Below are 57,671 nucleotides of genomic sequence, written 5' to 3' on the forward strand. Positions count from 1 at the left end.
TTCGCAATGTCAAGATCACGACAGGGCTGGTCAGTACGAGCACCACACCGATGCTGATCAAAACGGTGCAGTCCGGAAAGATCAAACCACAACAGTTGGTTACCCACCGTTTTCCGCTGGAACAGATTATGCAGGCGTACGAGGTATTTCGCAATGCAGCCAAAGAAAAAGCGATGAAAGTTATTTTATACAATGATTGACTTTTTTGATAAAAAGACAGTCCGAATCATCTTTTGTCCGTTTTTGTCGCGCCCGCCTGTTTCATAAGATGACGTCCCTCTTGCAGAATGCAGTTTGTGGATAAAGTGATGCGGGTCCGATTTTTCCCTGCAGGTTCGCATTCGAGGACAAAATCGGGCCCGCACCTTATTTCACCCATGCAGAGTGCAACCGGTTTGGGAACCTGTTTTTATAACGAGCAAGCTGGAGTCTTGGATCGCTTCAATCTCATGTTCCTCATACGGTTTCATGTGAAGCATGGAACCCGCTTTTAAGTGGAAACGTTGGTCAGATACACCAAACCATACTTCTCCGCTGATCACAAAAACGAGCACATGGCAGTTCGCATGGTGTCGGGGAATCTTTTTTCCCGATTTTAATTGCAGGTTCACGACAACTCCTTGGTCAAACTCCAACACTTGGGTACGTGCAACCCCTCTTTCCCCGGCAATTCCTTGTCTTATCTCAACGACAGTCATTCAAATCATTCCTTTTTGGTTGTTGTATGAAGATGGACATCATGGGCGATCGCCGCTTTTTCCCCTTGAGTCAAAATCACGCTAAACAATGGGAACAGGTAATGATCCTCCTTCTCAATATGTTTTTTTAACAGATAGGCAAGCAGTCCCATTTTTTGTATGAGTTCATGTGAAGGGTTTTCGGGATCATGATTTTGAAACAGGGCCATTGCTTCTTGATAATGTTTCCGGATGATGTTGTGTTCGCTTTTTAATTTGGCGATGGGACCCACTTCCGTCTCTGTGATATGATTCGCCAAACGAGTAAGAATATAGTTTTCTTCGTACAAAAAATGATGTTCCAATTCATGGCCGATTGTATCCAATGCCTTTTGATAAAGCTCGGTGTGATAGCCTTCCCTCACCTGATCCATCAACTGGCTTAACGCAGCGTGTTCTTCGATAAAAGAATACAGTTCGGGCGCTACGATCGTCAGAATTTTTTCGAATTCCAGCGTATCTGTTTTTTTCCAATCCGTTAAATCCAGTCTGGGTTGATAGCTCGGTTTTACCATATCGATTCTCTCCTCACGAAAATGGATTCCAGTTGTATCACTTATACGCAATGCCAATCTCCCATCTCGCTGTCCTGTGTCTCACTACAAATGTACACGAGTTGGCTCAATCGCATTGTGATTTTTTGCATAAAAAAAGCCCCTGTTTTTTGTCATTCTTTAACAGGGGAGAGTGTGCGTTGCAGTGCATCCGGATTGTAAATCAAGATGCCTTTGCGATTGATATCAAGCAAATGATCTTTTTTTAGTTGGTTGAGCACACGGTTGACCGATTCCCGTGACATTCCCAACATATTGGCAAAATCTTGATGGGTTAACGGAATGGAAACGAAAACGCCATCCTCCCTCTGAATTCCGTATTCCTCCACCAGCCGTAACAAGGTGATGACAACTTTTTGATGGACATCTCCCGAAATCACATCTTGCAAGCGCCTTTGCATATAAAGGAGCCTTTGATCCATCATTTTCATGACCGACTTTGCAATGAGTGGATTGGAATCCATCAATCGATCAAAATCGTCCGTCGGTATGGCCAACAATATACTATCCGTGACGGTTACAGCCGTTCCGGGATACGGTGAATCGCAGAAAAATCCAACATGGGGAAACATATCCCCTTTTTGCAGAAGACAGATGACCTGTTCATTACCATTATTTTGCACCTTCGTGACCTTGACGATCCCCGATTGAATGAAGTAAACCGTGCTCAATGTCTGCCCTTCCACAAAGATCGTTGAATTCTTTCGATAGTGTCGCAAAACCGTAATACGTGTGATTTTCTCCAATTCATCATCTGTCAACCCACTGAACAGCGGAACCCGTTTGAGAATCTCGAATTTGCGGTCCATCACCAGCGCCTCCACTTTTTTATGGGGGTAGTGGCAACAAAGTTGCAACCGGGCATCGATCTCCCAATCAAATTTTGCCCAATAAAATTCAATACGATATCCCTTTGCATAGTCAATGACAAAACACCTACCTTTCTGTGAACAATCGTGAAACTTATCACATTTATATAGTTCAATAATGCTTACAATAATTGCACCCGTAATATAGATTTTCTGTGAACGACCTATTTTTTGTGAAATCCATCACATTTTCTTTCTCCAACTCGACTTACCCTGATATACACAGGCAACATTTCAGCATGATGATGGGAGTGTGAAACCTTTGAAGAAAACAGGGGGGTCAAATTGCCTGGATACAGTGACTGATTGAGCCCTGATTGACGAGGGTGAGGGGTGGTCGTAATTCATCGCGGATGGTGACCGCGGTCATCTTCGCTGATAATCCACTACACCGGCCATTCTCCATACAATGGGGGTGATATTGGCACAATCTTGGCGATCATGCTTTTTTGCTGGGAGGTGTGAATAGATGGCTAAAAAAATTCTGGCCGCGGTTGTACGGGACTTTGCGGAACCGGTTCACATTGAGGAGGTGAATATTCCGGAACCCGGAGTGGGACAAGTTCGTGTGAAAGTCGAAGCCTCAGGATTGTGCCACAAAGATATTCACGCGGCCAAAGGGGAGTGGCCGGTCAAACCGAAATTGCCCTTTATCCCGGGACATGAAGGGGTCGGGATCGTGGAGGCTGTCGGAAAAGGAGTGACGTGGATCAAGGAAGGGGATCGGGTGGCTCTCCCATGGCTGGGGTACGCATGCGGAATGTGCGAATATTGCAAATCCGGCTCGGAGACCCTGTGCGAGTCCCGGTTGAACACCGGTTACTCCATCGACGGCACCCATGCTGAATACACAATCGGCTACGCGAAACACCTCGTCAAAGTGCCTGACGGTGTGAATCCGCTGGATGCGGCGCCTTTGACCTGCGATGGGGTGAACACCTACAAAGCGGTGAAGATGTCCGGTGCCCGACCGTCGGACCTCGTGGCCATCTTCGGAATCGGCGGGCGCGGCCACTTGGCCCTGCAATACGCCAAAGTAGCCGGCACCTCGGTGGTGGCTGTCGACCTCTTCGATGAGACATTGCAACTGGCCAAGGAGCTGGGAGCGGACTATGTGGTCAACGCCCGGACTCAGGACCCTGTGGAAGAGATCAAGAAACTGGGTGGAGCCGATGCAGCCATCAGCGTGGATGTCTCGCCCCAGGCTTTTGTACATGCTTTCCATTCCCTGCGCCGCGGCGGCCGCCTCGTCCTTGTCGAACCGGCGGGCCACTATGTGCAGTTGCCCATTTTTGAAACCGTACTCAACGGTATTCAGGTAATTGGGTCCATTGCAGGAACCCGCATCGATCTTGAGGAAACTTTCCAATTGCATGCGGAGGGACGGACAAAAGTCATCTATGAGACCAGGCACCTTCATCAAGTGAAAGAGGCCTTTGAAGAAGTGGAAAAATCACAAACGAAGGGACGACTGGTCTTCAAACTGTAAACACAAAACCGGACCGGATACAAAGTTCCCAACACAGTTGGCGACAAAGTCACGCGGGTTCCGGTTTCCGTCTCCGCTCCGCATTCGGAAATCCGGATCGTTATCCTGAAAGAGGGTGGACGTTTTCCCGCGACCGTCCTTTGAGCGCAGCGATTCAGGAGCGAGAGGGAAAACGGCGCACCCGGAATCACGATTGGTGAAGCTTTGTCAGCAGTCTCAAACAAATTTGGAGCTATATTCACATCGGCAAACAGGAAGGTGTTGAGGTTCTCGACGAACACACTGTTTTACCCCATCGCCACCGTGCGACGTGAAGATACGAGAAGGAGGCTATCTTGATGAAATACCGCAACATGCCCGGCATTGATACGCCGGTCTCCGAAGTGGGTTTCGGCGTTTGGTCTGTTGCCACACCATGGTGGGGTGTCAAAGACGATACGATCGGCAAACGACTGTTGCGCATGGCATACGAAGATTACGGCATTACGTTTTTTGACACCGCGGATGTGTACGGCCAAGGCAAAGGAGAAACCCTCTTGGCGGAAGCGTTGGAAGGGCTTCGCGACAAAGTGGTGATTGCCACCAAATTCGGCTACGATATCTATGCCAAACGGGGCGACCGAAACGGCAGACATTCTGAATTGCCCCAGCGGTGGGACGCCGCCTCGATCCGTCAATCCTGCGAAGAGAGCCTGCGCCGATTGAAGACCGACGTGATCGACCTCTACCAATTGCATAACGCTCGGATGGAAGTGATCCAGAGTGATGAAGTGCTTGAGACCCTGGAACGGTTGAAAGAGGAAGGAAAAATCCGCACCTACGGTGTCGCTTTGGGGCCGGATATTGGCTGGCGGGACGAGGGATTGGCCACGCTCCGTGACGAGCGGTACGACATGGCGCAAATCATTCACAACTTGTTGGAGCAAGATCCTGCCCGAGAACTGATCCGGGAGGCCGAAAAGCTGGGCAAATCCCTGATTTCCCGTGTCCCGCACGCATCAGGTCTTCTCGACGGCACCTATGATCCGGACAAGCATTTCGACAAACGGGACCACCGATCCCACCGGCCGATCGAGTGGATGAAAGAAGGTGTGAAAGCGGTTCAGCGGTTGAGATTTCTGTACGAAGGAACGGACCGGACCATTGGTCAGGCAGCCATTCTCTTCTCTTTGGCGAGCCCCGCGATCAAATCGGTTTTGCCCAATATCACCAGTGAATCGAACTTGCGCGAATTTGCCGAGGCGCCGGAGAAAACGCCGCTGACAGAAGAGGAACTGAAGATGATCGAAACGTTGTGGGAAACTGGCATGAAAGAGCAATTGAAACAGCCGTTCTCCAACAGCAAAATCAAGCCGACACCCGTGGCGACCCGTTAATCACTGCACCAAGAATCCGGTAAACTCGGGCGGGGATCTGTCCCCGCCTGGATTCATCCCACTGTCGGCATATCAATTTTCGTTTTTTGCTGCGACGAGAGTCTGTTGAATGACATTCCTTTGAGCTGTTAAGTGACAAAACTGTAACCGCAATGTCGATATTCTGTGAACACCTCTTTTTTTGTGATATCCATCACAATTACTTCGCCCGATACCACTTACACTCATTTACACAGACAAAAAATCAGTTTGGTTATAGGAGATGGTTTTTGATTAGTTAAATGACAAAGCGATAACGAAACGCCGATATTCTGCGAATCACATTTTGTGAAATCCATCACATTCACTTCTTATGATACCGCTTACATCATTCCACAGATTCAATCTGACTACGGGAGTGTGAAACCTGTGAAGAAAACAGGGATATCAAGTCGGCTCAAACACGTTTTTTTCAGCTCCGTTCTGTTATTTCTGTTACCTGGATGCAGTGATCGATTTGTCCTGTTTGATCCTGCCGGTCCTGTAGCGCATACAGAATATCGGTTCATTGTGCTTTCAGCGATTTTGGTCTCGCTGGTAGTCATTCCCGTCCTTGGTCTCCTGATCTACATTGTGATCCGTTACCGGGATCGCCCTGGAAATCAGGCCCCTTACCAACCCAACTGGACGGACAGCAAAATTTTGGAAGTCATATGGTGGGGCATTCCCATACTGATCGTCGCTATTCTTGGCGTATTTACCGTTCGGGACACATACGCACTGACCCGGCCACCGACAAATCAGAAGCCCATCACCATACAAGTGGTTTCGTTGGATTGGAAGTGGATGTTTCTTTATCCTGATTCAAAGATCGCCACTGTCAACTACTGTGAAATTCCCACAGGAGTACCGGTGCAATTCGTGTTGACTGCAGACGCACCCATGAACTCATTCTGGGTTCCACAGTTGGGTGGACAGATGTACACCATGCCGGGAATGGAGATGTATCTTTGGTTGCAGGCAGACCGTCCGGGCGTATACGACGGTAAAGGAGCCAACTTTACCGGAAAAGGATTTGCACACATGAACTTTCAAGTGGTTGCCAAACCGAAGTCTGAATTTGAGTCGTGGGTAAAAAAGGTCAAAGCATCAGCACCTGCTTTAACGAATGAAAAATACAATCAGCTCGTCAAGCCAAGTATTGTCAACCGACAATCTTATTCCTCTTACCCAACCTCGCTATATCAAAATATCGTCGATAAAAACGGAGGAAAGTATTGGCACACAAATCATGAGCACCATTAAATCCTCTGGAAAGTGATGAGAAAGGTGGAAGTGGAGGATGTTCAATCAACTTGTTGGGTACTTGCGAGAAGCTGACCCCTTGATCCAGATGTCAGCAGTTGCGATTGTTTTCACTCTGATCGGCATCGTGGCCGCGCTGACGTACTACAGGAAATGGGGATGGCTGTGGCGCGAATGGATCACGACAGTTGATCATAAAAAGATCGGGATCATGTATCTGATTTGCGCCCTGTTGATGTTGTTTCGTGGCGGTGTGGACGCTCTGCTGATGCGGACCCAGCTCGCTTTTCCAGGCATGAATTTTTTGGACGCACAACACTACAATGAAATCTTTACCACACACGGAACCATCATGATATTGTTCGTGGCGATGCCCTTGCTTTTTGCCATGATGAATATCGTGGTACCGTTGCAAATCGGCGCGCGTGACGTAGCCTTTCCCTTCCTGAACGCCGTAAGTTTCTGGTTGTTTTTCTTTGGCGCATTGCTGTTTAACCTTTCCTTCGTACTGGGCGGCTCTCCTGATGCCGGGTGGGTCAGCTATCCGCCTTTGGCGGAGTTGTCGCACAGCCCGGGACCGGGAATCAATTATTATGTTCTTTCCCTTCAAATATCCGGGATTGGAAGCATCGCAACAGGAATCAACTTTATTGTCACGATCCTGAAAATGCGTGCCCCCGGTATGACACTCATGAGGATGCCGTTATTTACCTGGTCCGTTCTTGCATCTTGTATTGTGATTATCTTTGCCTTTCCCGCCTTTACAGTTGCACTCGCGCTGTTGGGACTGGATCGGATCGCCGGAACCCATTTCTTTACGATGCAACATGGCGGGAACCCAATGATGTACGTCAATCTCTTTTGGATTTGGGGACACCCGGAAGTTTATATTGCCATCCTTCCTGTGTACGGTATTTTCTCCGAAGTGGTCAGCACATTTAGCAGGAAAACCATTTTCGGTTACAAATCGATGGTCATTTCACTCATGCTGATCAGCGTCATCGGCTATTTTGTCTGGGTACACCATTTCTTTACGATGGGTGCCGGTCCGGGGGTAAACAGTTTCTTTTCGGTGGCTTCGATGGCGGTTGGCATCCCTACAGGGGTAAAGGTTTTCAACTGGCTGTTCACGATGTTCAGAGGCCGGATCCGACTCACATTACCGATGCTCTGGACGCTTGCCTTTATCCCCTGTTTTGCCATCGGTGGAGCGACCGGGGTCATGCTGGCGGCGGCTCCTGGAGATTATCAGTTTCACAATAGTTACGTTGTCATCGCTCACTTCCATCAGACATTGATTGGAGGGGCGGTATTTGGGTTACTTGCAGGGATGTATTACTGGTGGCCGAAAATGTTTGGATTCAAATTGAACGAAACCCTCGGCAAATGGGCGTTCTGGTTCTTCAACATTGGATTTTATGTTTGTTTCATGCCGCAATACGCGCTGGGACTCATGGGAATGACCCGACGTGTGTACACGTATCCCGCTGAAACAGGGTGGGGGACACTCAACTTTGTTTCAACCATTGGTGCGTATTTGATGGGTATCGGGTTTCTCTTTATTGTGGTTCAAGTCCTTTACAGTATTCGTTACGGGGAACGCGACACGACGGGGGACCCGTGGGATGGCCGCACATTGGAATGGTCCCTTCCATCGCCTGTCCCTCATTACAATTTTGCCCAAATCCCCACAGTCCATGGCCGGGATGCCTGGTGGGAGATGAAACAACAACGGAAAGAAGACAGCCTGTTTTCAACAAAAGAGTTGAAACCCATTCACATGCCGAACAATTCGGCTCTGCCTTTCTTCATGGGGTTGGCGTTCTTTGTCGCCGGATTCGGTTTGGTCTTTAACCAATTCATGATCGCTACAGTCGGGCTGATCGGTGTGGTGGTGTGCATGCTGTGGCGTTCGCTTGAAAAAGATACGGGCCACTGGATTTCCGTTGACGAAATCAAGCAAATGGAAGCGTCATAAGGGGGTTGTAATATGGCTGAAGTAACCGGAAGCCCGATCTCCAATCAGCAGTCATTCGAACATGGCATGGAAGAAGAAGAAAAACACATCCTCGGTTTCTGGATTTTCTTGGCGTCTGATCTTGTGCTGTTTGCTTGTCTGTTTGCCACCTATCTCGTACTGCGCACGCATACGGATGGGGGGCCAACGGAGGCGCAGCTGTTTGACATTCCGATGTTTACACTTGAAACCTTTATCTTGTTAACCAGCAGTTTTACCTGTGGACTGGCTGTGCGTGAAATGCGTAATGGCCATTTTGGACGGCTCATGGGGTGGCTGGCTGTGACCGTCTTGCTCGGTCTCGCGTTTGTCGGGATCGAGGTCAATGAATTTATCACTTATTCGTTGGAAGGGGCCACGATGCAGCGCAGTGCGTTCCTGTCCGGGTTCTTCACTCTGGTGGGCACACACGGTCTTCATGTTTCCCTGGGGATCGTCTGGATGATCTCTGTCGGGATCCAGCTGATTCGTGATCGGATCCAACCCACGACAGCCCGGAAATTATTCAACGCTGGATTGTATTGGCACTTCCTGGATGTGGTATGGGTAATGATCTTTACGGTCGTTTATCTCATGGGGGTGATGAAATGATGAACAAAGAACATTTATCAAAGAAGACTTTCCCTTGGGCGCATGTCATCGGTTATGTCGGATCCATTGTGCTGACGGTTTTGGCGCTGTGGTTCACTGTGAAAGCTCCCTTGTCCCAAGGGAGCATCATTACCATCTTATTGGCACTGGCCGTCCTTCAGATCCTGATACAATTGATCTTCTTTATGCATATCACAGAAAGCCGCGGTCCGGCTTATCATTCCATTGCGATCGCACTCGGGTTTTTGTTCACGTTTGCCGTTGTTGCCGGATCGTTATGGGTCATGTCTTTTAATTCCCAGGTTCAATGATCTCCAGTGAGGAGTGGGAAAGATGTCGGCTCCGTTGTTGGATTCTGTTCAATCACCGCCACGCACCTTTTTGATGGCGATGAAAAAATGCAAAGCATACCTTACGCTCACCAAACTGCGAATCGTGATCTTCATGATTTTTACGGCGATCTGCGCAGCAATCGTTGCCAAAGGAGAATTGCCCGATGTTTGGACAATGGCCGCAATGGCGATCGGTCTGGTTCTGTCCGCCGCAGGGGCGTCGGCGATTAACATGTGGTACGACCGTGACATCGACGAAATCATGAAGCGAACGATGGGGCGACCGCTTCCGACCGGGCAGCTACGGCCGCAATTTGCTCTGCTCTTCGGTATCGGATTGGAACTGTTGTCCGTGATTTGGCTATGGGTGTTTGTTAACGGTCTTACGTCGATATTGTCTCTTGTCGGTTTTTTGTATTACACCGTGATTTACACCATGTGGCTGAAAAGAAAAACACCGCAAAATATTGTGATAGGGGGTGGGGCTGGGGCCATTCCGCCCATGATAGGCTGGTCGGCAGTCACAGGGAATATTGGCTGGCCGGCCGTCATCATGTTCGCGATCATCTTCTTTTGGACCCCTCCCCATTTCTGGCCGCTGGCGATCGTGAAAAATGACGAATATGTACGTGCAGGCGTTCCGATGATGCCGGCCGTTCGGGGGCCCAGAAACACGAAAAGACAGTGCCTGTTTTACACTTTCGTTCTTTTGCTCACTACTTTCAGTCTGTATTTTACCGGTGCTGTAGGCGGTTTGTATTTGGCAGCAGCGATCATATCCGGCTTGGCATTTTTGTTCTTTCACATACGCATGTGGTATGAACCGGATGATCGCACCGTGTGGGCGAAACGAACATTTTTCGCTTCACTGTTTTACTTGATGGTTTTGTTTGCCTCTATGGCGATTGATTCACTGCTTTCGTTCTTCGTTTTCTCCTGAAAAGGGGGGCTGTTAAGGTATGATAAAATCTGGTGAGAAACCAACCAACCTCTTTCCATTGGCGCTCGTCACCCTTGTTGGGTTGTTTTTGGTCAATATCTTGGGCTTTATTGACACCCAAACCGGTTCAGAGCTAGGATGTGGGAGAGACTGGCCGTTTTGTAAAGGGGGGATCATTCCTGCCGAGTGGGATTTTCATACGGCTATTGAGTTTATTCATCGATTGATTGTGGTCATTGATCTCGTTCTCTTGGTCTTCCTGACTGTAGCCACATGGAAACGATACCGAACAAGAAAAGAGATCCGGGTTCTAATGGGGATCTGTTTTGCTGGCTTTGTTGGGGAAGCTGCTCTGGGAGCGATGACTGTTTTATTTGATAATCCCCCTTCAGTGCTAGCCCTTCATATGGGATTGTCACTCGTCTCATTTAGCGCTTTGTATTTGTGGACGGCCATCCTTCGACAGATCGAAACCGGAAAAGGCCAAATGCTTGTCACACGCGAGACCGACCGTGTGAAACAGCTGGGCAAATGGGCATGGGGAACGTTCATTTCCTGTTTTTTGGTCATCTATTTTGGTTCGTATGTTTCGTTCACCGGATCGGGAGTCTATTTCCAGGGATGGCCCTTTCCAACGGAGTCCTACAGTCAGGTGCATGAAGCCTTGTTCATTGATTGGACTCACCGACTCATGGCCTTTGCGTTGTTGTTGTTGATTCTGAGAATGAACCTCTTGGCTTATCGGATACGCTTGGAAAGAAAAGATTTATGGACAGGGAGCATTCACGCCCTTCTTCTGGCTGTTCTGCAAATACTCAGCGGTGCACTGCTGATTTTCACAAAGTTGCACCTAGTGGCGTTTCTACTCCATGTTTCGATCGTGACCCTGTTGGTTTGTTCTTTAAGTTTGCTGGGATTCAAAACATTGCTTTCCACAAGGGGACTGACCTTGACCCGTCAGAACGGGTAACCCTCAAGCGTTCATAACGGAAAAATCCATCTCGAAAAGGAAGTGAAAAAATGAGCCAAGCTGTAAGCACCTACGAAGGATGGTTTGTCTATCATGATTTTCGCAAGATCGATTGGAACAAATGGAAATCCATCCACCCCTCCAAAAGGGAACAAATGATGCAAGAGTTGCTTGACACCATCCGGGAATGGTCATCGGTTGAGAACAACCGTAAAGGCAGCTTTGGTCAATATGCCGTCCTTGGGCATAAAGCCGATCTGTTGTTTGTTCATCTTCGCCCCACAATCGACGAATTAAACGAAGTAAAGTTGCAGTTTGACAAACTGGATTTTGCCGATGTCACTTCAACTCCCTATTCCTTTACTTCCGTTGTTGAACTCAGTTCTTACACGATTCCTCCGGGTACCGATCCCTTTAGTGATCCTGCTTTCCGGGAACGTCTCGAACCGATCCTGCCAAAAACGCAATATGTATGTTTCTACCCCATGAATAAGCGGAGACTCGGGGACGATAACTGGTATATGCTCTCGGTTGAAGAACGCAGAAAAATGATGAAAAGCCACGGCATGATCGGCCGTTCGTATGCGGGTAGGGTTCGGCAGATCATTACAGGTGCGATCGGCTTCGATGATTGGGAATGGGGAGTTTCCTTGTTTTCAGACGACCCCTTGACTTTCAAAAAGCTGGTAACTGAAATGAGGTTTGATGAGGTAAGTGCGCGGTTTGGCGAATTTGGCCCCTTTTACGTCGGTTGCAGGCTGACGAGTGACGGGTTGAATGCTTTGCTCAGCGACAACATCAAATGATCCCATTGAAAAAGGAAGAATGAACCTCTCCTGAGTTGATGGACAAACCCTCGACTTTTTCGAAAGAAATGGCCGAGGGTTTGATATTTCAGCGATACGAGCGACAATCCCAAACGCGACCGAGTTTCGATTCCGAAAGCGCAGGAGCAGATCGTGGGCAAATTCCCTCATGAATCGTACTTTGCCCGTACCCGCTCCCGGTTCGCAGCGGCCAAGACCGGGTTCCTTGCAGTACAGGTGGTGTAAAGCCTCTTAACTCTCTTGTGTTATTTTGGTATATTGATATCGACCAAAGTTCATATCCATTCATGAAAAGGAACCTGATCGTTCATTTCGTTTTCGGAAGGAAAGGAAATTGATGATCATGGGACTCCTTCATCATGACGTGACGTTGTTGAACTTTGGCGACGCTTATCCTTGGCAACGTGAGCTGTCCGGCTTTGCCGACGAATGGATCGAGCTTACGGACATCACGGAGGCCCATCTGTTTTGCTCGCACGAAGCGTTGACAGAAATTGGTCATCGGCTGTCCGGCCGGACCAGTCGCGGGATCACGTATATCGGAAGCGGAAATTACCACTATGTCACGTATCTTTTGCTCAGCAAAATCAACCGGCCATTCAGCCTCGTCCTGTTTGACAACCACACCGATGCGAAGCTGACGGACGGCATGTCCGGGCTGTTGTCGTGCGGATCGTGGGTGGCCGAGGCGGCAGCGCGCTTTCCGCATCTGCGGCAAGTGCTGATCGTCGGGGTTTGTGCGGAGCAAAATCACTCTCCCTCTGAATCTCTCGGTAAAACCGTCCTTTGGCCGAGCGTAGGGGAACCGCAGAAACTGCTTTCCGTGATTCCGACTGAAGACGTTTATATCAGTATCGACAAGGATGTATTGGATCGTTCGTTTGCCGTAACCAACTGGGATCATGGAAACATGCATCTGCGGGAACTGCTCGCGGCACTGCAAACACTCGTCCGGCAGAAGAACGTCCTCGGTATCGACGTCTGCGGCGAACTGCCGGTACCCCCTGCTGAAGTCTGGCGTTACACCGATCAACTCCGTCTGAACGAGCAGGCCAATCTGGCCATCCTCCAATCCGTGCTGTGCGCGTAGTCCGCTGAGGCAGAAACATGCGGTGGGACAGCCGGATTTCCGCTCCGCACCCGGCCGTAAGCAGCCATCCCCAAAAAGTGAATGAACACCACGATTCGAACAGTGCCATATCAAAATTGGAGTCGCGGCGGCTACCCATTTTTCGAAAACTTTCATGGGAAGGTGACCGAAAATGAAGTACCGTCGTCTTGGAAACTCCGGATTGAAAGTAAGCGAAATCAGCCTGGGAAGCTGGCTGACATATGGCGGCTATGTCGGTAAAGAGCAGGCGATCTCCATCATCGACAAGGCCTACGAACTGGGTATCAACTTCTTCGACACGGCCAACATTTATATGAACGGCGAAGCGGAGAAGATCGTCGGTGAGGCCTTACGGAAGTATCCCCGCGAATCGTACGTGCTGGCGACAAAAGTTTGGGGACCGATGGGCGAACGTCCCAACGACCGGGGATTGTCCCGCAAGCACATCATGGAACAGTGCGAAGCCAGCTTGAAACGGCTGGGTCTAGATTACATCGACGTATACTACTGCCACGCCTTCGACTACGACACGCCCATGGAAGAAACCCTGCGGGCGATGGACGATCTCGTCCGGCAGGGCAAAGTGTTGTACATTGGTATCAGCAACTGGACAGCGGCGCAAATCGCCGAAGCAGTTTCCATCGTGGATCAATATCTGCTGCACCGGATTGTGGTGAATCAGCCGCTGTACAACATGTTTGCGAGGGAGATCGAGGAGGAAATCATTCCGCTGTGTGAGCGGAACGGCATCGGACAAGTCGTCTACTCGCCACTTGCCCAGGGCGTGCTTGCCGGCAAATACAAAGCGGTGACAGATGCGCCTGCGGGCAGTCGGGCAACCGACAAACACGGCACGGAGACGGTAAAATCGTGGCTGAAAGAGGAAAACTTGCGCAAGGTGGAACGTCTGCGTCCGATCGCCAAAGAACTCGGACTATCCTTGGCTCAGCTGGCGCTGGCCTGGACGCTGCGCCAACCGAACGTCTCCAGTGCGATCATCGGGGCGAGCAGGCCCGAACAGGTGGAAGACAATATCAAAGCCTCGGGAGTGGTGATTCCGGACGAGGCACTGGCGAAGATCGACGAGATTTTGCAGGCATCCTGATGTCAAAATGCAAAGCATCCGGCAGTTCAGACCGAGATTCATATACAAATGCAACAAGCCGGTTCCCCCTATGGAGAGGGAGCCGGTTTTTTCGTTGTTGGGTCTTGGATGTTATGGCTAAATGATTTCGGACTTTTTCGAATCAAGGATGGAGTCCGCATGTATCTTTCACGGAGTACCAGCTGTGCCGTGTGTTGACCTGCCCTGGCCGACTTGTTTTTTTCCACGAATTAGTATATAATAAGTTTGTCGTTGTTATCAGCCGCTTGGTATGAGTGCTAACAACCTACGCAGTCGGTGATTTCGGCAGAAGACTTTGGCAGCGCTGCAAACGGTCTTGCTGTCCGGGATGGCCACTCTCTTTCATTTACCTTTCTTCTCTCTTTGGTGATAGATTCCACATCTAGCCAAATGGGGGGATGTAAATGAAAGCACTGTTGTTAGCTGGCGGGTTGGGAACACGTTTGAGACCTCTGACTGAACACCTCCCCAAGCCCATGGCTCCGGTCGTCAATCGGCCATGGCTTGAACACCTCATCCTACACCTCAAATCTCAAGGCATTTCTGAGTTCGTCATTGCTGTCAAACACAACGCGGATGTCATTCGGAGATACTTCGAAGACGGGAGCAAATTCGGCGTTCGCATTGAGTACAGCCAGGAGCCTGAGCTGCTCGGTACAGCTGGGGCCATCAAGCATGCGGAACAGTTGTTGACGGATCGGTTCATCGTCGTGAACGCCGACATCATCAATCATGTCGAGCTTGTGCCGTTGCTGGAATTCCATCAGACGAACGGTGCGCTGGTCACGATTGGGTTGACGGAAGTGGATGACCCCTCTCACTACGGTGTAGTCCTGCAAACCATGTCGGGCCGGATTGTCCGCTTTGTGGAGAAACCGCCCCGTCACGCCGCGCCTTCCAATCGTATCAATGCGGGCATTTACGTGATGGAGAAAGAGGCGTTGAAATGGATTCCGGCCGGGCGCGAGGTGTCGATCGAGCGTGAGACATTCCCGACGCTGATTCGCAAAGGGTTCCCCGTTTACGGCTGGCTCGTGCGTGGCTACTGGCTGGATATGGGGACGCTCGACCGTTATCTTGCGTTGCACCGGGATGTTCTCGACGGCAAGTGCGCTCTTCAGCTTTCTTACCCTGAGCAAAAAGAAGGCATATGGACAGGTGCGGACGTCGACATATCCGACGATGTGACGCTGGTACCACCCGTGGTCATCGGAAACGGCGTGAAGATTGGTCACGGTTGCGTGGTCGGTCCCTATGCGGTGCTGGGTGACAAAGTGACAGTTGAATCCGGTAGCGCTTGCTCACACTCCGTCGCCTTGCCGGGTGCTCGCCTCGAGAGCAACCGTACAATCCGTAACGCCATCTTCGGCCAGGACTTTTTTGTTGAAGTACAACCTCCAGTTTATGCAGTCAACAAGAAGGTGGTTCAAAGATGAGTCATGTTGCGTATGTCAGCACGTATGTACCGAAGCGGTGCGGCCTCGCCACCTACACCGACCATCTCCGGCAGTACGTCCGGAACGCGGAGAAAGGGTGCGAGTCCGATACCGTGATCTCGATCGTCAACCAAAGCGACGACTTGCAGGCGTACGACCCGTCGCTGTGGTTTCTCCGTCGCGATGTCCGCGAGGATTACCGCAAGTTGGCCCAACGCGTAAACGACAGCCCGGTCACCGTGATTTCGCTGCAGCACGAGTTCGGGATATTCGGCGGCGACGCCGGCGAATACGTGTTGGATTTCGTGCGCGAATTGCGCAAGCCGTTAGTCACCACATTCCACACGGTACTTGAGTCTCCCCAAGAGCCCCATCGCAGTGTGCAAGAGGAAATTGCGCGACACAGCGACCGCATTGTGGTAATGAATCGGCGGGCCATCGACCTGTTGGTCAATCAGTATCAATTGCCGAAGAGCAAATTGATGTACATCCCGCACGGCACCCCGGTGTCATCGCCGGACCGGCGCGAACCGATGCGCAAGCAACTTGGCTGGACTGACAAGCGAGTCGTGATGACATTTGGGCTGCTCAGCCGAAACAAGGGCATTGAACTGATCCTCAAAGCCTTGCCAGAAGTGGTTCGCCGGATTCCGAACGTCCTGTACGCCATCGTTGGCCAAACCCACCCTGAGGTGAAAAAACACGAAGGAGAAGCGTACCGGGAACAGCTGAACGAGATGATCCGGGAGCTCAATTTGGAGCAACACGTCGTGATGATCGACCGCTACCTCTCCGAGGACGAGTTGGTCGACCACATTATGGCTTGCGATCTGTACGTCACACCGTATCCCGGCATGCAACAGATCACGAGCGGAACGCTGGCCTACGCGGTGGGACTGGGTCGGCCTGTCTTGAGCACGCCGTACGTGTACGCACAAGACTTACTCGGTGAATTTGAGGATCTGCTCATCCCATACGGCGACGTGGATGCTTGGGCGCAGGCCATCGGCCGTCTCTTGTCCGATTCCGCCACTTTGCAGCAATGGGAGCGGCGAATCCAGCAGATTGGGCGCGAGATGTCTTGGCCGCGAGTCGGCGAGTCGCACGCCCGGTTGTTCGGTGAGCTGTCGCAGACACACCGGAAGTTTGAATCTGAAGGCAACGTCGTTGGGTCCGTTTCCCGTTAAACTGACCCACCTGCGCCGGCTCACCGACGACACGGGAATGATCGAACACTGCATCGGGAAAATCCCACGTCGAAAGGAAGGCTATTCCACGGACGACAACGCCCGGGCGCTTTGGGCATGCGTCGAATGGGGCCGATACGCCCATCGCACCTGGAACAACGAAGCAGGTGAACAATTGTCCGACCTGGCCGACACGTACCTGGCGTTCTTGGCTTGGGTACAAAAAGATGACGGTCACTTCCACAACAATGTCGCGTATGACCGCCAATGGGAACCTGAGCAGCCGTCGGACGACTGCCTGGGACGCGTCCTGTGGGCCACTGCGACTGCTGCGGTGTGGGATCTCAACCGGGATCGAGCCCGCGTAGCCCAGCGTTTGTGCCGAAACGGGTTTCGTGCGATCGGCAGCATCCAGTTTCCGCGCGGCATGGCGCACGTACTGTCAGCGGCGAGTCTGCTTGTGCGTGAAGCGGAAGCGAATCCTGAATTGGAACAACCGTTCCGAGATTGGGTGCTGCATGAGCTGCCGACTGTCGCTCAGCAGCTCGGCGAACGACTGCTCCATCAATACCGCAGCCATGCCAAACCGGGATGGCGGTGGTTTGAGGACACCATGACCTACAGCAACGGCGTCTTCCCCTGGGCGTTGTTCCACTGGCATGAGACGTTCCCGTCCAGTGAGGCGAAACAGACGGCCAAGGACAGCCTTGATTTCCTGATCGAAAAAATGACGGGATCACACGGCGTGATCCGGCCGATCGGCAACCGCGGATGGTGCACGCCGCAAAGCACCAGCCAATGGGATCAACAACCGGTGGAAGTGATGAAGTTGGCGATGGCCTGCCAACAAGCGTACAAGGTCACCGGTGAAAAGGGTTACCTGACGGTGCTGGACAAGTGCCGGGCATGGTTCCACGGTAAAAACGACCTCGGTGTACCGATGGCCGATGCGTCGGACGGTTCCAGTTGCGACGGACTGACCGAGAACGGCCCCAATCGCAATCGAGGCGCCGAATCCACATTGGCCTACTTGATCACGGAAGCGATTTTCCATCAAACCATGGAGGGGGATGACGATGAGTGTGCTGACGAATAAGGACAACGCGATCGTTTCGCATGTGTTTCGGGAGTATGACATCCGGGGAATCGTCGGCGAAGAAATCCACGAGTCATTCGCCTACTGGTTGGGTCGGGCGTTTGCGCGCCGGGTGCGCGCGGAAGGCCAACGAACGGTGGTCGTTGGACGCGACAACCGGCAAAGTTCGCCCGCGCTTGCCCGTGCGGTCGCCGCGGGGCTGGGTGACGAACAGTGTGAAGTATTGGACATCGGGGAAGTCACCTCGCCGATCTTCTATTTCAGCCTCGAACACCTCAATGTCCCGTCCGGCATCATGGTCACGGCGAGCCACAACCCTCCCAACGAGAACGGATTCAAAGTGGCGCAGAACAAGACGACCCTGTTCGGCGAATCGGTCAAAAGCCTGTACAAGGAAATGGTGGCTGTAGCCGAAGAAACCGGCGCCAAACCGGTCATTCGGCAGGACGTTCCGACGAAAGCGGTTGACATTCGCACGCCGTACCTCGACATGTTGCAACAAAAGATCCAATTGGGCGACCGCAAGTTGAAAGTGGTCGTGGACTGCGGCAACGGTACCGCGTCTTCGTTCGCACCGGAGGCACTGAGGCTTTGGGGATGTGAAGTTGTGCCCCTGTACTGCACGTCGGACCCGACGTTCCCAAACCACCATCCAGACCCCGTTGATCCGAAGAACCTCACAGACCTCATCCGGATGGTGAAGGAGACGGGGGCGGACCTCGGGATCGCATTTGACGGCGATGGCGACCGCCTCGGTGTGGTGGACGAAACCGGTCGCATCCGCTGGGGAGACCAGTTGATGATTCTTTACTGGCGTGAAATCCTGCCCAAATACCCGGGATGTGATGCGTTCGTCGAAGTCAAATGTTCGCAGGCGCTGGTCGAAGAAATCAAACGGCTCGGCGGCAAGCCCCAATTCCACCGCACGGGTCACTCGCACATCAAGGCGACGCTGCGCAGGACCAACGCGCCGTTTGCAGGGGAAATGTCGGGCCACCTGTTCTTCAACGATGAGTTCTACGGATTTGACGATGCGCTGTATGCCGCGGGGCGGCTTTTGCGGATTCTGTCCCGGGACACGAAGCCACTCTCCGCTATGTTTGCAGACGTACCGCAGTACCATGCGACACCGGAGACGCGCGTAACCTGTGAGGAATCGCAAAAGTCGTTGGTCATCGAGCGGGTGAAAGAGCACTTCGCAAAGCAGTACCCGATTGTGGACGTGGACGGAGCGCGCATCCAGTTCCCGTCCGGGTGGGCGTTGGTGCGCAGTTCGAACACGCAACCCATTCTCGTGTTGCGGGCTGAAGCGGACAGCGCCGAGAGCCTGGAGAAGATTAAGCGCGAAGTAGAAGAAGTCGTGCGGGCCAGCGGCATCACCTCCACCATCCCGTGGTGATGCCGCGGCATTTGCAGTGGACAACCTTGGATCGGGCGAGATGGTAGGTGAATCCGATGAACAAATGGGAACCTGTCAAATTCACCCCCATCGCCGTGCCGCGGATCTGGGGTGGACACACGCTGAAATCTTGGTTCGGCACCGACACCGACCAACCGATTGGCGAATACTGGGTGGTTTCCAGCCATCCGCATGGCACGAGCGTCGTTGAACAGGGGGCGTTCCAAGGGAAGACGTTGAACGACTTGGTGCGGGAATACCCGGAAGCATACCTCGGCGACAGCCCGCAACCGCGGTTCCCGCTCCTGATTAAATTTATCGAGGCAGCGCAAGATCTTTCCGTCCAGGTACACCCGGACGACGAGTACGCGCGCAGGACGGAGTCGGATTTCGGAAAGACAGAAGCATGGTACGTGCTGGATTGCCCGGACGATGGGCGCGTCATCTACGGTCATCGATTCAAGTCGCGCCGGGACTATATGCAGGCTGTCGAGGAGAAGCGCGTAAAACCATATCTTGAGTACGTGCCGATCGCGCCGGGGCGGCTGGTGTTCGTTCCGTCGCGGACGCTGCACGCGCTGTTGGCCGGTACGGTGGTGCTCGAGATCCAGCAAACCTCCGACGTGACGTACCGGGTCTACGATTGGGATCGCGTGGACGAACATGGACGGAGTCGTGAGTTGCACGTAGAGAAAGCAGCCGACGTCCTGCAGTACGGTCCTCAGCCTGACCCCTTCCCGGCGGTGCAGGAAATTCCCGCGGCAGCCGGCCTGCGAGGGTCCCGTTTGGCCGCTTGTCCGTATTTCACCATTGACAGGTGGAACTTGTTGTCCGGCCGGCACTCCTTTATGCACGGGCGAAAGGGCAATCCGGACATCGTGATTGTGACGGACGGCCAAGGTACCTTGCTATGGCCCGGCGGCGACATGCCACTGCGCCGCGGTGACGCCGTGATCGTCCCCGCCACGTTGTCCGGTTACGAAGTGTCCTGTGCGGGCGGGATGGAGTTGATTCGCGTGTTCTACTAATCGTGACCCTTGTAAACATAACAATTGGGTGCAATGCTGTTACGAGAGATCGTATAAAAAGCGAGCGGGAAAACTCAGCCTTGGAATGAAAGCGAGTGTCGGACGCGGGAGGGCTTTGTCCCTCTCGCGAGTCCGACATTTTTTGTTTCTTGTTCCCATTAAGTGGGCCGGTAGCAAGTGATGGAAGTGGACCCTTGCAACACGTCGCAAGTTTGCTCGCGGTCAGACCGTAAAGAAAACATTGAAAGAACGTATCCATTGTTCATGCGGTTATGTGGCAGACAGAGATGTCAATGTCGCAAGAAATATCCTGTATCAAGGGATGGGATACGTTCCTGACCTGAGAGACGGACGATGAGAATCAACCTATTCCGGATTGGCCGAAGCCATCGTGGATGGATGTGGGGTGCCACGCCGGATGTAGCGAGAAGCCCACGGCGACCTAAAGGGAGTGTCTCCGGTGCTTCAACCGTGTGGGACAAAAATCGGACGCCATCGTTGAAGCAGATCGGTGGGCAAACGTAGTGATGTCTCATGACGACCGAAAATATCCGGGCCATTGGCGCACAGGGTATCGGGTTTTTTGTGACTGCAGCTGTCAGAGTAAGGTGTGCCTATGTGGCATCATCGATTGCTCACGGTGCACTGCTGTTGCTGACGAGGAGGATCGGTGGTTTTTCGCTTGGAAGAACCTTCTGCCAAACTAAAAATCCGCTAAATCCACCGAAGGGACCTCCAAAACCCCCGAAGGGAAATCCGCCCAATCCACCGAAGGGACCTTTTAAACCCCTGCCAATTTGATCAGTATATGCTGGATCTTGATGTTGAAGATACTCGTTTTCCATGGATGATGTACCCCCTTTTTTGGTTTTGCAGCCTTATAATACTCAGGTGACGAAGATAGGTGCCTAATTTCGAGGATCGACATCACCAATCTCAATAACATCATCGGCGGGCCAGGGTCGGATGCCGATCACGACATATAACGGTGAACGGTGCAATCACTGCTCATTGTTGATCGGTAAGCTCATGTCGTGTATTCATACTTCGATCTAACTTAGACATCAGTTGTTCTAAAACTAGTAGACCCCTGCCGTGGATGGCAGGGGTCCTTATATATTTAAGCAATTTTCCTCTTAGTGCATAACTTGTCCGCCTGTCACATTGATCGACTGTCCCGTCATATAAGACGCCTTGTCTGAGGCATAAAAGATAACTGCATTCGCGACATCGTCATATGTGCAGCCTCTTTTTAGCGGCACTTTGTCAATATACACCTGACGCACTTCTTCTGGTTTAATTCCCAATTTTTTCGCATATTGCGGTGTTAGACTCTGAAACATCGGGGAGTCTAAGAGATTTCCGGGCATAATGGCATTTACACGGATATTGTGTTCAGCCAAATCGAGCGCCAAACTCTGTGTCAATCCAACTCCGCCAAATTTGGATGCAGAGTATGCCGTGTTATACTTGCTGCCCACTTTTCCGGATTTGGAGTTGATTTGTATAATGTTACCGTATCCTTGCTTGATCATGACACGGGCGACTTCCCGTGCGCAAAGAAAATACCCGGTTAGGTTGACATCGATGGTTTTTTGCCAATCTTCCAGACTATATTCAGTCACTTTAGCCGCTTTTGCTACCCCTGCATTATAGACGAGGAGATCGATTTTGGCAAACTTCTTGACTGTCTGGTCGACCATATGTTTTACTTGCTCTTCCTTTGTAAGATCCGTTGCAATTGCGATGGATTGAACGGGAAAACACTCTTGAATCCTTTTGGCAACTTTTAGGGCATTTTCAGCATTGATATCAGCAACAACGACATGGTATCCTTCTTCAGCCAATCGATAACTTAATGCCTCTCCGAGGCTTTGTCCTCCACCCGCAACAATAGCAACCCGGTTTTTGCGCTCTCCACCCATGAAAAACCCTCCTTTTTCTATTTATCTTCTGATTACTTCAATGATTGTCCCAATTTTTACTTCTGCTATTTCACGATCCTCAAGAACAAGGTTTCCCGGCAAATCGGCTTCTTCGCTGCCAGTAAACTTTAGCGTAATATGCCCCAAGGAAGCGAGGTTTTGGTTAACCGCGTCGCCAACCGCAGTCACCAAATATTCGACGTCATCCAACTTTAACACGTCTCCGGCTTGAATCGATTCACTGAGTTCATTCACTTGATGGAGAAAACAATATTCCGCTAAGTCTTCCGGGGCGTTATCCTTAAAAAGAATCATCATCTTTTCATCCAAAAATTGCTCAGCCATCGGGCCAATTCCTGTGATCACGGTGTAATAGATCGTTCTCATGGTGATTACTCCTTTTTTATTGATAGAGCATGAGACTGGCTAGCCAAGCGATAAATACCGTTGGAGCTCCAGTTAGGAACCGTGAATACAGAACGGATGGCACGCCCACCTCTACGGTTTCTTTTTCAGCCTCAGCCAGCCCTAACCCAACCGGAATAAAGTCAGCAGCTGCTTGAGAGTTAATCGCAAATAACGCTGGCAATGCCAGATGAGGAGGAATATTTCCCCGTGCGATCTCCACTCCGATTAGAGTACCAACAACTTGTGCGATAACTGCCCCTGGACCCAGGAACGGAGACAATAGTGGAAAGGAGCATACCAAAGAAATGAGAATCAGCCCCGGCAGTGACCCTGCATAGGGAGACAGATATTTAGCAAAAAGGTTTCCGATTCCGGACTCCAAAATAATCCCAATCAAGAGAGACACAAAGGCCATAAAGGGCAAAATGGTACGAATCACAGTGTCGATGGCATCCCGACCTGCCTGGTAAAACACGCTAACCATATTGCCCATTCCCATGCCGATCTTCACCATAAAACCTTTGGGTTCTGTCTGTTCACTAATTTTTTTGTCTGTGCTATATTGATATTTGGTTATCTTTACATCTTCTTTTCTATTCACATCCGAAACGTTGGTTTTGGCTTCCTGACTTTCGGATGTTTTTTCTTGTTCTGCATAAGGCTTGATTTGTTCCGGTGTTACACCGGAGACATAGATGTCTTCTGTGATAAACTTAGCGAGCGGACCACTTTTGCCCGATGCCATGATGTTAATGGTCTTTATTCTTTTTTGAGGGTATATTCCGCAACGAAGGGTTCCACCACAATTGATAATGACGCAGGCAAGCTCATCATCGGGAACTTTTGTTTTAAAACCATCTACTAATTCGCACCCAGTGAGCAATGCAATTTTTTCGGCGATTTCCGGTTTTTCACCTCCGGTAATATAAGCTACTTTATTTTGCTTTTCGTTGGGAGTGATCACAAGAGGGCCACCAAATCCACCTGGGCCCGCCTCAACCACGATGGGTCGGTACTTTTGGCTCATGTTTGTTACCTCCAATCTCAAAGCTTGACTGTATCCTTCAATTGGATATTTTGTTGTCTAGAGACATACGCAGTGGTAAGGTCCGTCACCCATCCACGAAGAAAGTTGGTCAACACACCTACCAAAAAGTACATCAGAGCCAAGTTGGTTACCGGTAAACCGCGTTTGGTAATTCCGGCTGCAATTCCTAAAAAGACGAACAGTTCACCTGGGTTCACATGGGGGAATAAGCCATTCATCGTATGGCAGGAAAACGAAGCTGCTACATAATAGCTGGGTTTATATTTTTCAGGTAAGAATCGCCCCAGTGAGAGTGTCATCGGATTGGCCAATACAAAGGTACCGATGACAGGCAGGATCAAATAACGGGTAAAGACGTTTTTTCCACATTTTTGTGCAAGCCTTTCAACTCGTTTCTCTCCGATTAATCGGACCAGTGCATTCATCGCAACAAGCAACATGATCAAAAGAGGAACAATACCCGTTACTAAGTCGACGAAAACCTTCCCCCCATGCTCAAACAAGGACATAAAGCGGTCTGCGTATTTAGCAATTACGTCCATCCCTCTCACTCCTCTTTTATACTTGACTATTTCGCAATAAGGGATCAAATCTAGGTATTCAGTAGAGCTTCACCTCCTTTGTAGACGGTTTTGAAGTTATTTATGGCATTTTGAATAGCCTTGGCAGTCAATTGATCATACTCTCGCAAGTCGCTGTCCGTTAAGCGAAGCAGGTTTTTCCCTTCAAGCTTCTTCATACTCCTCAGCCGGGAGAAAACCGTTACTCCTTGTATCTTTTCGGCTTTGATGATTGAATGGTTTTTGTCGATCGCAATGAGGACCACTGTTCCCGCTCGAAATCTGCCAGTGTTTCGTCCTACTACCACTTGACCCAGTTTACACATGGCACGGAATCGTTGGTTAAAATGTTTAATTTGCAGATAACCAAGTACACTTTGAACAGCCCAAGATAGTCCAATCATAAGCAGGATCGACCCAGCCATCACTTCACCACCTTTCTTGGTAAGCGATTACAATTATCTCAATGAATTATTGCTCTTTTAAAATCGCTTCAGCCGTCTCCTCAGTTGTGATCAGAACATTAATAAATTTTCCGCGCATGGCTCCGATAATGGAAGGAACTTTTTCTACGGACTCGGCAATTCCAATCGAGTACTTCAGCTTTTTAAGTCGATCCAGTTCAATAGCAATCGTTCGTTCGGATATTTCGGAGTAGATGATATTACCATTTTGATCAAAATAGCGGGAACAAATATCGCCGATTGCCCCTAATTGATTGAGTTCCTCAATCTCTTTATCACCGAAGAAGCCTGTCCAAATTAAATTGGATGAACTAATTGGTGCACCGATTCCAACCACTGCAATCGTCAGATGTTTCCAAAGTTCAATGATCTTTTTGAAGTAGTGAGCGTTGATAATTTCTTCTTTTGTCTCAACCTTTTCGACAATGGCTGCTGCGTCAATAAAGTAGGAAGTTCCGCCGAAAGCGTTTGCAATGGTGTATACGATTCTATTTACATGATATTTACTGTCGACAATTCCCGGCCCGCCAACCAGAGGTACGAAGTGAGCATCTCTTTTTGGACATTCACCCAATTGATCAATCATTGCTGCCAAAGTAGTTCCCCAGGCAAATCCAACCACATCACCGTCTTTAACAATCCGTTTCAAAAAATGAGCACCAGCCCAGCCGATTGCTTTTTTCCTCTCTTCCCTGGATTGAACACGACGGGATGGAACAATGATAATTTCTTTCATTCCGTACTTTTTTTCCAAACAATCTTCCAAATCAAAAATCCGATCAAATTCACTATTTATGCTGATGGTGACGATTCCCATATCACGGGCCTTTTTTAACATCCGACCTATTGTTGTTCGATAGATGCCAGTTTTAGAGGCGATTTCACTTTGTGTCATTTCATCCTCATAATACATTCGGGCAACTTTAACTAAGAGACGTTTTTCCTCCCACTTATCCACAGTTCCTTATCATCCTTATCCTTTGAAAATCAGACATTACAAATTTCGCCATATTGGTAAACCTTACATGTTCGCGTTGTTCCAATCTGTCATAAACTGCTCCAATCCAATGTCAGTCATAGGATTTCTCACCATCGATAGCAATACCTGATACGGCATCGTTACGGCATGAACGCCAGTGCGCAAGGCGTCAATCACCTGTTGCGGTCCACGGATGCTTGCTGCAATCACTTTTGTCTTCACCTGCAGGCTCTGAAACACATCGACGATCTCCTTAATCAGGCTCATTCCATCCCAACCGGTGTCATCCACTCTTCCGACGTAGGGACTTACATAAGAAACGCCGGCCTTCGCCGCCAAAACAGCTTGCGGAACGGAATAGACAAGGGTCATGTTGGTTTCAACTCCCTTGCGCGACAGTATACTGGCTGCTTTAAGCCCTTCCATTCCCATGGGGAGCTTGATCACGATGTTCTTAGCCCAGCTGTTTATCTCCAACGCCTCATTTACCATCGACTCTGCTTCCGTACTGGTAACTTGACACCAGATCTTCCCGTCAACCAGTTTCGCGATGTTCCTGATCAGCGTTTGAAAATCCCGTTTTTCCTTGGCGATTAACGTAGGGTTTGTCGTTACCCCCTGCAAAATTCCCAATGGCATCACTTGTGCAATCTGCTCGATATTAGCCGAATCAATATAAAGCTCCACGTTCCTCACCTTTTTTCTGCGTTTTTGAAAAAAGCGATGATATTTTTAGTAGATTACTCCATCATCTGCTTGATTGCCTCGGCGGTGGCTGACACGTTATACGGAGTGATAATCACAATTTATCCAGACTTCGCAACGGGAACTGTTCCGGTGGTCGCAACTGGAAAACGTTCTGTCAACGCTTTACTGGCCAACTCCTCGTACAGCGCTTCTTCGTCGAATATTTTGCCCCGCCCTGCGAGAGTACGGTTTTATAAATCGGCAAACAGATGTTCGGCGTACGCGTCATACGGGTACAGGTCGTACGCGAGGGTGCGCATGCAAAATCCTTTCTTCCGCTTGGCTACCGCCTTTCTGATAGCACCCAAGCCGAGAATCCCAACATCTTGCCCCAAATTTCCCCTCCGACCGATTTGCTCCACCCGCTAAGCAGGACGGAAATGACTTTTCGGGATTTCCAACGCTAGCGCAAGCAGCTGCACATTTGTGCAATAGCATGTCATTTGTGCCTGTTTGTAATATTAGTATATTTTATTCGTTATCGGCATGTCAACCATTCTGATTCTTTCAAACAACTAGTATTAATATATTTGATGATAGATTCTGATCAGGGAAATACTCTTTAATGCCATCAGAGTAAGTTAAAGTGGAGATTTGTACCTTTCGGCCTAAAAGGCAACTATAAATGAACGCTATAACTGTAAAAGAAAAAAGTCCTCAAACAGTGAGGACTTTATCCGCGACTTCCTCGAGACGATGGATCAGGGGGCATCCAGAGCATCTGCCATCTTACTTGCACTACTCATTGCGTTCGTCTCGAGATACTTAAGCATTGGAGACTCCCAGACGTTCTGCCAGTTCAGTTTGTGCAATTCCTTTGACTTCTCAGTTTTGAACGTGATCCAATCGACATGCAGGTCCCAAGAGGGGCGAAACCTACGAAACCTGGACCCGAACGGAGCGGGCAAAACCCTCCATCACCTTGTCGATCCGAATCTTCCGATGGGAGTTGAAAAACACAAGTTGTAGTATTGGCTAAAAAAACCTCATACAAGGTATGGTGTTTGAATAGATCCTCCGCGATTCATTTTTCGTCCGTTTTTGATAGAGGAAGAGATTGGACATGGAAAAACCGGTAAGATACAATGGACCTGCTTTTGGACAACGACATACCGGGGGAAAAGGTGGAGTGGTTCACCCACTCCCGAAGAGGGAAGCCGGTGAAAATCCGGCGCGGTCCCGCCACTGTGAATGGGGAGCCGGGCCGTATGTCACTGTCGAAAGACGGGAAGACACGGCCGCCAGGGGGCTGGAGGATCTCTGGTATTCTCAGGTTGATGGAAAGATGGGTTTTCCAGCGACTTTAGCCAGGCGAAGTAGGAGCGAGTGGGAAAGAGATCCACCAGAATCAACCTGTTTACCACACTTGCAGCCCCCATGCGATGATCCATGAGCCAGGAGACCTGCCTTTTCCGACAACACCGTTGACCTACGAGGATAGGGAGGTGTTTGATGTGCCGCGTGTCGCGATCGGTACGATCGGCCTGTGCGGGTCGTGCCGTTTTTGTGTTCACGGTTGGACAGGTGCTTCATCAAACACTTCCCTTGACAGGGAAGTTTTTATATTTGTCCGCATCTGAAATGGAAAGGGTGCTGGTAGATGGAACTAGTAGAGATGAAAAAAGAAACGGAATGGGAGTCGCTCGTTCGCTCGGTGTGCGCAGAGACAGGAGATCTCGATGCCCAATCGCTGATTGTCGCCGCCAAAGCGCAGCTAAGGGAAGGGATGACGGATCGGGAGATTCTGCGGACATTGGCGCAGACGGCGGTGGAACAAACCAGCATCGAACAACCGGGTTGGCAGTTTGTTGCGGCCCGTTTGCTGGCGGAGGAATTGTATCGTGCGGCGGCCCACAACCGGGGATATGACCGTGTGCAGGGCGAGTACGGCGATTTTTATGATTTACTGCAAAAGCTGACGGCAAAAGGGTTGTACGGTTCCTATCTGCTGGAACATTACACCGAGGCGGAAATCCGCGAACTGGAAGCCTCCATCTGTCCGGAGCGGGACCGGTTGTTTCATTACATCGGATTGAAGATACTGGCGGACCGGTATCTCGTGCGGGATTACGACGGTGCGGTGATGGAGTTGCCGCAAGAGCGGTTTATGGTCATCGCCATGCATCTGGCAATGAAGGAACGGGATCGGTTGACGTGGGCCAAACAGATGTACGACGTGTTGTCCCGGTTGGAGGTGACGGTGGCGACACCGACGATGAGCAATGCCGGGCGGCCATTGCACCAGCTTTCTTCCTGTTTCATCGATACCGTGGACGATTCGCTGTGGTCCATTTACAATACCAACACCGCTACCGCCCAGGTGTCCAAACACGGTGGTGGTGTGGGCATCTATCTGGGAAAAGTGCGGGCCAAGGGGTCCAAAATTCGCGGACACAAAGGCGCTTCCGGCGGTGTCATCCCTTGGGTGCGCAATTTCAACAACACGGCCGTGGCGGTGGATCAACTGGGGGTGCGCAAAGGGGCGTTTGCCATCTATCTGGATGTGTGGCATGCGGACATCCTTGACTTTTTGAACCTGAAGACCAATAACGGTGATGACCGGTTAAAAGCGCACGACATCTTTCCCGGCGTATGCATCCCCGACCTGTTTATGCGCCGGGTGAAGGAACGGGGGATGTGGTACCTGTTCGACCCGCACGAAGTACGTGAAGTGATGGGGTTCAGCCTGGAAGACGCTTGGGGAGAGGAGTTTGAACGGCGGTATGAGGCGTGTGTCAATCACCCGGAACTGAGTCGTAAGGAAATCCCGGCGATTGAAGTGATGAAGCGCATCATGGTGAGCGCCTATGAGACCGGGACGCCGTTCCTGTTCTTCCGCGATACGGTCAATCGGCTCAATCCCAACAAACACAAGGGAATGATCTATTCTTCCAACTTGTGCACGGAAATTTGCCAAAACATGTCCCCAACCGAGCTGATCAGTGAGGAGTTGGAGGATGGCGTCATCGTCACCAAGCAAAAACCGGGGGACTTCGTCGTCTGCAACCTGTCGTCCATCAATTTGGGACGGATCACATCCCTGGAGGATTTGGCACGCATCATCCCGATCCAGATGCGCATGTTGGACAATGTGATCGACCTCAACCTGTATCCGGTCAAACAGGCGGAAGTAACCAACCGCAAGTACCGGGCCGTCGGATTGGGTACGAGCGGATACCATCAATACCTGGCACAGAAAGGAATCGATTGGGAGTCGGAAGAACATTTGGCCGAAGCGGACCGGTTGTTTGAGGAGATTGCCTATCAGACGATTCGGGCCTCCATGGAGCTGGCCAAGGAAAAAGGAGCGTATCCGGCATTTGAAGGAAGCGAGTGGCAAACCGGCGCGTTCTTCGATCAGCGCGGCTACACCGGAGAACGTTGGCAAACACTGCGGGAGGAAGTGAGACGATACGGGGTGCGCAATGCTTGGATGATCGCCATCGCACCGACGGGTTCCACCTCGCTCATTGCCGGTTCGACCGCCGGGATCGATCCGGTCTATGCCAAGTTTTTTGTCGAGGAAAAACGGGGAGCGCTCATTCCGCAGACAGCACCCAACCTCTCAAAGCAAACTTTCTGGTATTACAAGGAGGCACACCGGATCGACCAGATGTGGAGCATTCGCGCCGCCGGCATTCGCCAACGCCATATCGACCAGTCGCAGTCGTTCAATCTGTTTATTACGCCGGACACCAACGCCAAGGCATTTTTGTCCATGTACCTGGCCGCATGGGAAAACGGGCTGAAAACCGTCTACTACGTGCGCAATCAATCGTTGGAAGTGGAAGAGTGCGTCAGCTGTTCGTCCTAATCTCATGTTCCAACGCTGAGATCTGCGCGGTGGAACGATTTTTCCGGATGAGAGACTGAGGTGTGCCTGGCAGTCCATAGGGGAGCAATGTTTTTCTCGGGCGAGCGACTGACCAAGTCCTGATGGAGCGAAGCCACGGGAAGCGCAGGATTGAATCGCGGGCAATTTCCATAAAGAGAAGCGTTCTTTGCCCGAGTCCTGTGCTGAAAGGGTCGGATCATCATCTGCTTAACAACTGTATTCACCAGTCACACCTTCATCCGGCTCTGATGATGATCGATCGAGAGGAGAAAAGAGACATGGAAAAACTGCAACGAAAAAAGATTTTCAACGAACACGGCCAACGCGGCACCCAGCGGATGATCAACGGCAATACCACCAACCTGCGGGAGTGGAACCGGATCAAGTATGATTGGGCGTACAAAATGTATCGCACGATGCTGAACAACTTCTGGATTCCCGAAGAGATTTCGCTGACGGGTGACGCCAAGCAATTTGAAGAGCTGACACCGGCCGAGCGGCGTGCTTTTGACAAAACGATTTCGTTTCTCAACTTTTTGGATTCCATTCAGTGTGAAAACCTTCCCAACATCCGGGAGTACGTCACTGCACCGGAAGTGGCGTCACTGCTCAATATCCAGGCGTTTCAGGAAGAGATTCACGCCCAATCCTACAGCTATATCCTGGATACCGTCTGTTCGCCGCAGACGCGGGAAAATATCTATGATGAGTGGCGGAACGACGAGCACCTGCTGCGCCGCAACCGATTCATCGCCGATCTCTACCAACAGTTCGTCGAACATCAGGACGACTGGCAGTTCGTCAAAACGTGCATGGCCAACTTTCTGCTGGAATCGCTCTACTTTTACAGCGGATTCACCTTCTTCTACACGTTGGCCCGGCAAGGGAAAATGACGGCCACAGCCACGATCATCAAATATATTCAACGTGATGAGCTGACCCATGTCGTGCTCTTTCAAAACATGATGAAAGAGATGCAAAAAGAGAATCCGGACTTGTTCACGCCGGAACGGATCGAAGAGTTGCGTAACATGACCCGTACAGCCGTGGACCATGAAATCCGGTGGGGGCAATATATCACCAACAATGAAATCGACGGGTTGAGCAATGAGCTGATTGAACGATACATCAAATATTTGGCCAATGAGCGGATGAAACGGCTCGGCTTCGGCATTCTGTATCCGGAACAGACAGAACATCCTTTACGCTGGGTGGAGCATTTCTCCAACCTGAACCAAACCAAAACCGATTTCTTCGAACAAAAGGTGACCAATTACGCCAAAGCGGGCGGACTGGACTTCGGCGATTTGTGATTATTGTTGATTTGGCGACGGAAACATGGTGAAATGAAAGGGAATCGGTTCGGGAGTCCAGGTGGTTGATAAAGACCGCGGACTCTGCATTTCCCGTCTTCGCTACATAGCAGCTTTGGATCGTTTGACGGGGAATGCGAACCCGCTCCCCGAGGGTGTCTGTTTTTCCCATGAGTAAACCTTTGAGCGCAGCGATTCCGGAGCGACCCGGGAATCGCATGTGGTGAAAATGCTTTGTCAGCTGTGTCTTTTGACACCACGGGAGTCATGAGTTTCTCAGGCAGGGCATCAGGCCCTGCTTTTTGGCGAATGAACAAAGTTTGGGGAGGGGATCAGTTTGTCCCGATTGGAACGTTACGGTCATGGCGGCGACAGAGTGACAGCATCCGAGTTGTTCGGACGTGATCCTCATTCGTTCCTGGATTTCAGTGCCAACATCGTCCCTTTCGGTCCTCCGCCGTCGGTGAAGCGGGCTTTGACAGAAATGATGGAAATGGAAGGATTGCCGGTGATCACACAATACCCTGATCCCCGGTCGCGCAGGTTGAAGGCATTGTTGGCGGAGCGGCACAACTTGACTCCGACCCGGATCGCCCTTGGCAACGGTGCCGCCGAGCTGATCGAGCTGATTCTGGATGTGGTGCAGCCGTCGACTGTCGGGATCGTTTATCCCGCATTTTCGGCTTATACCAGCAGTGCCAAAAAGCGTAACATCGAGATTGTCCCGCTCTATGGGGAAGAAGAAAGTCATTTTTTGCCTCCGGTTGAACGCCTTTGCGAACTGGTTCGAAAAACCGATCTGATCTTTCTGGGCTATCCCAATAACCCGACCGGGCTTCGCATTGCCTTCAACGAACTGAAACAGGTGGCCGAAGAAGCGGTACGTTGCCAGACGGTACTGGTGGTGGATGAAGCGTTTCTCGATTTCATCCCCGACGGGGAGAGTATGTCGTTAATCGGTCGGATCGAGTCGCACCCGAGCGTGATCCTGCTCCGCTCTCTCACCAAATTCTATGCGTTGGCAGGGATTCGCCTCGGCTATGCGGTGGCCAGTCCCAAGTGGGTCAAACGGTTGGAACAACGTCAGATCCCATGGAGCGTCAATGCGGTCGCGCAAGTGCTTGGCGAAGCGGCCCTTCAGGATCAGGAGTATGAACAGAAGGTGCGGGATTGGGTGCAAAAGGCGCGGATGTCTTTGCGCATGCGGTTGAGCCGGATTCCGGAGTTGAAAGTGTATCCCAGCGAAACCAACTACCTCCTGGTTCGTCTCGAACGGGAGGGGAAAACAGCGTCATGGTTGCAGGAACACTTGGGACGGCAGGGTATTCTGATTCGCAACTGCGCTGATTTCCCCGGTTTGGACGAGCGTTATTTCCGGGTGGCTGTGCGTACCGACGAAGATCATGAACGGTTGGTGAAGGCCTTGCAACAATGTCTGGAACCGACTGAGGAGGCGGCTTCTTCGTGAGCGTGGTGATGGTGACCGGTGGGGTTCGTTCCGGTAAAAGCGCCTTCGCGGAAGAGGTCTGCCGGTCGTGGGGAGGGCGCGTCCTCTACGTCGCCACGGGGGGAGCGCCCCGGGATGAAGAGATGCGGGCGAGAGTGGAGCTGCATCGCCAACGTCGCCCGCATCATTGGGGATTGATCGAGGAACCGCTGGAACCAGAAAAATGGCTGTCCCATTCCGAACCCTACGACATCGTGCTGATAGACTCTCTTTCCGCATGGGTGGCCAACCGGGTGATGGATGTCGATGAATCGGACCGGGAGAGATTTCGCCGATTGCCTGAAGAGCTGGAAACGGAATGGAACCGGCTCCTTCCCTGTTTTGGACAACAAAAAACGGTGATTGTCACGGATGAAACAGGATGGGGCGGTGTGGCCCTGTCACCGATGGGACGGTTGTTTCAGGAGGCGTTGGGGAGAGTCAATCAACTCACTGCCCGATTCGCCGATGAAGTGTGGATGGTGGTTTCGGGGATTCCCTGGAGGTTGAAGGGATGAAAGGGTTTTGGTCCGCATTGGCCTTTTTGACGCGCATCCCCGTCCCCGTTCGTTGGCTGCATCCGGACGGATGGAGAACGAGTCCCGCGTTCTACCCTGCGGTGGGCGGCGTGATTGGATTGTGCCTCGTCGGGTTCAACTGGTTGACGGCGTCGTGGTTGTCGCCTTGGGTTCGCGCTGTGCTGGTCGTGGGGATGTGGGTGCGACTGACAGGGGGCCTTCATCTGGACGGATTGATGGATACAGCAGACGGGATGGGAGCCAATCGGGACCGGGAACAAACTCTGGCCATCATGAAGGACAGCCGGATCGGTGCGATGGGCGTTTTGGCTGCATTGTTTGTGGTATTGGTGAAAGTGGCGGCGGTTCATGATTTGAGCTTTTTCGCCACCATTGCGCTGTTTTCCGCTCCCGTGGCCGGCAGGATGGCGATTCTGTCGGCCTTGTATTTCTGGCCGTATGTTCGGCAAGACGGGATTGGCTCCCAGTTGAAAGCGGCACTAACAGGGTGGCGGGTGGCCGGGGCGTGGGCATTCGGCATCATCCTGCTTACGGTGGCAAGCGGTTGGCTTGCCGTATTGACATTGGCAGTCACCCTGGTGGTGACGGTGTGGATGGCGCGGCGGGTTGTTCACAAGATTGGCGGATTGACGGGTGACGTGTACGGCGCGATCGTGGAAGTGGCGGAGGCGGCGGTGTTGATCGCTTTCTGCGTCTGGAGGTGAGGGCGTGCGGCTGATCTGGGTGCGTCACGGAGAGACGGAGGGCAACCGGCAGGGGCGGTATGTCGGCCATTGGGATGATCCGCTCAACAAACAGGGGAGACAACAGGCGCGTATGACGGAACGGCTGTCGCGGGAACGGGTGTCGGCGATCTACACCAGTGATTTGTGTCGCTCGAAAGAAACAGCATCCATGATTGCCGCTCATCATCCGTCAGTGCCGCTTGCGATCACGCCTTTGTTGCGTGAATGTGCCTTCGGAGAATGGGAAGGGCGAACATACGACGAGATTGCGGCGCATGGGGAGGCATATTTGCGACGGTGGTACGATGATCCCTGGCATGTGTCGCCGCCCGGCGGCGAATGTTTGCAGCAGATGGAACAACGCATCAGCCGGTGGCTGGAAACGTTGGCTGTTCGTCACGGACGCGGGGATACGGTAGTGGCGGTTGCCCATGCAGGTCCGATTCGCCTGTTTTATGCGAAGTGGGTGAAACGGAATCCGCGTGCACTGTGGGATTTTTCGCTGCGGCACGGTGGAGTGTGGGTCGTTCGCCGAAGGGAAGACGGATGGGAGGAAGAATCATGGAACCCGTCATGATGCATACGTGGGATCTCGCTCCAGGCGAAGCGGAGCGGCTTCAGCGCAGTCTGTCGGCTCAAGTGATCAAAACGGACCAACTGGATGATGTCCGGTACGTGGCCGGAGTGGATGCCGCCTGCGATCCAAAAACGGATAAGCAATTGGCCGCCGTAGTTGTATTGGATGCACATTCGCTCCAGGTGGTTGAAACCGCCGTGGCGGAGGAGCAGGTGTCGTTTCCCTACATGCCCGGATTGTTTTCGTTTCGGGAATTGCCCTCCATCGTGAAAGCATTGAAACGGTTGAATACCACTCCGGATTTGATCGTCTGCGACGGACATGGGATCGCCCATCCCCGACGGTTCGGTTTGGCTTGTCACTTGGGAGTGATGTTTGACGTGCCCGCGATCGGTTGCGGTAAAACGATCCTGACGGGGGTAGCGGCAGAACCGGGGAAAACCCGGGGGGACCGCGTCCCTCTGGTTGACAGGGATGAAGTGATCGGATATGCATTGCGGACGCAGGACAACATCAAGCCCGTCTACGTTTCCATCGGTCACCGTAATATCCTTGCCCACCGCTTGTGACTGGATTCTTCGACTATCCCCCCGGTACCGTCTGCCCGAAACCACACGAATGGCAGATCAACTCGTCAGAGCTTGGGCGAAGAAACGATTCACTAGATGAGTCATATTCGCTCGGTTTTCAATCTGGTGCTGTTGCCTCCCAAACGGAAAATCAATACAACAAGCCGGATTTTCCAATATCAGCAAATCGGATGCCGGGTGTTTGCAGCATCTTTTCTTTTAGATAGATCCGTCAGTAAAAGTTGTGAAGAATACCAGTGAACTGGACCAAAAAGAGAAGAGTGACGGAAAGTGATTCTCAAATATGAGAATATCGGCCCTTTTAGGCCGAAAATAGAATAGTTGGAATAAGAGGCCCGTCATCTGATAATGACTTGTATTGAGGAAATGCCGTTTTACTTGTTTTTTTGGCGTGGATACTAATGCGATTTATAAAGCGCGGGAGGGAAAACCCAACCCTTCAGGTTTGCGATGAAAGCGAGCGTCGGATGCGGAAGGGCTTTGTTCCTTGCTCAAGTCCGGCAGAATTTTATTCAATCGATCCGAGAAATTCCAAAACACTGAAAACTACGATACGAGCAACAACTCGCAGAATGAAAATCACGGCTTGGCCTAAGCCATCGTGTATGGATGTGGGCAGCTACGCCAGATGAAAGCCCGGCACCCCAAAGTGAGTGCCTATGGTGTTTCACCGTGTGGGGCAAGTCAGGGGGTCTTGTTCCATTTCCGCAAATATGGCGTGGAGGTAACAGGAGAAATGATTGACCTGGAAGCGAAGGATCACGTCGAAGATGGTGTCAAATCCGTCGTTTATCTCCCAACGTTCCGATTCATCGATTAAGGGGGGAGGAACGGATTTACAGAAAAAGCCGTCTGAAAGCCCATGGTTTCAATCGTGGGATGAAAGGTGGCGTTGCTCGGCATCTCCTTTTGGGGATGGTAAGAACAACCAATTTTCTGTATAATCGAACGTATGAGCGGTGCTCATTCCACTGGTAGTGGGTTTATTCCTGTGGACGTCATGGTATGGTGTTCCAGTGACGAACTCATCTCTCCCACTGGGTAAAACCATGAGAGTGGGAAAAAGGAACTAGCGTACTGGTAATACCACGGGCACTTCCGTTGGTCGCAGGTATGCCGCCCATGTGGGTACATGTGCCCAGTGGCGCAGAACTATATGGGACGGGGTGATGACACACCCCTTAGCTTGAGGGTTGCCCGAAGCAGAAATGGAATGAGGGCGTTAACTACTCAAGAATCCCACGGCGACCAAAGATAGTATCTGTGTACTTTAGCCGTGTGGAGTGTCAAAAGCTGTTGTTGGCCCCCATCAGGCGCCCCAAGATTGGAGAAAAAGTTCCACTTCGCTATGTGCCGGGAAAAAGAGAGATTGTGAGTGAAGGTGTTGGATTTGAAACGGCCATGATTGTGCTGTACATGATTGCCGGTTCGATGGTGATGTGGTTGGGTGTTTGCATATTCAATATCCTTTAGAGAAGACCCGTATTCTTGATCATTTGTCTCCCTTTACAAAAAACCATCTCCCTGTATTCGTGGCGACCATGGTGGGCGTCAACGTCCGGAACGGTTCACTCCAATTGATCATGGGGAAGCTCAGTTCTTTCATCATGTATGCATAACAGGATTGGCGTATGTCGGCGGGGACGCCTTTTCGCTTGATCAGTCGAACGGCCTCTTTGAAAGCCCCCTGTTTCACCAACATGCGGAAATAGGGAGGGATCACTTCCTGCAGGGGGCGCTTGAACTGCAATTTGGAACGTTTTCCCCGTCCCCCGCCCGATTTCCAATAGATCAGCCCCTCGTCTTCCAATTTGTCGAGGATGCGTTTCGCATTGCGTACCGTACAATACCATGTTTCCGCCAGTTCCTCCAGGCTCACGTAGAACGATTGATGGTCTGCCACTTCACTGTATTTCAGGCGCACTTCAATGTACTGCTCCAGGATTCTCATCGTCATACCCCCGACCTTAGTATAAAACAGGGACATTTTGCGTTGTCAATGTCCCTTTTTTTCTTTTAAGGGAACCATACAATATTTTTTAGAAGAAGTGGTGTATACGCAGAAAGAATGGAGGGCATTCATGACAGTCACTCCTGTGATGGAGATTCGCAACCTGAGCAAACAAATCGGTCGCCGAACGATCGTCCAATCCGTTTCGCTGGACGTATATCCGGGGGAAGTGCTCGGACTTTTGGGACCCAACGGTGCCGGGAAAACAACGCTGATCCGCATGATGACGGGACTGATTGCTCCCAGCCAAGGAGATATCCGCATTCATGGCTTCAGCGTACGAACCCAATTCGAGCAGGCAATCCAACATGTGGGAGCCATCGTGGAAAATCCGGAATTCTACAAGTTTCTGTCGGGATACAAAAATTTGGTTCATTTTGCCCGCATGGTGCCGGGCGTGGACGAAGAACGCATCCATGAAGCGATCTTATTGGTGAAGCTGGAGGAGGCCATTCACGATCCGGTCAAAACTTATTCTCTGGGAATGCGGCAGCGTCTCGGCGTGGCCCAGGCAATATTGCACCGACCTTCTGTGTTGATCCTGGACGAGCCGACCAATGGGTTGGACCCGGCCGGCATTCGCGAACTGCGCGATTATTTGCGCCGTCTGGTCAAAACGGAAGGAACGGCCGTGGTGGTGTCGAGTCATTTGTTGTCCGAAATGGAGCTGATGTGTGATCGGGTGGCGATCATTCAGCGCGGAAAGCTGATCGATGTTCGCCGGGTGAATGAAATGGTTCACCATGAGGGATTGATCCGGGTACGATTTGAGGTGGATCGGACAGAACCCCTCCCGTTGATTTTACGCCGATTGGGTTGGGAACGCGAATGGGAGGAACTGCCTCTCGGGTTTGAAATCCGGTTGCAAAAGGAAGAGATTGCGGAATTGAACAGGCAGTTGGCACTGATGGGCGTCCGCGTTTTCGGAATCGACAAAGTGGAACAAACGCTGGAAGATCGGTTTTTGGAAATGACGGAAGGGGATGAATCGTGGTCTCGTTATGGCGACTGACACGAAACGAAAACATGAAAATCATGGAGCGGACGCGAACAGTGATCATGATGGGGTTGTTGATCCTTATGCTTTTTATCATGGCGTTCGCCATGAGATGGATGGTCACCGTGGCAGGTTCTACCCTGGATATGTGGGAGTTTGCCGTCAAATGCACTCACCTGCTGTTTGGCGTGCAGTTGTTTGCCGTGGTGATTGCGGGGGACATCGTGTCCAGTGAATTTGCATGGGGAACAGTAAAAATGCTCCTCATCCGCCCCGTCGGACGAACCAAAATCCTGCTGTCCAAATATATGGCCGTATTGTGGTGGATTTTTGTCTGCATGGCAGTACTGTTGATCGGTTCGTTGCTGTTTGGTATGGTCTTTTTCCGATTGACGCTCGATCCGGAACGGATTATCACCGTTTTCAAGCACCTGGGGACGGTATACGTGCTGTATGCGGTGGAAGTGATCATGATGGCCACACTCGCCTTTATGCTTTCCGCGGTGTCGCGCAGCAGCACCCTGTCCGTCGGTTTGTCCATTTTTTTGCTGTTCTCCGGGTCCGTCTTGGCGGAAATCATGAAGTTGTGGGGATGGAGCTGGGGGAAATATCTGTTGTTTGCCAACTTGGACCTGACCTCATACGTCGTTGACACGGGTACGCACTTTCCGGGTATGTCTCTTGGTTTCTCCCTTACGGTGCTGGCGGCTTATTTCTTGTTGTTTCATCTGATCGCCTGGTTGGTTTTTACGAAAAAGGATGTTTCGGTATGATGGGGCGGGAGGGGATAGGAGACTTGGGGCTTATTCTCGGTTTGAAACTCCCCCGGGGCTTGGCTAACATCAAGCCCCGGGCTGTCCAGGCTTCGTGGGGCCACACAGGTGCGCCTTATTCATGTTTACACATGATTGATTCAATCAATCCTTGTGGCGGGGAACATAATCGGGATAATCGGTAATAATGCCATCCACCCCGGCCTCCAGTAGAGGTGCGACTTGGGACTGATCGCGGACCGTCCAAGCCATGATCCCCATATCCAGCGCATGGATGCGATTCACCAAATCTTTATTGACATATGACAAATGAGGATTGACATAGTCGGCATAGGCTTTAAATTCTTGCAGCATGTGATCAGTAAGATGGCTGGCGCCTGAAGTCAAAACCCCGATCGGTACATCCGGAAGGATATTGTGAAATTTTTTCAGTGAATGGAAGTCGAACGACTGAACGATGATCTTCCCGTTTTTCGGTTTGTCCAAATTTCGCTCCGCCAGCGCATCCGCCACTTTTTGCTCAATGCCGGGATAGAGATGAGGAGCTTTCATTTCGATTAAAATCCCTGTTTTACCGCGGAAAGCATCTAAAACCTCTTCGAGCGTGGGAATACGTTCACCCGCAAATTCCGGGCCAAAGTAGCTGCCGGCATCCAGTTTGCGCAGCTCTTCCAATGTCAGGTTACCCACTTTGCCGGTACCGTCCGTAGTACGGTCGACAGTGGTATCATGAATCACTACCAAATGACCGTCTTTGCTTAACTGTACATCCAGCTCAATGTAGTCTGCTTTCATCTCTACTGCTTTTTCAAATGCGGCCATCGTGTTTTCCGGCGCATATCCAGAAGCGCCGCGATGGGCAACCGTTATCACTTTGTCCGCATTCTCGTCAGGCATCCCGCCAGAAGCGGCCAAGGCCGCCGTTGCTTGGGAAATAAACAAACCAACAAACAGTGTTGTAACGATGAGCAACTTCTTTCCGAAGTGAAACATGGATACGCCTCCTTATATATAAATCTTCTAAATCACAAAGGAGAATCGGTTTCAACCATGTAAAAAGGATACTTGACAATATGCGCAAACTGTCCCGGCTTTTGATAGGAAGATTCGGTATGTTTTCACCATTCGTGCTGCATCCTCTTCATTCTGTTCCAAACATTATGCGAAGTTCAGTTCTGCCGAAACGGGATCGTGATAACTCGGGAACTGATTCTTCTCCCTGCTTCAATTTCAAACTATATCAGTCAAATGTAAAAGAGGGATTAGTATATGTTTGATAAACTGTTGAATCTCTTCTGGGGTAAGTGGTTTGGGCCGATCAAAAGATCCAAGACGAATCAGCACAGAGACAAGCAAAAAACAAATCATCATGATCATTCGTGGGTCCACCCGCGAGGAGGGATGAGCGCATGGCAAGGGATGAACGAATCGAATTGGGTTTATTTTATTTGAAAACTGCCTTCAGCTATCTTGTCTTCACCTTTATATACTCTTACGATATATTTTCCCGATCCATTTGGATTAGAAAACCCAGACCAAAACTTACTCCAACTTGGATCTACATTTACTGATTCACGAGAAATCATTTCTTCGTTTCCATTTTTATCTGACATATAGGTAGTGATGGTCAGCTTATTCGTGCCAAATTCGTTTAAAGTGTTGATCTCGATAAATATATCATGATTTTTGTTGAATATATTCGTTTTACCGGTAATGCCAGAATCGTTATATCCTGTTCCGAAATCAACATGCCCCTCATTGGATAAAAGATTTTCGACTTTGATCTGGCATCCAACCAGAAACAAGCAAGCCAAAAGCACAATTGCTTTTTTCATCATAACTCCTCCCTGTTCCCGAAAGCTTATTCGTATTTATGGTACTTCTCTTTCATTGAAGGATTTTTATGGGTTTCGTGTGATTAAATTGATTTATCGTAAAAAGTGTTGACATCATGCCGATACATAAGCGAAGCGCCTTTGGGGTGTTAATCTTATTCGAGGAGGTCACGCAAAAGATGAGCGAAAATAAACGCTCTGTCAAAGCGGGCGAAGTGGTTGTGTCGAATTAATGTTGAAGGGCTGGAGGACGGGCTAAAGCTGATGAAAGCCGCGGAAAAATCGTCGCGTAGGATTGAGAAGGCTTTCCGGGAATGAGAGGATCTTATCGGTGAGTCCGAAATGATCGCGGAAATGTTTCGCGGCGGGACGTTGGTTGTTGGTGAACTGGGTTCATCGATTAAATTTGTCTATCACGGAACTCATTCCACTAGCTGGCGTAAAAAAATCGCCGGCAACAGAACGAGATTGTTCCGTTAATCTTCACGTTCTCCGCTACTTGTGGAATCCATGCTTTCCTGAAGACTGCGGAAGCCTATGCCCCTCAACGTCGTTCGTGTGGGATGATTGTGCAGAAGGAGTCTGAGGAGCGGATCGCGTTCCTTTCTTCGGCATCCGGCGGAGAAAGGGGAGATGATGAATGTGGCGGAAACGATCGCTTTGCTATCAATGGTGTTGCAGGTTATCGCAACGACCGTACAGGTGATACAAGTCGTCGTTCACGTCGTAACATCACGAAAAAAGTGACCCGTGGGACGGCAAGCTTTCGGGGTCACTTTTTTATAGTATAGAGGTGCCATGGGTTGGCGTACTTTTAAAAATGAAGTAAAACAATAGTTCCCTCCTGATCAATAGGGGTAAAATTTTTTAATAAACAAATGAAGAAAGGATGGAATTGTGAAGTTCAATCACCTTTTAAACCATCCATATCCGAACTCGTAACAGAAAAAAGGCACGGAATAACGCGCCAACGATGAAACAATGAAAGGTTAAGGAGTATGTGCTGGAAGGGCACTTTCCCGAATAGGAAAACGAACGGCGGGAGGATGTGTTGGCCTCTTTTCAGATTCCCACTGCCGCGACCACTGACAGGGTTTGAATCCCCTCAAGGTTTCGGTGAGGGAGAGATCTTTCTGATTTTCGCTTTCTCCGCGATCTTTTCAGCGTTCAGCCCGGCCATCGCATTGAAAAACCGCCATTTGAAACTGCCTGGTCCGTCCGCCTGTTCCCCGCCGATCTCTCCCGCGATCGTGTAGGCGGTGACGCCGGCGACAGCAGCGATCCAAGGATCGTCAACGACCGGGGCAAAACACCCGAGAACGGAGGCACCCATACAGCCGGTTCCGGTGATGCACCCCATCATGTGGTGCCCGTTGTCGACGCAAGCTGTTCGGGTTCCGTCGGTGATGATGTCTGTTTTCCCCGTCACCACCACCACGGAGTTCAGTTGTCTGGCCAACGATTGAGCCGCCTGAATCGGATCAGCGGCCACTTCTCCGGCGTCCACACCGCGTACTTCGGCCTGTTCCCCGGCCAATGTGGCGATTTCCGCCGCATTCCCCTTCACGATGGTCACTTGAACCTCTTCCAAAATGCGGTGAACACTTTCTGTTCGAAAACGGGTCGCACCGGCACCCACCGGGTCCAACACCACGGGGATGCCGCGGCGGTTTGCCTGTTTCCCCGCCAACAGCATGGCCTCCACCTGAAGCGTCGTCAACGTGCCGATGTTCAGCACCAGGGAGGATGCCAACCCTACCATATCCTCCACTTCTTCCGGTGCGTGCGCCATGACGGGAGCACCGCCGGTGTGCAGGGTGATATTGGCACAATCGTTGATCGTCACCGTGTTGGTGATATGATGGACCAACGGGCGCATTTCCCTCACCCGGTTCAACAGTTGCGCGAATGGCAGAATGTTCATTATAAGTCCCCCTTACGGACGAAAACTGTACATCGCTATTCTAACAGATCATCGGAGTAGGCAGGGGCGGGCGTTGGAAATCTTGTCATCACGAACTCCGTTTCGGTTTTTTGAACAGTGTGTCCCGGATATGGAGTGGCGGTGAAACACTTTGCTACAATAGGCGTTAGGTACAGATGACAGGTGTGTCCGGTTTGTAACCTGTGGGAAGGGCGGTCTATCCCGAGAGCGCTTTGTATGAAATAAAATGGAAGCGAGAGGGAAGAGACCATCCTGACAATGGGTTTTCTCTGACACACCTCATTGGAAACAAACCGCTTTGGACACAGTTTCGGAAAACGAAAGGGTGGTGCGGGGATCGGTTCTGGTATGGGCTGGAAAAACCAATGGAAACGCCGTCATCAAGAATAAGAACATGGAGTTGAAACCACATGCCGGACATCATCATCGGTCTTATCTTGGGCATGGTGGAAGGGTTGACGGAGTTTGCACCCGTTTCTTCCACCGGTCACATGATTCTGGTCGGTCATTTACTCAAATTTCAAGGGACAGATCGTGCTTCCACGTTTGAAGTGGTCGTTCAGCTTGGATCGATTTTGGCTGTTGTGGTGGTCTTCTGGAAGAGAATCCTCAGCATCGTGGGGTTGTACAAATTGCCGGAAGAAGGGACGAATGGGGAAAAGGGCCATCTCAACGCTCTTCACATCCTGTGCGGGATGATTCCCGCCGTGATCGTGGGCGGATTATTCCATGATTACATCAAAGAGAATTTATTTACTGCCAATACCGTACTGATCGGCTTGGTTGCCGGCGGGGTGATCATGATCATCGCGGAGTTGTTCCGCCGGGCGCGTCCCAAAGCCACCAGTCTGGATCAGGTTACATACGGACAGGCATTTACGGTCGGCTTGTTTCAATGTTTGGCCCTGTGGCCCGGATTTTCGCGGTCGGGTTCGACGATTTCGGGCGGATTGTTGGTGGGCATGAACCACAAAACCGCTTCGGAGTTCACGTTTATTCTCGCCGTACCCATGATGGTGGCCGCTTCGGCCAAAGATTTGTATGAAAGCTGGGACAAGCTGTCCGTTCATGATCTGCCGTTGTTCATCACAGGTTTTGTGACAGCGTTTGTGGTGGCGATGTTGGCAATCAAATACTTCCTCAAGCTGATCGACAAGGTGAAGCTGACCCCGTTTGCCCTCTACCGTTTCGCCGTTGCGGTGGTGTACGGGCTGCTTGTCCTTTAGGATAAGCGAGTGAGAATCCTCCCCATTTCAATGGGGCAGATGAAAGCGAGCGTTGCTCGGTATCCCCCTTGCGGGGATGCTTGGAGCAACAATATAATACTGACATGGAGTGCGGAAACACTTAAAACGATATCTGAGCGAAAACTCGGTAAACGAAACCAAACCAGGCATGGGACGTGCCTTCGTGGATGGATGCAGGGCACTGCGCCAGATGAAGCGAGAAGCTCGCCATTTCAATGGCGATGTAGTTCACAGTATCGAAAAAAACCTGTTGGGTTGATCCAACAGGTTTTCCTTTTTTCATCATCCCATCGTTTTCCTTTCCCATTTTCGATATGATAGAAAAAGAACCAAGCGGAACCCGGAGGGTTGACATGCATTCGACGCAGATACGACAATGGACGGAAAACGGTGTCTCCTATCGTATCGGAGCCGATTATGTGGCTGTGAGGATGGAGCGGGAGTGGTGTGTGCTCAGCAACGCGCCGGTCAACGGCGGCTGGCGCCGGACCAACCATTTGGTGAATCGGCACGTTCCGAAGGGATATTGTGAGGCGGATCCCATCCGTGAGACAAAAGAGTGGATGGCGGATCACGGATTTGATGCCGAGCGGACCGTTACCCTGTTGACAGCGGCATGGACCGACCGGGCCGCTGTGGTGAAGCGGTCGGAAACAGGGGTGACGGTGACGGCCGTGGTGACGGCGGGGGTGAGCAATGCGGCACGGGCGGGCAAACCGGGGACTGTTTATACGGATGTGCCGTCACCGGGAACGATCAATATCCTGCTGTTGGTGGACGGCAGGCTGACCGAAGCCGCCATGGTCAACGCGGTGATAACGGCGACCGAAGCGAAAACGGCTGCATTGCAGGTACTGGGCGTGACGGACAGGGACGGAGATCAGGCGACGGGAACGACGACCGATGTGGTGGCGGTGGCGGTTTCCCAGCGTATCGTGGACGGCGTGGTGCATCATTATGCCGGATTGGCCACTCCTCTGGGACAGGCGGTCGGACAAGCTGTATACCGCGCGGTGATTGAGGCGTTGGGCGGATGATGACTGCATGGATGTTGCTGGTCGCGTACATATTGGACCGGTTGGTCGGTGATCCCCGCTGGCTGCCGCATCCCGTCGTCGGTATGGGAAAAGCGATCACGGCCACCGAAAAGATGTTGCGGCGCATCATGGGCAGATGGAAAGAAAAGGGGAAACTTACACCGATACGCACACGTCTCTTGGGGACCGTATTACCGGTCGTGGTGGCGGGGGGAGCGTTTGCCGTCACTTGGTTGTTGGTGATATCGGCTGATGCCGTCCACCCATGGTTGGGGTGGGGAGTGGAAACCGTGTTGGTCGCCATCACCATCGCCACGAAAGGATTGGCGGACGCGGGCAGGGCGATCTGGTCGCCGCTGGTCAAAGGTGATCTGAGAGAAGCCAGGCGCGCGTTATCCATGGTGGTGGGCAGGGACACCGAGCGGTTGGATGAAACGGAAATCGTGCGGGGAGGGGTGGAGACGATCGCCGAAAATATCGTGGACGCGGTGACGGCGCCGTTGTTTTTTGCGGCGATCGGCGGTGCCCCGTTGGCGATGGCGTACCGGGCGGTCAACACGCTGGACGCCATGGTCGGGTATCGGGATGAGCGGTATCTGCATTTGGGATGGGCTTCCGCCCGGCTTGACGATCTCGCCAATTGGTTGCCGGCCCGCTTGACCGTTTGGCCCATGTTGGCTGCCATGTGGGTTTTACGTTTGGATGGGCGTAACGCTTGGCAAATAATAAAGAGAGATGCACATCGGCATCCCAGCCCCAACAGCGGCATACCCGAGGCTGCGATGGCCGGCGGCTTGCACATCCGGTTGGGTGGAACCAATTGGTATCGAGGCGTGCCTTCTCACCGGGCGTATTTGGGCGATCCGACGGAGGCGTTGCATCCGCGTCATATTTGCCAATCCATCCGTGTATTGTATTGGACGACGGGGTTGTTTGTCTGGATGCTGGCAGTCGTCATCATCGGGATCGATGTTGCCACCAAGTAAACCCCCATCTCCACAACCATATCATCAACAGCAGCGTGACCGTCGTGATCACGTAAAAAATGAAAATGATATGGTGCCCGAGAAGAATGCCGCGCAAATATGAACCCAACGGTGCGGCGACCAACACCGCCAGCCCTGTGCGCCAGGTTACGGAAAGAAAACGGGTCTGAATGTCCGGGCGGTACAGCCCCGTCAACGGGGCGATCACCAGCCAAGCCAGTGCAAATGGAAACGTGGTCCAAAGGACTGCACCGACGGACAAAGGCAGGTTATGACTGATTCGGCCGATCACGGTAAACAGCACCAATACCAACAGATCACCGATGATCAGACTGATGATAGATTTGCTTTTTTGCATCGTATCACTCCTTTCCCCTGTCTCAGTATAACCGAAAGATGGGGAAGGTTGGACCGATGCGACCGAAAAAGAAGGCGGCGGCCTGCGGGATCAAAGATATGTCGTCGCGACAAAACGCGAGCTTTCAACCAACGAGGAGGGCCTGGATGTTCTGGAAACCGGTTGAACCGCTGTTAGAGAAAATCGACTTGCAATACAACCCGGAAAATGAGCCCGTCACTGTCAAGTTTTTGCCGCCGCCGTTGGAATTGATCGGCGTTGGTACGGATGCGGTGGTCGTGCGACACCCGGAATACCCGGATATCGTGTTCAAGGTATACGCAAAGGAACGGGCGGACGCCAAAGAGGACGAATATCGAGCATATCAACGACTGGACGGCTCCCCTTACTTTGCTGTGTGCCACGGTGCGGGAGACCGATATCTTGTGTTGAGCTACGAGGAAGGCATGACCTTGTATGATTGTCTGGTCCAAGGCGTGAACATCCCCGAAAGCATCATCGATGAAGTGGAGGAAGCCCGTCAGTACGCACGCAGTGTCGGCTTGAATCCACGCGATATCCATCTGAAAAACGTGCTGTTGCAGGATGGTCACGCCAAAATCATTGACGTGTCCGAGTATGTGAAACCGGGCAATGACGGACGTTGGGACCATTTGGTTCAATCCTATCATTTGTTCTATCCGTATATTGCGGGAAAGAAGATCCCGGTTTGGATGCTGGAGATGGTAAAACGGGCCTACTATGTGCAACAAGGGGCCGGGGATTTTTCCGTACAGGAATTTGGTCGGCAATTGTTGAACGTCCTGTTGAAAAAATGGATGAAACATTGAGGGAATGGCCTTATGTGAGTGGAGAGCACCAACCAGGTGCATGTCCGGTGGATACCTTTCCGCGAAGCTTTGTCAAGCAGACCCATCGGGTCTGCTTGACGTATGCTTGATGGGAGTGGTGTTGCCCGAGGCATGACACGGACCAGGTTTGGGCGTATCTGTGATCAATGTTGTCTGCATCGTTCCACATATGATCTGAATATTAAAATTATTTTAAATTATACTCCGGCTGTTTCAGCAGTCGATGGCGATCACAGGCGGTCATATCAGGAGTAAGTTCGCACGATCGATGCGGATGGGTATTTTCCTGTCAGAAATGACCGTTGTCAGGTCAAGGCAAAGGGTTGTTTTTAGCATTTCACCGTCAAAAACTGTTTTCCGTAATCTCCATGATCATGAATGGCCGGATGTTCAATTTGAATGGTCGAATGCTCGATCCCATATTTTTCTTTGAGTATGTGATTGATTGCTTGGATCACTTCAAACGGTTGAACATCTTCGTGAATGAAAACATGTGCCGTCAGGGAGTAATGATCCGTGGAGACAGCCCACAAATGCAATTCATGGACGTCCTTTACCCCTTCCACCTTGCTGATTTCTTGGCGGATTGAATCAAGATCAAACTTCTCAGGCACAGCTTCCATCAAAATCAGGTAGGATTCTCGGATAATCTTTGAACCTCCATAGAAAATGATCCCGCCGATGATCATACTGATCAACGGATCAAAAATGTAATAACCGGTAAGGTATATCAAAACGGAAGAAACAATAATCCCGACGGAGCTGAGCAAGTCGCCGATAAAGTGCCAGAGTGCACTTTTGATGTTCAAATTTTCTTCTTTCTTGGAGCTGCGACTTAGAATGATGGTGAGAACAATGTTTACGAACAATCCCACCGTAGCGATGATCAGCATCAGCTGCATGTGAATGTCTCGCGGCTGAATCAATCGGTGTATGCTCTCAATGAATATTCCGATGGCAATCACGACGAGTGCCAGTCCGTTGAGGAATGAAGCGATAATCTCAAAACGAAGGAAACCGAAAGTGTATTTCCGATTGGGGTTCCGTGTTGCCAGGTAGCTGGCGGTCAGACTCAAGCCCAAAGCGAGAACGTCCGAAATCATGTGAGCAGAATCGGACAATAGAGCGAGAGAATGGGATAACAAACCACCCACAATCTCTACGACCGTGAAAAATAAAGTCAGCAACAGGGTGATCCATAATGTTTTCGTTGATGATTGCCGTTCTTTTACGTGATTCAGGTGGTGGTAATCATAAGCTTTCACATCATTCCCCGCCTTAATTAGAATAATTATCATCAAGTATCTGTTATAATCGTACACTTTCTTTTCACAAACTTCAAGTGAACGTTCTATGGATCATACAAATGATTTTCATTTGCGGATTTGTCTGGATGGACTGGCGATCAGCCTGCATCACCTCTCATGTTGAGCCTCCAAAGCCTCAACTTTCGCGGAATTCAACATCCATAACCCGTATTCACCTTGTCATTGCACGGATTGCATGGTGAGATTCCGGCTCGGTTTTCCGCAAATGGGGGAATCATCACGATCCCAGGGGTATTGTATGCGAACAGGAATGTGGAGGTGGAAAAAAGGGAATCAAAATGGGAGGATTGCCATCCATCTCTGAATCAAGGGAAACATCCCCTGATTCATCCATAACAACTTACTTTTTACAATTTGCTTTACTTTATGATGATGAATTTGTTATCATAAATGAGGAACGGCACTTCACGATGGAGGAGTGGAAGAAAAGATGGCGGGTTTGTTCGATCCCATCACATTGCGAGGCATGACGGTCAAAAACCGCATCATGATGTCTCCGATGTGTCAGTACAGCGTGGACACTCTGGACGGTCATCCCAACGAATGGCATTACGTTCACTACGTCTCCCGGGCTGTCGGTGGAACAGGCCTGATCATGATCGAAATGACGGACGTGCATCCGGACGGTCGAATCACCGACAGGGACTTGGGTATCTGGTCGGATGAACATATTCCGTCGTTCCGGCGGATCGTGGAAGCATGTCACCAATACGGAGCCAAAGTCGGTATCCAAATCGCACACGCAGGTCGGAAGGCGGAGTCGGAAAGCCTTCGTCCCCAGGCACCATCGGCCATTCCGTTTTCGGAGCGTTTTCGTGTCCCGCACGAGTTGACCACCGAAGAAGTGAAAGAATTGGTGGAGGCGTTCGGAAAGGCCGCGGAACGGGCAGTGGCCGCCGGAGTCGATACGATCGAATTGCATGGTGCTCATGGGTATTTGATCCATCAATTTTTGTCCAAGCTTTCCAACCGTCGTACGGACGAATACGGAGAACCGGAACGGTTTGCCGCCGAGGTGATTCAGACAGTTCGCCGACGGATTCCCGACGACATGCCGCTCTTGATGAGACTGTCGGCCGTGGAATATACGGAAGGCGGGTACACTTTGGAAGATACGATCGAGCGTTGCCGTCTGTTCCACGAGCTGGGGGTGGATGCGTTCGACGTAAGCAGTGGAGGCGAAAGCCCTGTGGCTCCGCCGATCAAAACGGGTGTACCGGGTTACCAGGTACCGTTTGCCGCCGCCATTCGGGAAGCGGTGGGAGTGCCGGTGATCGCCGTCGGCGGTTTGGATGACCCGAAAGTGGCGGAAATGGTGTTGCAAAACGAGCAAGCCGATATGGTGGCTGTTGGAAGGGCCATGCTGCGTGATCCGTATTGGGCCAATAACGCAGCGTTGGCGTTGGGACAGTCTCACGTGTTGCCCAAGCAGTATGCGCGGGCGTTTTAAGGAAAGGTCCGTCAGTGGGAAACACCCTCCTCATGAGAAGCGGGTGCCGGCGCAAAAACGGGAATGGGTGCCCGCGTGACTCGACCGATCATCTTGGCCGGGTCAAACCCTTTTCAAGGGTGAACCCGGCTTTTTCTGTGGAATCTCCGTTGACAAAGTCGCGCGAGCTCCGATTTCCCTTCTCCCCTCCGCACGCGACGGAAAATCGGTTCACCCGGAACCGCGGTACTCCAACCACTTTGTAGTAGCCTCTTTTCTTTTTTTCTCCCCGGCTGAATAAGGTGTTAGGTAGCAGGAGAAAGAACGGAGGGGGAGAGGCATGCCTTTGATGGAACGGGTGGAGGCGACGATCGATCGTTTGCGTGAAACCCTGTTACGGTGTCAGAAATCCGACGGCCGATGGTCCTTTTGTTTTGAAAGCGGCGTAATGACCGATGCCTACATGATCTTGCTGATGAAGTTGTTGGAAATGCGGGATCAACGACTGGAACAGGGATTGGTGGAGCGGATTTTGGCCAGGCAGGACAATGACGGGATCTGGCGGGTGTTTGAGGATGAGAGTGAAGGGAATCTTTCGTCGACGGTGGATGCCAGTTTGGCGGTGTCTGGCAAAAAGGGAACCCGGCCGCGAGACGGGCGCGTGAATACGTGCGGCACTGCGGTGGCTTGCGATATGCAGGGTCACTTACCCAAGTGGTGCTGTCGCTGTTGGGACATCTCTCTTGGGATCGATATCCCAAGGTGCCTGTGGAATTTTTGCTGCTGCCCCCGTGGTTTCCCGTCAATCTGTTTGACTTTGTCGGATTTACCCGTGTGCATGTGGTGCCCATACTGGTGGCGGCGGATCGGAAGTATGCAGCCTGTCTTCCGGAACGCCCCGATCTGTCCGGTTGGGAGGAGCCGAAACCGAACGATATTCCCTTCATTCTGTCGGATTCGCCGTTGAACGAGTGGGTGAACAGCGCATTCTCGTCTTTACCCGTCGGAACATCACGGGTATTCTCCAGACGCGAGGCTGCGTTAAAATGGGCGGAGACGTTTATGCTTGAACGGTTGGAGCCGGACGGCACGCTGTACAGTTACTTCACGTCCACGTTTTTGATGGTGTTTGCTTTATTGGCGCTGGGCTATCCCAAGGATCATCCGGTTATGGTGCGAGCGTTGCGGGGATTGCGGTCTTTTGTCTGTCCGCTGGCCGAAGGTCTTCATCTGCAGGAAACCACTTCCACGGTGTGGGATACGTCCCTGATCACACACGCATTGCTGGAAAGCGGTTTGAAACCGGATCATCCCGCCATCGGTCAAAGTCTCCGATATCTGTTGTCCCGTCAACAGACGAAACGGTCGGACTGGGAACTGAGAAATCCGGGCGTGCCCGCGGGAGGATGGGGATTTTCCGATCTCAACACCCTGAATCCGGATATGGACGACACGTCGGCGTGTTTGCGTGCCTTGACACCCGCCGCATGTCTATGGGGAGGCAAATATCAGTCGGCGTGGGATCGCGGCATGACCTGGATGATTTCCATGCAAAACCGGGACGGCGGCTGGTCGGCGTTTGAAAAAAATACGGACAAGAAATGGCCGCAGTGGTTGTTGCCGTTTCACGACGCGCGAACGGTGTGGACCGATCCGTCCACGGCCGACCTGACAGGCCGAACACTGGAGTGCGTGTGCCGTTACACGGGTTTGGATCGCCGTCATCCGGTGATCAGGAGAGCTGCCGCCTGGTTGGTGGAACAACAGCAGCGGGACGGATCGTGGTTCGGCCGTTGGGGAATTGCGTACGTGTATGGAACGTGGGCGGCATTGACCGGTTTGGCTGCAGCGGGATGGGATCTGCGTCACCCGACAGTGCGACGGGGCGTTCGTTGGCTGTTGCGCGTGCAACGTCCGGACGGCGGCTGGGGGGAATCCTGTCGGAGTGATCGGGAGCGGCGATATGTACCGCTTCCCTTCAGCACGCCTTCCCAGACGGCGTGGGCCCTTGATGCACTGATTGCAGTACACGACCGACCGACGCCGGAGATCAAGGCGGGCGTCCGCTGTCTGCTGGATCTGCTGGAAAAGAAAGATCCCCGCGTTTTCCGATACCCGACAGGTGCCGGTTTGGCGGGGCAATTTTACATTCATTATCACAGTTATGGCTACATATGGCCGTTGTTGGCCTTGTCCCATTACCGAAACAAATACGGTGATGTCGACAATTGACGACAGGAGAAGTCCGTAGCGGATCGAAATGTGAAAGTGTCCAGGGCGCTTGCCCGGAAACATGTTGCCGCCTATGGATATACCAGATTGGGGTGTGTCTGGCCGTTTCCCAGGTGGACCTAAACCCGGCCAAATCGAAGACCCGGAAAGCGCAGGTATGGAATCACGGGCAAAATCCCCGTGGAGCATCCTTGTCCGCGTCCTGCGTTCCCGGGCGGAGCGGTCATGGTCTGCTTCCTTGGCAGGGCGCTGGTGGAGTGAACCGGGAAAACAATGCGGACGGTATTCACCGACACGCCCCAGAAGAACGTATGGCAAGAAACAGAGGAGGGACGCATATGCCTCAAATCGGACTTCAACTGTACACCTTGCGGAGGGAAATGGGACAGGATATGGCGAGCGTGCTGCACGCCATTGCCCGATTGGGTTACCGCGGGGTGGAATTTGCCGGATTTCACGGAAAGTCCACGGAGGAAATCCGGCGGTTGTTGCATGAGACCGGATTGTATCCGATCGCCAGCCATGTGGGATTGCAGGAGCTGAAAACGACTCTCCCGGACGTGATTTCCTTTCATCGGGCCATCGGTTGCGACACGCTGATTTGCCCGTGGGTGGAGCCGGAACGGATCACCCGACCGGATGAGGCGCAAGCGTTGGCCCGCGATCTGATCGACATCGCCCGCGTATGTCGGGAACACGGTTTGCGGTTTGGTTATCACCATCACGACTTTGAACTGGAACATCGGGTGCAGGATCGACCGGTACTGGATTGGTTGTTGGAGCAAACGGCGGAAGCGGGTGTAAAGGTGGAACTGGATGTTTATTGGCTGAAAAAAGCGGGAATGTCGGAAACCGGGTATATTCGTCGCTATGCCGGCCGCGTACCGTTGATCCATCTGAAGGATATGGAGGATGCACCGGACCGCTTTTTCGCCGCCGTCGGTTCCGGTCTGCTCGATGTGGGGGCGGTGATGACGGCCGGGACGGAAGCGGGTACAGAATGGTTTATTGGGGAACAGGATGCGTGCAGGGAGGGAGTTTCTCCGATAGAGGAAGTGAAACGGAGTGCGGCTTATCTGAAAGCCGAAGGATGGATGGAATGAAGGTGCGTTTGCGACCGTCCACGGAGGCAGATTTCGCGTTTGTGTTTACGCTGAACAAAACCAACATGCGCCGGTACGTGGAGCGTTTGCGCGGATGGAACGACGCCGCCGAGCGGGCGGACATGAAACGAAAATTCCGACCCGGATCAGATCAGATCATCGAAGTGGACGGACGTCCCGCCGGCGTTTTCGCTGTGGATCGCCGGGCGGATGAGTGGCATCTGCGTCATATCGAGCTGTTGCCCGCTTTCCAAAACCGCGGGATCGGCACGGCTCTGATCCGGCAGCTGCTCGAGGAAGCGCATCAACAGGGGGTGGCTGTCACGCTGCAGGTGCTCAAAATGAACCCTGCCCGCCGTTTGTACGAGCGTCTGGGATTTCGCGTGGTGGGGGAAACGGAGATCAAATACCGAATGAAAGCAAAGGAGGAGAAACATGCGAATCGCCCTGTTTTCTGACGTTCACGGAAACGTGACGGCTCTGCAAGCGGTGTTGCGGGAGCTCCGCGAGCGGGGGCCGTTTGATGCCGTGGTGTGTGCGGGGGATATGGTCTTGATGGGTCCTTCCCCGGAGGAAGTGGTGGATCTCTTACGGGCAGAAGGCGTCAAAATGGTGCGTGGCAATTGCGATGATATGGTGTCGGGACTGCTTCCGATCGAGACAGAAGCAGGTTCCGATCCGGTACGGCTGGAACGGTTTCGTGTCCATGTCAAATGGACCCGCGAACGGTTGGGTGAAGAACGGCTGGACTTTCTCCGTTCGTTGCCGGTGACGCGGACATTTGATCCCGCTCCCGGTCAATCCCTGTTGGTATGCCATGCTTCTCCGTCATTTACGAACCAACCGTTGCCCCGTCCGGATCTGTTGAGAACGGAAGGCGCAAAATATTACGGTGATACGGAAGCACGCGTCATCGCTGTCGGTCATTGGCATCAGCCTTCCTTAACATTGTTGGGAGAGCGGATCGTGTTAAACGTTTCTTCCGTTTCCATTCCCATGGACGGACGGCCGATCGCCTGCTTCACGATCGCCGAATGGCGGGACGGCATTTGGAGCTTTGAGCAATATCGGGTGGATTATGACATTGCGCCGGAAATCCATCGGATCAGAGAACGGAATATGCCTTTGCCGCCGTGGCCCAAGCTGGAGGAATGATGGAAGACCGGGACATCATTACGGGTGCATGATGTCCGTGGGGCGGTGGTGCTAGTGGAGCATTTTTCGGAAGCGAAGACCAACAGGTGACGGTGAAACGACAGGTGTGACTCAATCCATCGCCTGGGACGGGTGTTTTGGGGCGAGTTCGTTCAGTTGTGAATTCGGTTTGTCCGTTTTCTTTGACGGAGACGGTTTTCTTCTCAAATTTGTTAAAGAAAGGAGCTGCGGAACCGATTGTTTCACACCGGATAAGGGATGGGCGTATCTCATTCAGTGAAGTGTGTTGCGATCAGTCCACAGCTCCTCGAGCGGGGAGGTGAAGGGGACAATGGAAGCGGAATCATTGTCCTTACTTCTATTATTCCCGCGATTTTCGTTGTTGAAAATAGAGAAAAATATTCCATCCAGAAATTGATAGGGATGCAGGCACTGAGGTGTCTGAGAGCGAAGTGGGTGTTTTTTGTCTGGTCCTGCGGTATAGTAAGTGTTGAAACCGGATCATGGATCAGGAGAAAGGTGGACTGTTTTCCACGATCAACCTTTCGGTCCGGCGATACGGGAGAGAGGAAATAAGCACACCTGGATCAAAAAATGAATGGGCCAGATATGCCCTTTGTAAAGGAGCGGTTGTGATGCATCAAAATCCGAGTGATGCCGTGCGGCGCGAAATTTTGTCGTCGGCCCGAAACATTGCCGTCGTCGGTTTGTCCGACAACCCGGAGCGAACCAGCCATATGATCGCCAAAGCCATGCAGGATGCCGGTTACCGGATTTTTCCCGTCAATCCCAATCTATCCGGTCCGGTGCTGGGAGAAAGGCCGTATGCCTCGCTGTTGGAGATCGAGGAGCCGATCGATATCGTTGACGTGTTCCGCCGCAGTGAGCATGTAATGCCGATTGCCAAGGAAGCGGTGGAGGCGGGGGCCAAAGTGCTGTGGCTGCAACAGGGGATTGTGAATGAGGAAGCGGCCGATTATGCCAAAAAACACGGCATGACCGTCGTGATGGATCGTTGTATCAAGGTGGATCATGCCTTGTTGGTACGGTGAGCAAACAGCGTCCATCGAGGTTGCATGCGGGATCAAACACAATCTGCAGTTGTCAGGCTGGGAACAAGCGGTGTCCTCAAAGGGTTCGGGTGGCCGGGTATGTTTACAGTTGAAGGCGTGTCTGAGGGGGCATTGTTTTTCCAGGCGAACGACGGACTGGATGCTTCGAAACGATAAGCGCGGGAGTAAGATCGCGGGTTGTTCCCTCCCGACGGAGCGAACTTGCCCGTGTTCTGATCTTCAAGGCTCCTGGCGGCTTTTTGCATTGCCTTCTTGCGGGCGCTGGTGGAGCGATCCGGGAAAACGGTGTGCGTGAGATTTGCCGGACATATTTTCGGCAATGGATGTACCCGAGCCACAGACGGTGTTTTCCTCTTCCGCAAAATTGGGTAGCCCAAGGTTGCAACACGTCGGAGTCCGGTTCATAATAAAAGTTAAGGAATGGTTAACAGTCAGCACATCAACGAACACCGAAGAGGTGATTCCGGTGGAAGCGATGAAGTTGTCCACGCTGGTACTGACTGTTTCACCCGATCTGTACGATCTGTTGAAGGAAGAGGAGCTGAACTCCCACATCGTGATCCGGGGAGACGTGTCTTCCATCGGACCGGAAGACCTGAATGAAATCATCGCTCGCACGATCGAGTATCATCATAGCGCCCCTTATCACTAAGGGGCGCGTTGTTGTGTTCATTCGTATTTCTTTTGCATCTCCTGCTGTTTCTGTTCGATGAAAGCCTGCAGCTTGTCTCTTTTCTCGGTCAAAATTTGATCCAATTTGTCATAGCGTTGTTGTCGGTATGATTCCAACGCATTGTATCGATCGATGATTTTGTTGCTCAGTTCGGAATACTGACCGTCCTGCAGCTTGTTTTTACGATCCAAAAATTCCAAGGCGCTATCCAGATGTTTGCGTTCCGTCTGCAGTTTGTTGTCGAACTGGCTGCCGGCATATCCGGCGATCAGCTCAAGACGTTGCCATTTGGCATTGTATTGATCGTTGACGTCCAGCCAGTTGGTGTTGCCCCAGTCGTTCCAGGCCAACCACATTTGGGTGTATTGCTCTTCCAGATACATCTCCAGATCCTGTTGATCCTTGGCCGTTGAATATTCCCCGCCCCCGGCATCGGCCACCGCCTGCAACGCTTTTTGTCCGGCATTGTCCACATCAAATCCGATAATGTTGACCACCGCCTGGATGTTGGATTGATGCAAAGACTGTGCCGCCGCTACCGGATCGCCGCCGCAAGTTTCAATGCCGTCGCTGACGATGTAGACGATATTCTCCGTATTTGGACCGTTGTGTGCGGCCAAGTCCGATTGGGCGTCCCGGATGGCCTTGGCGAGCGGGGTCCAGCCGGCCGGGCGGAAACGTCCCAGCGCTTGTTGGAATCGGGCGGCGTCGTAGGTACCGGAGGGATACACCACTTCGCTGCTGTTGCAGGACATCGCTTTGTCCTTGGCCTGATTGGTCCCTTTGTGACCGTAGACCCGCAGGGAAACGGTCGTCCCGTCCGGAAGCTGGGAGGCAAACCGCCCGATCGCCTCTTTGGCCTGTTCCATTTTGGTTTTCCCGTCAATTTTCCCGGCCATGCTGCCGCTGGCGTCCAGCAGGATGGCGACATTCAGCTTTTTGGCGTCCGGAGCTTGAACGCGCAAGTCATCCGGTGCTTTGTTGCGGATTTCGAAGGACGTGTCAAAGTGATCCAGCTTGTCCACGATCGGTTTGTAATTCTCGGCCAGATAATAGATCAGCCGGTTGTATAA

Annotated in this window: 57 protein-coding genes, 2 pseudogenes and 1 riboswitch (2 of these 60 running past the window's edge); of the genes and pseudogenes, 39 read left to right on the forward strand and 20 right to left on the reverse strand. The window is 51.7% G+C overall.

The window, feature by feature from the left end:
- A protein-coding gene (locus JQC72_RS05045; protein ID WP_205493419.1) for a zinc-dependent alcohol dehydrogenase family protein crosses the window boundary here: on the forward strand, positions 1-200 show its end. It extends 841 nt beyond the left edge of the window; the window shows 200 of its 1,041 coding nt (coding positions 842-1,041); the start codon falls outside the window, past its left edge; the stop codon is at positions 198-200.
- Positions 201-371: 171 nt separating this feature from the next.
- Here JQC72_RS05045 and JQC72_RS05050 read toward each other — a convergent pair whose 3' ends face one another.
- The 3 genes from JQC72_RS05050 to JQC72_RS05060 all read right to left on the reverse strand — a co-directional run bounded on the left by JQC72_RS05050 (position 372) and on the right by JQC72_RS05060 (position 2,100).
- Positions 372-698, reverse strand: coding sequence for an AraC family ligand binding domain-containing protein (locus tag JQC72_RS05050; RefSeq protein WP_205493420.1), 327 nt, complete (start codon positions 696-698; stop codon positions 372-374).
- A gap of 5 nt (positions 699-703) precedes the next feature.
- Positions 704-1,252 carry a hemerythrin domain-containing protein gene (locus tag JQC72_RS05055; RefSeq protein ID WP_205493425.1) on the reverse strand — a complete coding sequence of 183 codons (549 nt, stop codon included), beginning with the start codon at positions 1,250-1,252 and terminating at the stop codon, positions 704-706.
- Positions 1,253-1,404: 152 nt separating this feature from the next.
- On the reverse strand, positions 1,405-2,100 hold the full coding sequence (locus JQC72_RS05060) for a Crp/Fnr family transcriptional regulator (RefSeq protein ID WP_205493426.1): 696 nt from the start codon (positions 2,098-2,100) through the stop codon (positions 1,405-1,407).
- A gap of 541 nt (positions 2,101-2,641) precedes the next feature.
- On the opposite strand from JQC72_RS05060, the gene JQC72_RS05065 reads away from it, so the two are divergent.
- The 16 genes from JQC72_RS05065 to JQC72_RS05140 all read left to right on the forward strand — a co-directional run bounded on the left by JQC72_RS05065 (position 2,642) and on the right by JQC72_RS05140 (position 20,369).
- Positions 2,642-3,649 (forward strand): zinc-dependent alcohol dehydrogenase, encoded by a 1,008-nt coding sequence (locus tag JQC72_RS05065; RefSeq protein WP_205493571.1) that lies wholly within the window; start codon positions 2,642-2,644, stop codon positions 3,647-3,649.
- Between the two features lie 338 nt (positions 3,650-3,987).
- Positions 3,988-5,025 (forward strand): aldo/keto reductase, encoded by a 1,038-nt coding sequence (locus tag JQC72_RS05070; RefSeq protein ID WP_205493427.1) that lies wholly within the window; start codon positions 3,988-3,990, stop codon positions 5,023-5,025.
- A gap of 408 nt (positions 5,026-5,433) precedes the next feature.
- A complete protein-coding gene (locus JQC72_RS05075; protein WP_335342399.1) occupies positions 5,434-6,309 on the forward strand; it encodes a ubiquinol oxidase subunit II in 876 nt (291 codons plus the stop codon).
- Positions 6,310-6,346: 37 nt separating this feature from the next.
- Positions 6,347-8,287 carry a cytochrome aa3 quinol oxidase subunit I gene (gene qoxB, locus JQC72_RS05080; RefSeq protein WP_205493429.1) on the forward strand — a complete coding sequence of 647 codons (1,941 nt, stop codon included), beginning with the start codon at positions 6,347-6,349 and terminating at the stop codon, positions 8,285-8,287.
- 12 nt (positions 8,288-8,299) lie between these two features.
- Positions 8,300-8,917, forward strand: a complete 618-nt coding sequence (locus JQC72_RS05085) for a cytochrome (ubi)quinol oxidase subunit III (RefSeq protein ID WP_205493437.1) — start codon at positions 8,300-8,302, stop codon at positions 8,915-8,917.
- Positions 8,914-9,228, forward strand: coding sequence for a cytochrome o ubiquinol oxidase subunit IV (locus JQC72_RS05090; protein ID WP_205493438.1), 315 nt, complete (start codon positions 8,914-8,916; stop codon positions 9,226-9,228). The genes JQC72_RS05085 and JQC72_RS05090 overlap by 4 nt, the downstream gene beginning before the upstream one ends.
- A 22-nt stretch (positions 9,229-9,250) precedes the next feature.
- Positions 9,251-10,189: a heme o synthase gene (locus JQC72_RS05095; protein WP_205493439.1), complete on the forward strand. Its 939-nt coding sequence runs from the start codon at positions 9,251-9,253 to the stop codon at positions 10,187-10,189.
- A gap of 19 nt (positions 10,190-10,208) precedes the next feature.
- Entirely contained in the window at positions 10,209-11,159 is a 951-nt protein-coding gene (locus JQC72_RS05100) for a COX15/CtaA family protein (protein WP_205493440.1), read from the forward strand.
- Positions 11,160-11,209: 50 nt separating this feature from the next.
- On the forward strand, positions 11,210-11,965 hold the full coding sequence (gene hemQ, locus JQC72_RS05105; protein ID WP_205493442.1) for a hydrogen peroxide-dependent heme synthase: 756 nt from the start codon (positions 11,210-11,212) through the stop codon (positions 11,963-11,965).
- Positions 11,966-12,323: 358 nt separating this feature from the next.
- Positions 12,324-13,076 (forward strand): arginase family protein, encoded by a 753-nt coding sequence (locus JQC72_RS05110; RefSeq protein ID WP_302104514.1) that lies wholly within the window; start codon positions 12,324-12,326, stop codon positions 13,074-13,076.
- Positions 13,077-13,248: 172 nt separating this feature from the next.
- Positions 13,249-14,202: an aldo/keto reductase family protein gene (locus JQC72_RS05115; protein ID WP_205493443.1), complete on the forward strand. Its 954-nt coding sequence runs from the start codon at positions 13,249-13,251 to the stop codon at positions 14,200-14,202.
- Between the two features lie 425 nt (positions 14,203-14,627).
- Positions 14,628-15,659 (forward strand): nucleotidyltransferase family protein, encoded by a 1,032-nt coding sequence (locus JQC72_RS05120; RefSeq protein WP_205493444.1) that lies wholly within the window; start codon positions 14,628-14,630, stop codon positions 15,657-15,659.
- The gene (locus JQC72_RS05125; protein WP_205493445.1) at positions 15,656-16,846 is read left to right on the forward strand and encodes a glycosyltransferase family 4 protein; all 1,191 of its coding nucleotides are present in this window, start codon (positions 15,656-15,658) and stop codon (positions 16,844-16,846) included. The genes JQC72_RS05120 and JQC72_RS05125 overlap by 4 nt, the downstream gene beginning before the upstream one ends.
- On the forward strand, positions 16,827-17,942 hold the full coding sequence (locus tag JQC72_RS05130) for a glycosyl transferase (RefSeq protein WP_205493449.1): 1,116 nt from the start codon (positions 16,827-16,829) through the stop codon (positions 17,940-17,942). The genes JQC72_RS05125 and JQC72_RS05130 overlap by 20 nt, the downstream gene beginning before the upstream one ends.
- Positions 17,923-19,341, forward strand: a complete 1,419-nt coding sequence (locus tag JQC72_RS05135) for a phosphomannomutase/phosphoglucomutase (RefSeq protein WP_205493450.1) — start codon at positions 17,923-17,925, stop codon at positions 19,339-19,341. Before JQC72_RS05130 ends, JQC72_RS05135 begins: the two co-directional genes overlap by 20 nt.
- Positions 19,342-19,397: 56 nt before the next feature.
- Complete coding sequence (locus JQC72_RS05140) at positions 19,398-20,369, forward strand: type I phosphomannose isomerase catalytic subunit (RefSeq protein ID WP_205493451.1); 972 nt, start codon at positions 19,398-19,400, stop codon at positions 20,367-20,369.
- 635 nt (positions 20,370-21,004) lie between these two features.
- On the opposite strand, the gene JQC72_RS05145 is transcribed toward JQC72_RS05140, so the two are convergent.
- The 9 genes from JQC72_RS05145 to JQC72_RS05185 all read right to left on the reverse strand — a co-directional run bounded on the left by JQC72_RS05145 (position 21,005) and on the right by JQC72_RS05185 (position 26,835).
- Positions 21,005-21,214: a hypothetical protein gene (locus tag JQC72_RS05145; RefSeq protein WP_205493452.1), complete on the reverse strand. Its 210-nt coding sequence runs from the start codon at positions 21,212-21,214 to the stop codon at positions 21,005-21,007.
- A 291-nt stretch (positions 21,215-21,505) separates the two neighbouring features.
- Positions 21,506-22,294 carry a sorbitol-6-phosphate dehydrogenase gene (gene srlD / locus JQC72_RS05150; protein ID WP_205493454.1) on the reverse strand — a complete coding sequence of 263 codons (789 nt, stop codon included), beginning with the start codon at positions 22,292-22,294 and terminating at the stop codon, positions 21,506-21,508.
- Between the two features lie 21 nt (positions 22,295-22,315).
- Entirely contained in the window at positions 22,316-22,681 is a 366-nt protein-coding gene (locus tag JQC72_RS05155; RefSeq protein ID WP_205493455.1) for a PTS glucitol/sorbitol transporter subunit IIA, read from the reverse strand.
- 16 nt (positions 22,682-22,697) lie between these two features.
- A complete protein-coding gene (gene srlE, locus JQC72_RS05160) occupies positions 22,698-23,729 on the reverse strand; it encodes a PTS glucitol/sorbitol transporter subunit IIB (RefSeq protein WP_205493456.1) in 1,032 nt (343 codons plus the stop codon).
- Positions 23,730-23,746: 17 nt separating this feature from the next.
- Positions 23,747-24,292 carry a PTS glucitol/sorbitol transporter subunit IIC gene (gene srlA / locus JQC72_RS05165; RefSeq protein ID WP_205493457.1) on the reverse strand — a complete coding sequence of 182 codons (546 nt, stop codon included), beginning with the start codon at positions 24,290-24,292 and terminating at the stop codon, positions 23,747-23,749.
- A 50-nt stretch (positions 24,293-24,342) separates the two neighbouring features.
- Positions 24,343-24,735 carry a transcriptional regulator GutM gene (locus JQC72_RS05170; RefSeq protein WP_205493458.1) on the reverse strand — a complete coding sequence of 131 codons (393 nt, stop codon included), beginning with the start codon at positions 24,733-24,735 and terminating at the stop codon, positions 24,343-24,345.
- A gap of 46 nt (positions 24,736-24,781) precedes the next feature.
- On the reverse strand, positions 24,782-25,732 hold the full coding sequence (locus JQC72_RS05175) for a sugar-binding transcriptional regulator (protein WP_205493459.1): 951 nt from the start codon (positions 25,730-25,732) through the stop codon (positions 24,782-24,784).
- 63 nt (positions 25,733-25,795) lie between these two features.
- Positions 25,796-26,440: a fructose-6-phosphate aldolase gene (gene fsa, locus JQC72_RS05180; protein ID WP_205493460.1), complete on the reverse strand. Its 645-nt coding sequence runs from the start codon at positions 26,438-26,440 to the stop codon at positions 25,796-25,798.
- A gap of 251 nt (positions 26,441-26,691) precedes the next feature.
- Entirely contained in the window at positions 26,692-26,835 is a 144-nt protein-coding gene (locus JQC72_RS05185; protein ID WP_205493461.1) for an NAD(P)-dependent oxidoreductase, read from the reverse strand.
- 770 nt (positions 26,836-27,605) lie between these two features.
- A riboswitch (cobalamin riboswitch) is annotated at positions 27,606-27,925 on the forward strand.
- Positions 27,926-28,100: 175 nt separating this feature from the next.
- On the opposite strand from JQC72_RS05185, the gene JQC72_RS05190 reads away from it, so the two are divergent.
- The 8 genes and pseudogenes from JQC72_RS05190 to JQC72_RS05225 all read left to right on the forward strand — a co-directional run bounded on the left by JQC72_RS05190 (position 28,101) and on the right by JQC72_RS05225 (position 37,038).
- On the forward strand, positions 28,101-30,314 hold the full coding sequence (locus tag JQC72_RS05190) for a ribonucleoside-diphosphate reductase subunit alpha (RefSeq protein WP_205493462.1): 2,214 nt from the start codon (positions 28,101-28,103) through the stop codon (positions 30,312-30,314).
- 299 nt (positions 30,315-30,613) lie between these two features.
- Complete coding sequence (locus tag JQC72_RS05195) at positions 30,614-31,648, forward strand: ribonucleotide-diphosphate reductase subunit beta (RefSeq protein WP_205493464.1); 1,035 nt, start codon at positions 30,614-30,616, stop codon at positions 31,646-31,648.
- A 337-nt stretch (positions 31,649-31,985) separates the two neighbouring features.
- Positions 31,986-33,116 (forward strand): threonine-phosphate decarboxylase CobD, encoded by a 1,131-nt coding sequence (cobD, locus tag JQC72_RS05200; protein WP_205493465.1) that lies wholly within the window; start codon positions 31,986-31,988, stop codon positions 33,114-33,116.
- Complete coding sequence (cobU, locus tag JQC72_RS05205; protein ID WP_205493468.1) at positions 33,113-33,652, forward strand: bifunctional adenosylcobinamide kinase/adenosylcobinamide-phosphate guanylyltransferase; 540 nt, start codon at positions 33,113-33,115, stop codon at positions 33,650-33,652. The genes cobD and cobU overlap by 4 nt, the downstream gene beginning before the upstream one ends.
- Positions 33,649-34,377, forward strand: a complete 729-nt coding sequence (cobS, locus tag JQC72_RS05210; protein WP_205493470.1) for an adenosylcobinamide-GDP ribazoletransferase — start codon at positions 33,649-33,651, stop codon at positions 34,375-34,377. The genes cobU and cobS overlap by 4 nt, the downstream gene beginning before the upstream one ends.
- Before the next feature lie 4 nt (positions 34,378-34,381).
- Complete coding sequence (locus JQC72_RS05215) at positions 34,382-34,975, forward strand: histidine phosphatase family protein (RefSeq protein ID WP_205493472.1); 594 nt, start codon at positions 34,382-34,384, stop codon at positions 34,973-34,975.
- A pseudogene (gene nfi, locus JQC72_RS05220) lies at positions 34,960-35,644 on the forward strand (deoxyribonuclease V). Before JQC72_RS05215 ends, nfi begins: the two are co-directional and overlap by 16 nt.
- A gap of 1,184 nt (positions 35,645-36,828) precedes the next feature.
- Positions 36,829-37,038, forward strand: coding sequence for a hypothetical protein (locus tag JQC72_RS05225; protein WP_205493474.1), 210 nt, complete (start codon positions 36,829-36,831; stop codon positions 37,036-37,038).
- A 19-nt stretch (positions 37,039-37,057) separates the two neighbouring features.
- Here JQC72_RS05225 and JQC72_RS05230 read toward each other — a convergent pair whose 3' ends face one another.
- On the reverse strand, positions 37,058-37,516 hold the full coding sequence (locus JQC72_RS05230; RefSeq protein ID WP_205493476.1) for an SgrR family transcriptional regulator: 459 nt from the start codon (positions 37,514-37,516) through the stop codon (positions 37,058-37,060).
- Positions 37,517-37,646: 130 nt separating this feature from the next.
- Here JQC72_RS05230 and JQC72_RS05235 point away from each other — a divergent pair, with 130 nt between their 5' ends.
- Positions 37,647-38,588, forward strand: a complete 942-nt coding sequence (locus JQC72_RS05235) for an ABC transporter ATP-binding protein (RefSeq protein ID WP_205493478.1) — start codon at positions 37,647-37,649, stop codon at positions 38,586-38,588.
- On the forward strand, positions 38,567-39,346 hold the full coding sequence (locus tag JQC72_RS05240; protein WP_205493480.1) for an ABC transporter permease: 780 nt from the start codon (positions 38,567-38,569) through the stop codon (positions 39,344-39,346). The genes JQC72_RS05235 and JQC72_RS05240 overlap by 22 nt, the downstream gene beginning before the upstream one ends.
- 144 nt (positions 39,347-39,490) lie before the next feature.
- Here JQC72_RS05240 and JQC72_RS05245 read toward each other — a convergent pair whose 3' ends face one another.
- From JQC72_RS05245 to thiM, 3 genes are all read right to left on the reverse strand, one after another.
- Positions 39,491-40,339 (reverse strand): glycerophosphodiester phosphodiesterase, encoded by an 849-nt coding sequence (locus JQC72_RS05245; RefSeq protein ID WP_205493482.1) that lies wholly within the window; start codon positions 40,337-40,339, stop codon positions 39,491-39,493.
- A 446-nt stretch (positions 40,340-40,785) separates the two neighbouring features.
- Complete coding sequence (locus tag JQC72_RS05250) at positions 40,786-41,181, reverse strand: hypothetical protein (RefSeq protein ID WP_205493483.1); 396 nt, start codon at positions 41,179-41,181, stop codon at positions 40,786-40,788.
- A 1,105-nt stretch (positions 41,182-42,286) separates the two neighbouring features.
- Entirely contained in the window at positions 42,287-43,105 is an 819-nt protein-coding gene (gene thiM, locus JQC72_RS05255; protein WP_205493484.1) for a hydroxyethylthiazole kinase, read from the reverse strand.
- A gap of 431 nt (positions 43,106-43,536) precedes the next feature.
- On the opposite strand from thiM, the gene bacA reads away from it, so the two are divergent.
- Entirely contained in the window at positions 43,537-44,352 is an 816-nt protein-coding gene (bacA, locus tag JQC72_RS05260) for an undecaprenyl-diphosphate phosphatase (RefSeq protein ID WP_205493485.1), read from the forward strand.
- 121 nt (positions 44,353-44,473) lie between these two features.
- Here bacA and JQC72_RS05265 read toward each other — a convergent pair whose 3' ends face one another.
- Entirely contained in the window at positions 44,474-44,659 is a 186-nt protein-coding gene (locus JQC72_RS05265; protein WP_205493486.1) for a hypothetical protein, read from the reverse strand.
- A gap of 67 nt (positions 44,660-44,726) precedes the next feature.
- Between JQC72_RS05265 and JQC72_RS05270 the strand changes: the two genes are divergently transcribed.
- Entirely contained in the window at positions 44,727-45,410 is a 684-nt protein-coding gene (locus JQC72_RS05270) for an adenosylcobinamide amidohydrolase (protein ID WP_205493487.1), read from the forward strand.
- Entirely contained in the window at positions 45,407-46,396 is a 990-nt protein-coding gene (gene cbiB / locus JQC72_RS05275; protein ID WP_205493488.1) for an adenosylcobinamide-phosphate synthase CbiB, read from the forward strand. The genes JQC72_RS05270 and cbiB overlap by 4 nt, the downstream gene beginning before the upstream one ends.
- Here cbiB and JQC72_RS05280 read toward each other — a convergent pair.
- Entirely contained in the window at positions 46,368-46,754 is a 387-nt protein-coding gene (locus JQC72_RS05280; RefSeq protein WP_205493489.1) for a DUF3054 domain-containing protein, read from the reverse strand. The genes cbiB and JQC72_RS05280 overlap by 29 nt on opposite strands.
- Before the next feature lie 146 nt (positions 46,755-46,900).
- On the opposite strand from JQC72_RS05280, the gene JQC72_RS05285 reads away from it, so the two are divergent.
- Complete coding sequence (locus JQC72_RS05285) at positions 46,901-47,584, forward strand: serine/threonine protein kinase (RefSeq protein ID WP_205493490.1); 684 nt, start codon at positions 46,901-46,903, stop codon at positions 47,582-47,584.
- A gap of 350 nt (positions 47,585-47,934) precedes the next feature.
- On the opposite strand, the gene JQC72_RS05290 is transcribed toward JQC72_RS05285, so the two are convergent.
- Complete coding sequence (locus JQC72_RS05290; protein ID WP_205493492.1) at positions 47,935-48,870, reverse strand: cation diffusion facilitator family transporter; 936 nt, start codon at positions 48,868-48,870, stop codon at positions 47,935-47,937.
- 493 nt (positions 48,871-49,363) lie between these two features.
- Between JQC72_RS05290 and JQC72_RS05295 the strand changes: the two genes are divergently transcribed.
- The 8 genes and pseudogenes from JQC72_RS05295 (at position 49,364) to JQC72_RS05325 (ending at position 56,577) form a co-directional block, all read left to right on the forward strand.
- Positions 49,364-50,383 (forward strand): NADH:flavin oxidoreductase/NADH oxidase, encoded by a 1,020-nt coding sequence (locus JQC72_RS05295; RefSeq protein WP_205493494.1) that lies wholly within the window; start codon positions 49,364-49,366, stop codon positions 50,381-50,383.
- 328 nt (positions 50,384-50,711) lie between these two features.
- Positions 50,712-50,927: pseudogene (locus JQC72_RS16715) on the forward strand (squalene--hopene cyclase); the annotation flags it as partial.
- Between the two features lie 104 nt (positions 50,928-51,031).
- Positions 51,032-52,594, forward strand: coding sequence for a terpene cyclase/mutase family protein (locus tag JQC72_RS05300; protein WP_335342400.1), 1,563 nt, complete (start codon positions 51,032-51,034; stop codon positions 52,592-52,594).
- Between the two features lie 338 nt (positions 52,595-52,932).
- Positions 52,933-53,697 carry a sugar phosphate isomerase/epimerase family protein gene (locus JQC72_RS05305; RefSeq protein WP_205493496.1) on the forward strand — a complete coding sequence of 255 codons (765 nt, stop codon included), beginning with the start codon at positions 52,933-52,935 and terminating at the stop codon, positions 53,695-53,697.
- Positions 53,694-54,155, forward strand: coding sequence for a GNAT family N-acetyltransferase (locus JQC72_RS05310; RefSeq protein ID WP_205493498.1), 462 nt, complete (start codon positions 53,694-53,696; stop codon positions 54,153-54,155). The genes JQC72_RS05305 and JQC72_RS05310 overlap by 4 nt, the downstream gene beginning before the upstream one ends.
- A complete protein-coding gene (locus JQC72_RS05315) occupies positions 54,133-54,852 on the forward strand; it encodes a metallophosphoesterase family protein (protein ID WP_205493500.1) in 720 nt (239 codons plus the stop codon). Before JQC72_RS05310 ends, JQC72_RS05315 begins: the two co-directional genes overlap by 23 nt.
- A 632-nt stretch (positions 54,853-55,484) precedes the next feature.
- Complete coding sequence (locus JQC72_RS05320; protein ID WP_335342401.1) at positions 55,485-55,904, forward strand: CoA-binding protein; 420 nt, start codon at positions 55,485-55,487, stop codon at positions 55,902-55,904.
- Positions 55,905-56,391: 487 nt separating this feature from the next.
- Positions 56,392-56,577 carry a hypothetical protein gene (locus JQC72_RS05325; protein WP_205493504.1) on the forward strand — a complete coding sequence of 62 codons (186 nt, stop codon included), beginning with the start codon at positions 56,392-56,394 and terminating at the stop codon, positions 56,575-56,577.
- A gap of 17 nt (positions 56,578-56,594) precedes the next feature.
- On the opposite strand, the gene JQC72_RS05330 is transcribed toward JQC72_RS05325, so the two are convergent.
- Positions 56,595-57,671, reverse strand: partial view of a vWA domain-containing protein gene (locus JQC72_RS05330; RefSeq protein WP_205493506.1) — the 3' portion only. It continues 291 nt past the right edge of the window; only the last 1,077 of its 1,368 coding nucleotides appear in the window; its start codon lies beyond the right edge, outside the window — the gene reads right to left on this strand; it ends in the stop codon at positions 56,595-56,597.

It is taken from the genome of Polycladomyces zharkentensis, from assembly GCF_016938855.1.
Taxonomy (GTDB): domain Bacteria; phylum Bacillota; class Bacilli; order Thermoactinomycetales; family JIR-001; genus Polycladomyces; species Polycladomyces zharkentensis.

What these genes read in the sequence shown, in the direction of transcription:
- JQC72_RS05050 (WP_205493420.1), bottom strand. Translation starts at nt 698, where the DNA reads ATGACTGTCGTTGAGATAAGACAAGGAATTGCCGGGGAAAGAGGGGTT.
- JQC72_RS05055 (WP_205493425.1), bottom strand. Translation starts at nt 1,252, where the DNA reads ATGGTAAAACCGAGCTATCAACCCAGACTGGATTTAACGGATTGGAAA.
- JQC72_RS05060 (WP_205493426.1), bottom strand. Translation starts at nt 2,100, where the DNA reads ATGGACCGCAAATTCGAGATTCTCAAACGGGTTCCGCTGTTCAGTGGG.
- JQC72_RS05070 (WP_205493427.1), top strand. Translation starts at nt 3,988, where the DNA reads ATGAAATACCGCAACATGCCCGGCATTGATACGCCGGTCTCCGAAGTG.
- qoxB (WP_205493429.1), top strand. Translation starts at nt 6,347, where the DNA reads ATGTTCAATCAACTTGTTGGGTACTTGCGAGAAGCTGACCCCTTGATC.
- JQC72_RS05085 (WP_205493437.1), top strand. Translation starts at nt 8,300, where the DNA reads ATGGCTGAAGTAACCGGAAGCCCGATCTCCAATCAGCAGTCATTCGAA.
- JQC72_RS05090 (WP_205493438.1), top strand. Translation starts at nt 8,914, where the DNA reads ATGATGAACAAAGAACATTTATCAAAGAAGACTTTCCCTTGGGCGCAT.
- JQC72_RS05095 (WP_205493439.1), top strand. Translation starts at nt 9,251, where the DNA reads ATGTCGGCTCCGTTGTTGGATTCTGTTCAATCACCGCCACGCACCTTT.
- JQC72_RS05100 (WP_205493440.1), top strand. Translation starts at nt 10,209, where the DNA reads ATGATAAAATCTGGTGAGAAACCAACCAACCTCTTTCCATTGGCGCTC.
- hemQ (WP_205493442.1), top strand. Translation starts at nt 11,210, where the DNA reads ATGAGCCAAGCTGTAAGCACCTACGAAGGATGGTTTGTCTATCATGAT.
- JQC72_RS05110 (WP_302104514.1), top strand. Translation starts at nt 12,324, where the DNA reads ATGATCATGGGACTCCTTCATCATGACGTGACGTTGTTGAACTTTGGC.
- JQC72_RS05115 (WP_205493443.1), top strand. Translation starts at nt 13,249, where the DNA reads ATGAAGTACCGTCGTCTTGGAAACTCCGGATTGAAAGTAAGCGAAATC.
- JQC72_RS05120 (WP_205493444.1), top strand. Translation starts at nt 14,628, where the DNA reads ATGAAAGCACTGTTGTTAGCTGGCGGGTTGGGAACACGTTTGAGACCT.
- JQC72_RS05125 (WP_205493445.1), top strand. Translation starts at nt 15,656, where the DNA reads ATGAGTCATGTTGCGTATGTCAGCACGTATGTACCGAAGCGGTGCGGC.
- JQC72_RS05135 (WP_205493450.1), top strand. Translation starts at nt 17,923, where the DNA reads ATGAGTGTGCTGACGAATAAGGACAACGCGATCGTTTCGCATGTGTTT.
- JQC72_RS05140 (WP_205493451.1), top strand. Translation starts at nt 19,398, where the DNA reads ATGAACAAATGGGAACCTGTCAAATTCACCCCCATCGCCGTGCCGCGG.
- JQC72_RS05145 (WP_205493452.1), bottom strand. Translation starts at nt 21,214, where the DNA reads ATGGAAAACGAGTATCTTCAACATCAAGATCCAGCATATACTGATCAA.
- srlD (WP_205493454.1), bottom strand. Translation starts at nt 22,294, where the DNA reads ATGGGTGGAGAGCGCAAAAACCGGGTTGCTATTGTTGCGGGTGGAGGA.
- JQC72_RS05155 (WP_205493455.1), bottom strand. Translation starts at nt 22,681, where the DNA reads ATGAGAACGATCTATTACACCGTGATCACAGGAATTGGCCCGATGGCT.
- srlE (WP_205493456.1), bottom strand. Translation starts at nt 23,729, where the DNA reads ATGAGCCAAAAGTACCGACCCATCGTGGTTGAGGCGGGCCCAGGTGGA.
- srlA (WP_205493457.1), bottom strand. Translation starts at nt 24,292, where the DNA reads ATGGACGTAATTGCTAAATACGCAGACCGCTTTATGTCCTTGTTTGAG.
- JQC72_RS05170 (WP_205493458.1), bottom strand. Translation starts at nt 24,735, where the DNA reads ATGGCTGGGTCGATCCTGCTTATGATTGGACTATCTTGGGCTGTTCAA.
- JQC72_RS05190 (WP_205493462.1), top strand. Translation starts at nt 28,101, where the DNA reads ATGGAACTAGTAGAGATGAAAAAAGAAACGGAATGGGAGTCGCTCGTT.
- JQC72_RS05195 (WP_205493464.1), top strand. Translation starts at nt 30,614, where the DNA reads ATGGAAAAACTGCAACGAAAAAAGATTTTCAACGAACACGGCCAACGC.
- cobS (WP_205493470.1), top strand. Translation starts at nt 33,649, where the DNA reads ATGAAAGGGTTTTGGTCCGCATTGGCCTTTTTGACGCGCATCCCCGTC.
- JQC72_RS05230 (WP_205493476.1), bottom strand. Translation starts at nt 37,516, where the DNA reads ATGAGAATCCTGGAGCAGTACATTGAAGTGCGCCTGAAATACAGTGAA.
- JQC72_RS05235 (WP_205493478.1), top strand. Translation starts at nt 37,647, where the DNA reads ATGACAGTCACTCCTGTGATGGAGATTCGCAACCTGAGCAAACAAATC.
- JQC72_RS05245 (WP_205493482.1), bottom strand. Translation starts at nt 40,339, where the DNA reads ATGTTTCACTTCGGAAAGAAGTTGCTCATCGTTACAACACTGTTTGTT.
- JQC72_RS05250 (WP_205493483.1), bottom strand. Translation starts at nt 41,181, where the DNA reads ATGAAAAAAGCAATTGTGCTTTTGGCTTGCTTGTTTCTGGTTGGATGC.
- thiM (WP_205493484.1), bottom strand. Translation starts at nt 43,105, where the DNA reads ATGAACATTCTGCCATTCGCGCAACTGTTGAACCGGGTGAGGGAAATG.
- bacA (WP_205493485.1), top strand. Translation starts at nt 43,537, where the DNA reads ATGCCGGACATCATCATCGGTCTTATCTTGGGCATGGTGGAAGGGTTG.
- JQC72_RS05265 (WP_205493486.1), bottom strand. Translation starts at nt 44,659, where the DNA reads ATGATGAAAAAAGGAAAACCTGTTGGATCAACCCAACAGGTTTTTTTC.
- JQC72_RS05270 (WP_205493487.1), top strand. Translation starts at nt 44,727, where the DNA reads ATGCATTCGACGCAGATACGACAATGGACGGAAAACGGTGTCTCCTAT.
- cbiB (WP_205493488.1), top strand. Translation starts at nt 45,407, where the DNA reads ATGATGACTGCATGGATGTTGCTGGTCGCGTACATATTGGACCGGTTG.
- JQC72_RS05280 (WP_205493489.1), bottom strand. Translation starts at nt 46,754, where the DNA reads ATGCAAAAAAGCAAATCTATCATCAGTCTGATCATCGGTGATCTGTTG.
- JQC72_RS05285 (WP_205493490.1), top strand. Translation starts at nt 46,901, where the DNA reads ATGTTCTGGAAACCGGTTGAACCGCTGTTAGAGAAAATCGACTTGCAA.
- JQC72_RS05295 (WP_205493494.1), top strand. Translation starts at nt 49,364, where the DNA reads ATGGCGGGTTTGTTCGATCCCATCACATTGCGAGGCATGACGGTCAAA.
- JQC72_RS05305 (WP_205493496.1), top strand. Translation starts at nt 52,933, where the DNA reads ATGCCTCAAATCGGACTTCAACTGTACACCTTGCGGAGGGAAATGGGA.
- JQC72_RS05310 (WP_205493498.1), top strand. Translation starts at nt 53,694, where the DNA reads ATGAAGGTGCGTTTGCGACCGTCCACGGAGGCAGATTTCGCGTTTGTG.
- JQC72_RS05315 (WP_205493500.1), top strand. Translation starts at nt 54,133, where the DNA reads ATGCGAATCGCCCTGTTTTCTGACGTTCACGGAAACGTGACGGCTCTG.